Annotated in this window: 52 protein-coding genes and 1 pseudogene (2 of these 53 cut by a window edge); 31 read left to right on the forward strand and 22 right to left on the reverse strand. The window is 66.9% G+C overall.

The genetic code is table 11. The annotated features are described in order from the left end of the window. Positions 1-2,334, reverse strand: the 5' portion of a protein-coding gene (locus IPG97_11575) for a M1 family metallopeptidase (GenBank protein ID MBK6857155.1). Its footprint begins 243 nt before the window's first position; 2,334 of the gene's 2,577 nt are visible here — the first part of the coding sequence; the start codon lies at positions 2,332-2,334; its stop codon lies off the left edge, out of view. A gap of 166 nt (positions 2,335-2,500) precedes the next feature. On the opposite strand from IPG97_11575, the gene IPG97_11580 reads away from it, so the two are divergent. The 5 genes from IPG97_11580 to IPG97_11600 all read left to right on the forward strand — a co-directional run bounded on the left by IPG97_11580 (position 2,501) and on the right by IPG97_11600 (position 5,986). Further along, entirely contained in the window at positions 2,501-3,787 is a 1,287-nt protein-coding gene (locus IPG97_11580; GenBank protein MBK6857156.1) for a glucosaminidase domain-containing protein, read from the forward strand. A 61-nt stretch (positions 3,788-3,848) separates the two neighbouring features. Beyond that, entirely contained in the window at positions 3,849-4,298 is a 450-nt protein-coding gene (locus tag IPG97_11585; protein ID MBK6857157.1) for a hypothetical protein, read from the forward strand. Between the two features lie 85 nt (positions 4,299-4,383). After that, complete coding sequence (locus IPG97_11590) at positions 4,384-4,596, forward strand: hypothetical protein (protein MBK6857158.1); 213 nt, start codon at positions 4,384-4,386, stop codon at positions 4,594-4,596. A 26-nt stretch (positions 4,597-4,622) separates the two neighbouring features. Beyond that, complete coding sequence (locus tag IPG97_11595; GenBank protein MBK6857159.1) at positions 4,623-5,387, forward strand: alpha/beta fold hydrolase; 765 nt, start codon at positions 4,623-4,625, stop codon at positions 5,385-5,387. Positions 5,388-5,521: 134 nt separating this feature from the next. Beyond that, a complete protein-coding gene (locus tag IPG97_11600) occupies positions 5,522-5,986 on the forward strand; it encodes a hypothetical protein (protein MBK6857160.1) in 465 nt (154 codons plus the stop codon). A gap of 13 nt (positions 5,987-5,999) precedes the next feature. On the opposite strand, the gene IPG97_11605 is transcribed toward IPG97_11600, so the two are convergent. Further along, positions 6,000-6,593 (reverse strand): Fe-S cluster assembly protein HesB, encoded by a 594-nt coding sequence (locus IPG97_11605; GenBank protein ID MBK6857161.1) that lies wholly within the window; start codon positions 6,591-6,593, stop codon positions 6,000-6,002. Between the two features lie 87 nt (positions 6,594-6,680). On the opposite strand from IPG97_11605, the gene IPG97_11610 reads away from it, so the two are divergent. The 6 genes from IPG97_11610 (at position 6,681) to IPG97_11635 (ending at position 12,295) form a co-directional block, all read left to right on the forward strand. Then, positions 6,681-7,715 (forward strand): MFS transporter, encoded by a 1,035-nt coding sequence (locus tag IPG97_11610; protein ID MBK6857162.1) that lies wholly within the window; start codon positions 6,681-6,683, stop codon positions 7,713-7,715. Further along, a complete protein-coding gene (locus tag IPG97_11615; GenBank protein ID MBK6857163.1) occupies positions 7,715-9,919 on the forward strand; it encodes a molybdopterin oxidoreductase family protein in 2,205 nt (734 codons plus the stop codon). The genes IPG97_11610 and IPG97_11615 overlap by 1 nt, the downstream gene beginning before the upstream one ends. Continuing rightward, the gene (locus IPG97_11620; protein MBK6857164.1) at positions 9,916-10,548 is read left to right on the forward strand and encodes a 4Fe-4S binding protein; all 633 of its coding nucleotides are present in this window, start codon (positions 9,916-9,918) and stop codon (positions 10,546-10,548) included. The genes IPG97_11615 and IPG97_11620 overlap by 4 nt, the downstream gene beginning before the upstream one ends. After that, a complete protein-coding gene (locus IPG97_11625; protein ID MBK6857165.1) occupies positions 10,545-11,036 on the forward strand; it encodes a ubiquinol-cytochrome c reductase iron-sulfur subunit in 492 nt (163 codons plus the stop codon). The genes IPG97_11620 and IPG97_11625 overlap by 4 nt, the downstream gene beginning before the upstream one ends. Beyond that, positions 11,033-11,236 carry a hypothetical protein gene (locus tag IPG97_11630; GenBank protein ID MBK6857166.1) on the forward strand — a complete coding sequence of 68 codons (204 nt, stop codon included), beginning with the start codon at positions 11,033-11,035 and terminating at the stop codon, positions 11,234-11,236. Before IPG97_11625 ends, IPG97_11630 begins: the two co-directional genes overlap by 4 nt. An 861-nt stretch (positions 11,237-12,097) precedes the next feature. Next, on the forward strand, positions 12,098-12,295 hold the full coding sequence (locus IPG97_11635; GenBank protein MBK6857167.1) for a hypothetical protein: 198 nt from the start codon (positions 12,098-12,100) through the stop codon (positions 12,293-12,295). Positions 12,296-12,311: 16 nt separating this feature from the next. On the opposite strand, the gene aceE is transcribed toward IPG97_11635, so the two are convergent. Further along, positions 12,312-15,056 carry a pyruvate dehydrogenase (acetyl-transferring), homodimeric type gene (gene aceE / locus IPG97_11640; protein MBK6857168.1) on the reverse strand — a complete coding sequence of 915 codons (2,745 nt, stop codon included), beginning with the start codon at positions 15,054-15,056 and terminating at the stop codon, positions 12,312-12,314. Between the two features lie 262 nt (positions 15,057-15,318). Here aceE and IPG97_11645 point away from each other — a divergent pair, with 262 nt between their 5' ends. Genes IPG97_11645 through IPG97_11655 form a run of 3 tightly spaced genes read left to right on the forward strand, consistent with a single transcriptional unit; the run spans position 15,319 to position 19,856 of the window. Continuing rightward, positions 15,319-16,377 carry a ribonuclease HI gene (locus IPG97_11645; protein ID MBK6857169.1) on the forward strand — a complete coding sequence of 353 codons (1,059 nt, stop codon included), beginning with the start codon at positions 15,319-15,321 and terminating at the stop codon, positions 16,375-16,377. 9 nt (positions 16,378-16,386) lie between these two features. After that, the gene (locus IPG97_11650; GenBank protein ID MBK6857170.1) at positions 16,387-18,183 is read left to right on the forward strand and encodes a hydantoinase/oxoprolinase family protein; all 1,797 of its coding nucleotides are present in this window, start codon (positions 16,387-16,389) and stop codon (positions 18,181-18,183) included. Positions 18,184-18,206: 23 nt separating this feature from the next. Then, a complete protein-coding gene (locus tag IPG97_11655) occupies positions 18,207-19,856 on the forward strand; it encodes a hydantoinase B/oxoprolinase family protein (protein ID MBK6857171.1) in 1,650 nt (549 codons plus the stop codon). 2 nt (positions 19,857-19,858) lie between these two features. On the opposite strand, the gene IPG97_11660 is transcribed toward IPG97_11655, so the two are convergent. The 4 genes from IPG97_11660 to IPG97_11675 form a co-directional block, all read right to left on the reverse strand. Further along, positions 19,859-20,257, reverse strand: coding sequence for a type II toxin-antitoxin system VapC family toxin (locus IPG97_11660; GenBank protein MBK6857172.1), 399 nt, complete (start codon positions 20,255-20,257; stop codon positions 19,859-19,861). Between the two features lie 3 nt (positions 20,258-20,260). After that, positions 20,261-20,485 carry a hypothetical protein gene (locus IPG97_11665; protein ID MBK6857173.1) on the reverse strand — a complete coding sequence of 75 codons (225 nt, stop codon included), beginning with the start codon at positions 20,483-20,485 and terminating at the stop codon, positions 20,261-20,263. A 44-nt stretch (positions 20,486-20,529) separates the two neighbouring features. Beyond that, entirely contained in the window at positions 20,530-20,847 is a 318-nt protein-coding gene (locus tag IPG97_11670) for a hypothetical protein (GenBank protein MBK6857174.1), read from the reverse strand. 72 nt (positions 20,848-20,919) lie between these two features. Then, positions 20,920-21,174, reverse strand: coding sequence for a helix-turn-helix transcriptional regulator (locus IPG97_11675; protein MBK6857175.1), 255 nt, complete (start codon positions 21,172-21,174; stop codon positions 20,920-20,922). Between IPG97_11675 and IPG97_11680 the strand changes: the two genes are divergently transcribed. From IPG97_11680 to IPG97_11695, 4 genes are all read left to right on the forward strand, one after another. Next, positions 21,173-21,394, forward strand: coding sequence for an antitoxin (locus tag IPG97_11680; protein MBK6857176.1), 222 nt, complete (start codon positions 21,173-21,175; stop codon positions 21,392-21,394). The genes IPG97_11675 and IPG97_11680 overlap by 2 nt on opposite strands. Then, positions 21,391-21,774: a type II toxin-antitoxin system VapC family toxin gene (locus IPG97_11685; GenBank protein MBK6857177.1), complete on the forward strand. Its 384-nt coding sequence runs from the start codon at positions 21,391-21,393 to the stop codon at positions 21,772-21,774. Before IPG97_11680 ends, IPG97_11685 begins: the two co-directional genes overlap by 4 nt. 126 nt (positions 21,775-21,900) lie before the next feature. Continuing rightward, positions 21,901-22,869: a glutaminase A gene (gene glsA / locus IPG97_11690; GenBank protein ID MBK6857178.1), complete on the forward strand. Its 969-nt coding sequence runs from the start codon at positions 21,901-21,903 to the stop codon at positions 22,867-22,869. 104 nt (positions 22,870-22,973) lie between these two features. Further along, positions 22,974-24,554 (forward strand): hypothetical protein, encoded by a 1,581-nt coding sequence (locus IPG97_11695; GenBank protein MBK6857179.1) that lies wholly within the window; start codon positions 22,974-22,976, stop codon positions 24,552-24,554. Between the two features lie 149 nt (positions 24,555-24,703). Here the strand turns inward: IPG97_11695 and IPG97_11700 are convergent, their stop codons facing one another. The 3 genes from IPG97_11700 to IPG97_11710 form a co-directional block, all read right to left on the reverse strand. Beyond that, positions 24,704-25,375, reverse strand: coding sequence for a GAP family protein (locus IPG97_11700; GenBank protein ID MBK6857180.1), 672 nt, complete (start codon positions 25,373-25,375; stop codon positions 24,704-24,706). A 21-nt stretch (positions 25,376-25,396) separates the two neighbouring features. Then, on the reverse strand, positions 25,397-25,894 hold the full coding sequence (locus IPG97_11705) for a CbrC family protein (protein MBK6857181.1): 498 nt from the start codon (positions 25,892-25,894) through the stop codon (positions 25,397-25,399). A gap of 80 nt (positions 25,895-25,974) precedes the next feature. Beyond that, positions 25,975-26,817 carry a L,D-transpeptidase gene (locus IPG97_11710; GenBank protein MBK6857182.1) on the reverse strand — a complete coding sequence of 281 codons (843 nt, stop codon included), beginning with the start codon at positions 26,815-26,817 and terminating at the stop codon, positions 25,975-25,977. Positions 26,818-26,909: 92 nt separating this feature from the next. On the opposite strand from IPG97_11710, the gene IPG97_11715 reads away from it, so the two are divergent. After that, positions 26,910-27,692, forward strand: coding sequence for an SDR family NAD(P)-dependent oxidoreductase (locus tag IPG97_11715; protein ID MBK6857183.1), 783 nt, complete (start codon positions 26,910-26,912; stop codon positions 27,690-27,692). Positions 27,693-27,862: 170 nt separating this feature from the next. Here IPG97_11715 and IPG97_11720 read toward each other — a convergent pair whose 3' ends face one another. The 7 genes from IPG97_11720 to IPG97_11750 form a co-directional block, all read right to left on the reverse strand. Beyond that, positions 27,863-28,492: an HAD-IB family hydrolase gene (locus tag IPG97_11720; GenBank protein ID MBK6857184.1), complete on the reverse strand. Its 630-nt coding sequence runs from the start codon at positions 28,490-28,492 to the stop codon at positions 27,863-27,865. Positions 28,493-28,603: 111 nt separating this feature from the next. Next, positions 28,604-29,053, reverse strand: coding sequence for an LPXTG cell wall anchor domain-containing protein (locus IPG97_11725; GenBank protein MBK6857185.1), 450 nt, complete (start codon positions 29,051-29,053; stop codon positions 28,604-28,606). Between the two features lie 90 nt (positions 29,054-29,143). Continuing rightward, positions 29,144-31,447, reverse strand: a complete 2,304-nt coding sequence (locus tag IPG97_11730) for a DUF4012 domain-containing protein (GenBank protein MBK6857186.1) — start codon at positions 31,445-31,447, stop codon at positions 29,144-29,146. Positions 31,448-32,144: 697 nt separating this feature from the next. Beyond that, complete coding sequence (locus tag IPG97_11735) at positions 32,145-33,536, reverse strand: FAD-binding oxidoreductase (GenBank protein ID MBK6857187.1); 1,392 nt, start codon at positions 33,534-33,536, stop codon at positions 32,145-32,147. A 32-nt stretch (positions 33,537-33,568) separates the two neighbouring features. Further along, on the reverse strand, positions 33,569-34,504 hold the full coding sequence (locus IPG97_11740; protein ID MBK6857188.1) for a decaprenyl-phosphate phosphoribosyltransferase: 936 nt from the start codon (positions 34,502-34,504) through the stop codon (positions 33,569-33,571). Between the two features lie 49 nt (positions 34,505-34,553). Beyond that, positions 34,554-35,843, reverse strand: coding sequence for a nucleotide sugar dehydrogenase (locus tag IPG97_11745; protein MBK6857189.1), 1,290 nt, complete (start codon positions 35,841-35,843; stop codon positions 34,554-34,556). A gap of 132 nt (positions 35,844-35,975) precedes the next feature. Next, positions 35,976-36,743 carry a decaprenylphospho-beta-D-erythro-pentofuranosid-2-ulose 2-reductase gene (locus IPG97_11750; GenBank protein ID MBK6857190.1) on the reverse strand — a complete coding sequence of 256 codons (768 nt, stop codon included), beginning with the start codon at positions 36,741-36,743 and terminating at the stop codon, positions 35,976-35,978. A gap of 360 nt (positions 36,744-37,103) precedes the next feature. Here IPG97_11750 and lpdA point away from each other — a divergent pair, with 360 nt between their 5' ends. From lpdA to IPG97_11770, 4 genes are all read left to right on the forward strand, one after another. Then, positions 37,104-38,519, forward strand: a complete 1,416-nt coding sequence (gene lpdA / locus IPG97_11755; protein ID MBK6857191.1) for a dihydrolipoyl dehydrogenase — start codon at positions 37,104-37,106, stop codon at positions 38,517-38,519. A gap of 29 nt (positions 38,520-38,548) precedes the next feature. Further along, entirely contained in the window at positions 38,549-39,880 is a 1,332-nt protein-coding gene (locus IPG97_11760; protein ID MBK6857192.1) for a 2-oxo acid dehydrogenase subunit E2, read from the forward strand. Between the two features lie 11 nt (positions 39,881-39,891). Further along, entirely contained in the window at positions 39,892-41,580 is a 1,689-nt protein-coding gene (gene lipA / locus IPG97_11765) for a lipoyl synthase (protein MBK6857193.1), read from the forward strand. 125 nt (positions 41,581-41,705) lie between these two features. After that, positions 41,706-42,605: an SMP-30/gluconolactonase/LRE family protein gene (locus IPG97_11770; GenBank protein ID MBK6857194.1), complete on the forward strand. Its 900-nt coding sequence runs from the start codon at positions 41,706-41,708 to the stop codon at positions 42,603-42,605. A 54-nt stretch (positions 42,606-42,659) separates the two neighbouring features. On the opposite strand, the gene IPG97_11775 is transcribed toward IPG97_11770, so the two are convergent. Then, positions 42,660-44,237 (reverse strand): sugar transferase, encoded by a 1,578-nt coding sequence (locus IPG97_11775; protein ID MBK6857195.1) that lies wholly within the window; start codon positions 44,235-44,237, stop codon positions 42,660-42,662. Positions 44,238-44,318: 81 nt separating this feature from the next. Between IPG97_11775 and IPG97_11780 the strand changes: the two genes are divergently transcribed. Both IPG97_11780 and IPG97_11785 read left to right on the forward strand, forming a co-directional pair. Continuing rightward, positions 44,319-46,094, forward strand: coding sequence for a DUF4012 domain-containing protein (locus IPG97_11780; GenBank protein ID MBK6857196.1), 1,776 nt, complete (start codon positions 44,319-44,321; stop codon positions 46,092-46,094). An 82-nt stretch (positions 46,095-46,176) separates the two neighbouring features. Continuing rightward, a complete protein-coding gene (locus tag IPG97_11785; GenBank protein MBK6857197.1) occupies positions 46,177-46,476 on the forward strand; it encodes an LPXTG cell wall anchor domain-containing protein in 300 nt (99 codons plus the stop codon). 71 nt (positions 46,477-46,547) lie between these two features. Here IPG97_11785 and IPG97_11790 read toward each other — a convergent pair whose 3' ends face one another. Both IPG97_11790 and IPG97_11795 read right to left on the reverse strand, forming a co-directional pair. Beyond that, entirely contained in the window at positions 46,548-47,054 is a 507-nt protein-coding gene (locus IPG97_11790; GenBank protein MBK6857198.1) for a glycosyl transferase family 28, read from the reverse strand. After that, entirely contained in the window at positions 47,051-47,521 is a 471-nt protein-coding gene (locus IPG97_11795; GenBank protein ID MBK6857199.1) for a UDP-N-acetylglucosamine--LPS N-acetylglucosamine transferase, read from the reverse strand. The genes IPG97_11790 and IPG97_11795 overlap by 4 nt, the downstream gene beginning before the upstream one ends. A gap of 136 nt (positions 47,522-47,657) precedes the next feature. Here IPG97_11795 and IPG97_11800 point away from each other — a divergent pair. From IPG97_11800 to IPG97_11815, 4 genes and pseudogenes are all read left to right on the forward strand, one after another. Further along, positions 47,658-48,508, forward strand: a pseudogene (locus IPG97_11800) (hypothetical protein). Between the two features lie 45 nt (positions 48,509-48,553). Then, positions 48,554-49,516: a Ku protein gene (locus IPG97_11805; GenBank protein ID MBK6857200.1), complete on the forward strand. Its 963-nt coding sequence runs from the start codon at positions 48,554-48,556 to the stop codon at positions 49,514-49,516. Between the two features lie 14 nt (positions 49,517-49,530). Continuing rightward, complete coding sequence (gene ligD / locus IPG97_11810) at positions 49,531-50,433, forward strand: non-homologous end-joining DNA ligase (protein MBK6857201.1); 903 nt, start codon at positions 49,531-49,533, stop codon at positions 50,431-50,433. A gap of 60 nt (positions 50,434-50,493) precedes the next feature. After that, on the forward strand, positions 50,494-51,555 hold the full coding sequence (locus IPG97_11815) for a suppressor of fused domain protein (protein ID MBK6857202.1): 1,062 nt from the start codon (positions 50,494-50,496) through the stop codon (positions 51,553-51,555). Between the two features lie 15 nt (positions 51,556-51,570). On the opposite strand, the gene metH is transcribed toward IPG97_11815, so the two are convergent. Further along, a complete protein-coding gene (gene metH, locus IPG97_11820) occupies positions 51,571-55,116 on the reverse strand; it encodes a methionine synthase (GenBank protein ID MBK6857203.1) in 3,546 nt (1,181 codons plus the stop codon). A 34-nt stretch (positions 55,117-55,150) separates the two neighbouring features. Between metH and IPG97_11825 the strand changes: the two genes are divergently transcribed. Both IPG97_11825 and IPG97_11830 read left to right on the forward strand, forming a co-directional pair. Continuing rightward, a complete protein-coding gene (locus tag IPG97_11825) occupies positions 55,151-55,687 on the forward strand; it encodes a cob(I)yrinic acid a,c-diamide adenosyltransferase (protein ID MBK6857204.1) in 537 nt (178 codons plus the stop codon). Between the two features lie 41 nt (positions 55,688-55,728). Beyond that, positions 55,729-57,210, forward strand: coding sequence for a leucyl aminopeptidase (locus tag IPG97_11830; GenBank protein ID MBK6857205.1), 1,482 nt, complete (start codon positions 55,729-55,731; stop codon positions 57,208-57,210). A gap of 11 nt (positions 57,211-57,221) precedes the next feature. On the opposite strand, the gene IPG97_11835 is transcribed toward IPG97_11830, so the two are convergent. Next, positions 57,222-57,671, reverse strand: partial view of a hypothetical protein gene (locus IPG97_11835; GenBank protein MBK6857206.1) — the 3' portion only. 234 nt of this gene lie beyond the right edge of the window; 450 of the gene's 684 nt are visible here — the last part of the coding sequence; its start codon lies beyond the right edge, outside the window; it ends in the stop codon at positions 57,222-57,224.

Genomic DNA, 57,671 nt, shown 5'->3' on the forward strand with positions numbered 1-57,671 from the left:
CCAGACCTGTTGATGAGCGTGGCGGTTCGACAAGGCCCGGCGCAGGATGAACGGCCCATCTTGGGTTCGGATCTCGTCGCTCAAGGTGAGAGCGGCCAGTTCCACAACCAGGTCAGGGTCGGCGCTGTCGGCCAGGGCCCCTTGGTGACGGAGACGGTCTTGTGGGGTGGTCGACGATTGGGCCCGGCGGCGCAGCTCGTTCCATGTGTCTCGGTTGGCGGTGGAGGCCATCACCCGCACCACGGCATCGGCCAGGTCTGGACCCAACGTGGGTGCTCCGCTCGGCGAACCCAGGAGGGCGAACCGCTCCCGGGCCAGGTCCAGCTGGGCCCGGTCCCGCCCGAACCGGGCCGAGGCATCGAACAACGTCGCCCGCCGAGCGGTGGTCCGTTCGGACTCGCCGGTCACCGGTTCGGGGCCGCTGGCCACAAGGGCGGGCGAGATCAGGCCCCGACAGAACGACGCGTAACCGTTGGCGGCCGAGGATGGAACCAGTCGATCGAGCGAGCCCAGCACGCCGACCACTCGCTGACACACCGACAGATCGGGGTCCCCGGCCAGTGCTCTGACCACGGTGAGAACCCGGTCCAACGAGCCCTGCCCCGACAGGAGCAAGGCCCACTCGTCCTCTACCAACCCGTAACGCTCCAGGGGTGACAAAGATGTGGCGGCGTGGGCGACCACCCGGTGGAGGTCGTGATCGGACAGTGCCACCCGATAGAAGCCGTGGCCACCGTGGTTGGCGACGATCCAATCGGGGGAACCGGGGAGATCCACGGTGGCCTCGTCGTCGAGCAGGACACGCTGAACGGTGTGTTGTGCTCCGGTGGCAGTGCGGACCAGGACCGGTACCTGGTGGCTGCTGACCGCGGGCGACCGTACCCCGCTGGCCGGATCGGCCCGGAACGAGAACATCTCCCGGTGCATGGACACCGTCGAGCCGTCGGTCTCGACGGTGACGACCGGGTGGCCGGCCTGGAAGATCCAGGAGTCCATCAGTTGCCGGACCGGTTCGCCGGACGATTCCTCTATGGCATCCCACAGATCGGTTGTGTCGGTGTTCCCGTAGGCGTGGGTGCGCAGGTAGTGGCGGATCCCGGCTTGGAAACGGTCCTCTCCCAGGTATTGCTGGAGCATCCGGACCACCGATGCGCCCTTCTCGTAGGTGAGGACGTCGAACATGGCCTCGGCGTCCTCAGCGGTGACCACCTCGTATTCGATGGGACGGGTCGAGGTGAGTGAGTCGGTGTCGAAGGCCATCGACCGGGCCGTCCCGAAATCGACCCAGCGCTCCCACTCGGGGCGGAAGGCATCGACGGTGAGGACCTCCATAAAGGTGGCGAAGGCCTCGTTCAGCCAGATGCCGTTCCACCAGTCCATCGTGACCAGGTCACCGAACCACATGTGGGCGAGTTCGTGGGCGATGACGTCGGCCACTCGCTGCTGTTCGGCCTGGGTGGCAGCCTCCGGGTCGACGAGCAGTGCCGTCTCCCTGAAGGTGATGCAGCCCAGGTTCTCCATCGCCCCGAAGGCGAAGTCGGGAATGGCGATCAGATCGACCTTGTCGCCGGGGTAGGCGATGCCGTACCAGTCGCTCAGGTAGCGCAGCGAGAAGCTCGCCACCTCGGCGGCGAACCCGGTCATTGCAGCGCGCCCGGGCGGGGCGATCACCCGAAGCGGGACACCGTCCACCTCTGCGGTGGCCCCCACCTCGAGGGGGCCGACCACGAACGCCACCAGGTAGGTCGACATCTTGATGGTGCGGGCGAAGCTCACCGATATCCGCCCGTAGGGTAGGGATTGACGGGAGCACTCGGCTGCGTTGGACAGCACCAAGAGATCGTCGGCCACTTCCAACGTGATCGAAAAGGTGGCTTTGAACGCGGGTTCGTCCCAGCAGGGAAAGGCCCGCCGGGCATGGGTGGACTCGAACTGGGTGCAGGCCAGAGTGCGGGATCTGCCCTCGTGGTCGGTGAAGGTGGACCGATAGAAGCCAACCAGCTTGTCGTTGAGGATTCCTGAGAACTCGAGGTGCACCACCGCAGGTCCCAGATCCAAGTCGGTGTCGAGCGACAGAACGGCTTGTTCGGTGGTTTCGTCTAGGTGGACGATGGCGGCCAAGGACCGACCTGCCTGCTCGACGCGGGCTTGGGTGACCACCAGATCCAGGGCGTGGAGGTGAACTGTGGCCACCGGCTCGTGAACGTCGACCTCGATGCTCGCCGTACCCGAGAACGTGGCGTCGACCAGGTCGGGCGCGAGCGTGAGGTCGTAGTGGCGGGGCGTGACTGTGGTTGGCAGCCGGTGGGAGCGGGGCTCGGCATCGACGGGCACGGGATCTCCTCGGTCGGCGAAGTTCTGAGGCTACCGGGGGTGACCAACGGTGAGCGGTACGATCGTCCTCCCTCCGACCATGACTCCCGAAGCTTCTGTGAGCACCCCTGCCGGTTGCCGCCGCGCCCTCCCCGGGGGTGCTGTCGCGCCCGGAAGGCTGACCGTCATGGTGGCTGTGGGGCTGGTGGTGGCAATCGCGGCGGCGGCGCTGTCGTGGTCGCCCGCCGCGCTCGCCCAGCGGCGCAGCGAGCTGACCGACCCCGAGAAGCGTGAGATCCTCGACGACACCTTGGAGCGGGCCCCGCGGGCGCCGGCGTCGCCCGATGACCCGTTCCACGCCGTGCACGTGCATGAACAGGAACGAGACGAGGCCGCGGTCGACCGCCTCAACGCCGCCCAGTTCTTGGAGGCGGCCAACGTTCAGGCCTTCAACGCCGGTCTGGCCCAGACCAAAGCCCAAGAGGTCTCAGACGAAGCCGAGGTCCGCATGGCCCGAGCTCGCCGGGAACTGGAGGCCGAGCGGAAGCGCCTATCGGACCTGACGATCCGGGCGTTCGTGAGCGGCGGCACCGTGGGGGTCGAGGAGTATCGGGCCTATGTGAGCGGTGACACCACCGATCTCGAAGGTGGACGACAGCTCATGTTCAGCCACGTCCTGGCCCGCCAGGAGCGAGTCACTGACCAAGCCCGCCGCTCGCTGGGTAAGGCCCGGGCCGCAGCCGAGGAGGCCCGCACCACCCTGACGGTCGCCACCATCTTCGCCACCGACAGGATGCAGAACGCGCAGCGGATCGGTCTCATGGCCCAGACCGCGGCCGAACGTCACGAGAAGGCCATCGTCGAGGTCGCTACGGCGAAGGATCGCCTGCGGGCTGCGGGTCGTCGGGGCGCCGGTCTGGTACCCGAGAACACCCCGCTGATCGGCATCCCCCGCCTCAGCGCCGAGGACCTGGCCGGCTGGTTCCGACGGTCGGCGTTCCGGCCCCGAGTTTCCACCCCGGTGGAGGACTTCGCCCGCTGGTTCATCGAGGAAGGTCAGGCCGAGGGCATCAGGGGAGACATCGCCTTCGCTCAGGCGGTGTTGGAGACCGGCGGGTTCGCCAACAACGACAGCGTGTTGGCGAACAACTTCTCGGGTATCGGCCACTGCGACACGTGCGAATCGGGTTGGCGGTTCCCGTCACCCCAAATGGGGGTCCGGGCCCAGATACAGCTCCTCAAGTCCTACGCCATCGCGTCTCCCACCTATGTGAACCCCAAGGTCGATTCGCGTCTTCGGGGTCCGGCCGGGTGTTGCCCGACCTGGATAGACCTGACCACGGTGTGGGCCACCGACCCCACCTACGGGCCCAAGGTGATGCTGATCTACAGCGACATCGTCGCCTTCGCTCTGGCTCGGCGAGGCGCGGGGCAGGGATTCGACGACCCCCGACCCCCGATCCCGATGAGGTGATGATCGGAGCGCGGGCCGAGCCGGTGGGAGCAGCCCCGACCGGGTCGTTACCCTCGGTGTCGTGATCTGGGTGTTCGCGCTGATCGGGTTGGTGGCGGTGGTGATCATCGCGCTGGTGGTCGTGGGAGGAGAGACTGCACGCCTGGCTGGCGTGGCCCGACCGGCGGTGTTCGACCTGGGCGAGGCCGTCGACTTCATCGCCGACCGCCTGCCTGGCGACGTTCAGGCTCGCCTCACCCACGATGACGTCCGTTGGGTGCTCCTGGCCGACGCCGACCTGCTCGAGGCCTCCACGGCCGGACCGGCCGAACGTCGCTATCCGTGGAGTCGTCGGCCCGACCAGTCCGGAGACGAGCCCGATGCCATCGTCGAAGAGGAATTGGCGGTGGCCCGGATCCTGGAGCTGTCGGACAGCTCCGGTCGGGCTCTGCTCGACGAGGACATCGTGGCCGTGCTGAACGTTCGTCTCGACTACCTGGCCGCCATCGGCGCCGTCGGCCCCCAGGCCTGACGCTCGAGCAGTGGTGGCTCGGCCAACCTCAGCGTTTCGAGTCGAGGGTTCCATTGGCACCTCGTTCTTCGCGTAGGTTCAGGGCATGACGCGCCCTACCCGCTTCGAGCACAACCAGTACGTCGGAGACAAGCGCACCCAGATCGTGCACGACCTGGATCGATGCTCGGCCGACGTCATCGACGAACTGATGGAGGCGGGGACCTACCTCTCATTCGGGCCCGACACCCTGGTGGAGGCAGCGAACCGGTGCTACAAGCCGCACGGGGCCTGCTGCGCCAGCGGCGGCCAGGACTGACCAACAGATCGTCTCGCTGATCTCCGGTGGAACTTCTGGTCGAGTCCGGAGGGGAGCGGCTGGTCGGCTATCACGTCGACCCACCGGTCAGCGATGGTGACCCGCCGACCCTGGTGGTGTGTCACGGCTACCCGTCGGGGATGGTCGGCTCAGGGGCGCTCGGTCGGTCGTATCCGGCGCTGGCCGACCGGATAGCCAACGAGGGTTGGCGGGTGCTCACCTTCACCTTCCGGGGTTGCGGAGCTTCGTCAGGCGACTTCTCCTTGGGTGGCTGGCTCGATGACGTCCTAGCGGTGGCCGAGACCGCTCGGACGCTTGCCCCCAACCGGGGAGTGTGGCTGGCCGGATTTGGTACCGGGGGTGGCCTTTGCGTGGCCGCGGCCGCTCGCAGGCCGGAGATCCGGGGGGTGGCCGTCCTCGGGTCGCCCGCCGATTTCGGTGATTGGGCATCTCATCCCAAGCGTCTCCTTCGTCACGCCCGTGAGGTGGGGGTGATAACCCGGCCCGATTTCCCGCCCAGCCTCGATGCCTGGACCCGCGAGCTACGTGACATCAAACCGGTGGACGACGCCGCTCGCATGGGTGGGCGACCCCTGCTGGTGCTCCACGGGTCAGATGACGAGTCGGTACCGTCCTTCGATGCCCGGGTGCTCGGAGATGCCCACGGTCACGCTGAGCTCCGGATCGTGGCTGGAGCAGCCCACGACCTGCGCCATGACCCCCGGGCGGTCGCAGTCCTGTTGGGTTGGCTCGACCGCCAACGCCACGAAACCGCGGCCGATGCCGGTTGAGGACCGGGCCGACGTGCCTGCCGATGGCGGCGCGCCTATGGTTTGCTGCTCATGTCCCGGCCCGATTCGGCCGATGACCTAGGAGTCGCCGAGCGTCGCCGCCCGGCCCGCCGACCCGGAGGACCTGCAACCCAATGACCGGCCTACCGGGGCAGCAGAACACCGAAGAGACCGCCGACCTCTCGCTCATCGCTGAGCTGCGGGAGTTGGGAACCTTCGGACAGATGTGGACGGCCACGGTGGTGGTGTTCTGCATCGCCCGGGCTGTCGTGGTGTGGCCGGTACTCCAGAGCCACGGCGTGAACCCGTGGTGGTTCCTGGCCATAGATGTCGGCACCGCCCCGACCTACGGGATCGGACAAGCCATGGGCGTCAAGCTCATGCGAGACGAGAACCGGCCCATGAGCAGCGCCCTGCCCTGGATCGCCATGCTGTTCGTCTCCTTCGTCGCTCCGTATGGGTACCTGCTGACATCGGCCGGGAAGCTCCCTGGCTACGTGGTGGCGGGAGTGATCGCCTGGATGGTGGTGTTCGGTGGGCTGGCCGCCTACCGCATGATGCGGGAGGTTCGGGTGCCCGAGGTCGAGCCCGCCATCTGATTCCCGGCGGGGATCACATCGAGAAGTCGGCCTTGGACCGCCCCGCCGCCTTCTGTGCCTTCTTCCAGGCCCGGACCTCGGCGAAGCGTTCCTTGGAGCTGACATCGGCGGCCGACCGGGGCTGATCGTCGCCGAACGGGGCGACAGCCTCGGCCCAGCCATCGGGTCGCTTACCGAAGCGCTTGGCCAGTAAGGCCACGAAGATCTTGGCCTTCTCCTCACCGAAGCCGGGGATCTCGCCGACCCGTCGGTAGAGCTCGGCTCCGTCGGTGACCCGAAACCAGATCTTTGCTGGATCCCCGCGATAGTGGTCGACCAGGTGCTGGCACACGGCGTGGGCTCGCCGGGCCATGGCCGCCGGGTAGCGGTGGAGGGCGGGCTTCTCACAGAACGCCGCCACCAGGTCCTCGGGATCCATCGCGGCGATGTCGGTGGCGTTGAACCGCTCCCCTAGGCGCTGGCTGAGGGTGAACGGCGCCCGAAACGCCCATTCCATGGGGACCTGCTGGTCGAGCAACATGCCCAGAAGCAGGGCCAAGGGGTCCTCCACCAACAAGGCGTTGGCCTCGTCGTCGTTGGTGATCGGGAAACGAACCTGGCTGGCCATGGCCTGGAGGGTACCGGTTGTCGATCCGGCCAGGTCACGGTCCTACACTCGCCTCAGCCGGCAGTGAGCCGAATGAGAGGTGGTTCTGTGGCTACCAACCAGGCATTGGATCGTAGAGCTACCAGTTGGGGGCTGGTGGCGGTGGCGATCGTGGTGGCCATCACCTTCTTGGGCAGCGGTCAGCTCGCCTGGTTCGACGCTGCCCTGGTCGGCTACCTGTTCGGCACGGTGTTCGCGGTGTTCGGGGTGGTGTACCGCTACATCGTGTGGACCCGTCGTCCCCCCACCGCCATGTTGAACCGCCGGGGGTGGGATGCGTTCCGGGCGTCCAAGGCCCGCAACCTGGTTGCCCTGCCTTCGCTGGTGGGGACCCAGCTCATCGCCCAGACCTTCATCTACCGTCGATCGAAGGCCCGGTGGCTGGCCCACCAACTGGTGTTCTGGGGTTGCATCCTGGCCGCCATGATCACCTTCCCCCTGACCCTAGGCCTGTTGCACTTCGAGAGCGTGGGTCAGGACGCGGACCGCTACAAGGTGTTCGTCTCTGGATTCGGCACCGCCTCGTTCAACGCCGACACCATCATCGGTTGGACCATCTTCCACGGCCTCGACATCGCCGCCGTGCTGGTGCTCGCCGGGGTCTTCATCTTCCTGCGGCGCCGCCTCAGCGACCCCGGCGCGCTCGCCGTGGAACGGGGCGGCGACTTCTTGGTGCTGGCCGGCCTCTTCGCCGTCTCGGTGACCGGGCTGTTCCTGACCGTGTCGAGCATGTGGCTCCACGGCCAGTTCTATTCGGCCCTCAACACCCTGCACGCCCTGACCGTGATCCTCGGTCTGATGTACCTGCCGTTCGGCAAGCTGTTCCACATCTTCCAGAGACCGGGGAACCTGGGCGTTGCCTACTACCGCCAGGCCAACGAAACGGGTGAAGCCGCAACCTGTCGACGCTGCGGTGAGGGGTTTGCCAGCACCCAGCAGATCGCCGACCTCCAAGAGGTCCTGCCCCAGGTCGGGTTCGACTACGGGATCGACGGTGGGGGCAACTACCAGGACACTTGCCCGAAGTGTCGTAGAGCGAGCGTGACCCTGGCCCAGGTGGCCAGGGTGGGAGGTTTCGGCTGATGGCCCGCCAACCATTGAGTGAAGAGGAACTGGTCGCTCGGTTCGGCCCTCACCTCAACGAAGCTCCCCCCGGCGGGTGGGACTCCGACGTGGAGATCGACAAGGTGGTTCAGACCCACTGCTGCTTCTGTGGACAGCAGTGCGGCATCAAGTTGAAGGTTGCCGACAACCAGGTGGTGGGCTTCGAACCCTGGTACGAGTTCCCCTTCAACGAGGGCAAGCTGTGTCCCAAGGGAGTCAAGCGGTACCTCCAGGGCGGTCACCCCGATCGGCTTCTCAGCCCGATGGTGCGAGACGAGTCCGCGCCCGGTGGTTTCCGGGAGATTGGCTGGGACGAGGCGCTCACCAAGGTGGTATCGGAGATCCAGCGGATCCAGGCCACCTATGGCGATGACGCCTTCGCCATGTTGTCGGGAGTGTCGCTCACCAACGAGAAGAGCTACCTGGTCGGCAAGTTCGCTCGCCTGGCTCTGCACACCGCCAACCTGGACTACAACGGCCGCTTCTGCATGGTGTCGGCCGGGGCCGGCAACAAGAAGGCCCTGGGCATGGACCGGGCGTCCAACCCGTGGAGCGACATCCCCCTGGCCGACGTCGTGTGGGTGGCTGGCTCCAACATCGCCGAGACCTTTCCCATCACCACCAGCTACATCTGGCGGGCCCGAGACCGGGGCGCCAAGCTCATCGTGCAAGACCCCCGCGTCGTGCCGTTGGCCCGCACCGCGGACCTGTTCCTGCCGGTACGGCCCGGGACAGACTCGGCCCTGTTCGGAGCGGTGCTGCACGAGTTGATCCGCCACGACTGGCTGGACCACGACTTCATCGACGCCCATACCGTCGACTTCGACGCCGCTGCCGCTGCGGTGGCCGACATGACCCCGGCCTGGGCGGCCGAGGTGACCGGGGTCCCAGCCGGTCGCATCGAGGAAGCCGCCGAGCTGTGGGGTACTTCGGCCACCGGGATGTTGATGCACGCCCGCGGCATAGAACAGCACACCAAGGGTGTCGACAACGTGTTGTCGGCAATCAACCTCGGCCTGGCTACCGGCAAGTTCGGCAAGCCCGGATGCGGGGTCACCACCATCACCGGCCAGGGCAACGGCCAAGGTGGCCGGGAGCACGGTCACAAGTGCGACCAACTCCCGGGCAACCGAGACATCACCAACCCCCAGGACCGAGCCGTGGTGGCCGCCGCGTGGGGGGTGGACGAGTCCGAGATCCCTGGCAAGGGCCTGGCTGCCACCGAGCTGATCGAGGCCATCCACGACGGATCGATCAAGGGACTGTTGTCGATCTGCTTCAACCCGGTGGTGTCGGCCCCCGATTCCAACTTCACCGCCGAAGCCCTCGACAAGTTGGAGTTCTACGCCGCCATCGACTTCTTCTTGTCCGAGACCGCCACCCACGCCGATGTGGTGCTGGCCGGTTCGCTCCACGAGGAGGACGAGGGCACCTCGACCAGCGGCGAGGGGCGGATCATCAAGATCAACCAGGCCGTCGACCCGCCCGGCGAGGCCCGCAAGGACTGGGAGATCCTCGTCGACATCGCCCGCCGGCTCGGCAAGGGCGACCTGTTCGACTATTCGAACACCGAACAGATCTTCACCGAACTCTGCCGGGCGTCATCGGGCGGCAAAGCCGACTACACCGGAGCCACCTGGGCTCGCATCGAGGACGAGATGGGTCTCTTCTGGCCCGTGCCCGAGGTCGGCCACCCCGGTACCCCCCGGTTGTGGGAGGGCGGCAAGTTCGCCCATCCCGACGGTAAGGCCCGGTTCCACGGGGTGCCGTTCAAACCGCCGGCCGAATCCGTCGACGACGACTACCCGCTGTGGCTCACCACCGGTCGGGTGGTGAGCCAGTACCTGTCGGGGACCCAGACCCGACGCATCGCCGGCCTGGTCGCCCAGTACCCCGAGCCGTTGTGCGAGATGCACCCCCGCCTGGCCGAGACCCTGGGGGTGGCTAACGGTGACCAGGTGACGGTCAGCTCCCGGCGGGGCGAGATCACCCTGCCCGCCGCGGTGGTCACCACCATTCGACCCGACACCGTGTTCATTCCCTACCACTGGCCGGGCAAGAAGGCGGCCAACCAGCTCACATTGAGGGCGGTGGATCCGATCTCTCGGATGCCCGAGTTCAAGGTGGCGGCGGTGAAGGTGGTCAAGGCGACCGCGGCTGACGGGGAGGGGGTGGCCCAATGAAGGCCACCCGCTACGCAGTGGGCGAACGGCCGGTGTTCGTCATCGACCAGAGTCGATGCATCGGTTGTGAAGCCTGCGTACAGGCCTGCCAGGAGTGCGGCACCCACCGGGGTCAGTCCCTGATCCACCTGGAACGCATCGACCGGGTGGCCAGCACCCAGACCGCTCCGATGGTGTGCATGCACTGCAAAGACCCCACCTGTGCTCAGGTGTGCCCAGCCGACGCCATCAAGCAGAACGAGTTGGGCGTGGTGCAATCCGCGCTCAAACCCCGGTGCATCGGTTGTTCCAACTGCGTGCTGGCCTGCCCCTTCGGGGTACCGAAGTACATGGCCGACTTCGACCAGATGATGAAGTGCGACATGTGCTTCGACCGCACGTCGGAGGGCTACGCCCCCATGTGTGCATCGGTGTGCCCCAGCGAAGCCCTGTGGTACGGGACGGCCGAGGAGTTCAAGGAGAACCGGCGCGGTTCGCTGGTCGACGACTGGTTGTTCGGCCGTCAGCAGGTGTCGACCAAGGTGTTCGCGGTGGTCGACGACCTGGCCGAGGGGCCGATAGATGTGGCCCCGTCGACCTATCGGTCGTGGCTGGACGATCCCTTCGCCCTGGAGGAGAACAGCAGATGACACAACCAGACGAACCGATCTGGAAGCGGGACTTCCCCTACCAGGCCGTAGGCGAGGACGAGGTGACCAGGCGGGAGTTCGCCAGGTTCCTGGTGGCCGGGGCCGGCGTCATGGCGGCGGGCAACGTCGGGTTCGCAGCCTGGACCCAACTACGAACCATCAACACCGGTGAACCTCGCAAGATCGTGGCACTGTCGGAGGTTCCAGTCGGGGAGACCCACCTGTTCCGCTACCCCACCGAAGCCGATCCTGCGGTCCTGGTCCGCCTCGATGACCGTGAGGTGGCGGCGTTCAGCCAGAAGTGCACCCACCTGGGCTGCGTTGTGTACTTCGAGGCCGAGGAGAACCGATGGCACTGTCCCTGCCACGAGGGGAACTTCGACGCCGCCACCGGCGAGGTGCTGTCGGGGCCTCCGCCTCGGCCGTTGGGCAAGATCGAGGTCGAGCTGAGGGGCGATGAGATCTGGGCCTTGGGAGCGTCGGTATGAGACCGGCCCGCTACGCGCCGCGAACCACCGGAGCGGTGGTGGTGTACGTGGTGATCCTGGTGGCCTTCCAGGTGTTCCTCCTCACGGTGGCAGTCGAAGCCTTCTCTGCCGACGACGAGTCCTTGGCTTGGTCGACGGCGGTTGTGTCGGTGGTTCTCGCCGGGGCCTCCACCGTGCTCTACCGCTACCTGCGGCCATGACCCGATTCGGTGCCGCGGTTAGCTCGAACGTCCGTACCCTGTTTCCTGGCTATTTCGCCATGGTCATGGCCACCGGCATCATCGCCATCGGGTCGGTGCAGCTCCGATACCAGTGGTTGGCTGATGGTCTCTACGCTGTCGCCGCCATCGCCTATTGCGTGCTGGTGGTCTTGCTGGCATCGAGGCTGGTCATTGCCCGAGAGCTCCTGATCACCGACATCACCAGCCACGCCAAGGGATTCGCGTTCCTCACCACGGTGGCGGCCACCAACGTGTTGGCCAGCGCATCGGCCCTGGTCCACGGGTGGTGGGGACTGGCGTGGCCCATGTGGTGGTTCAGCCTCGCGTTGTGGGTGACCTTTGTCTACGCCACCTTGGTGGCGGTGGTGTTGGAGTCACCCAAACCCGGCCTCGAGAAGGGAATCAACGGCACTTGGTTCCTGCTCACCGTGTCCACCGAATCGGTTGTGGTCACCGGGGCATTGCTGTTCCCCCGCCATCCCAGCGACGCCTTGGCTTTCGGTCTGCTGGGAGGCTTCCTACTCGGCCTGGTCCTATACCTGATCGTGATGACCATGGTGTTCCTCAGGTGGACGTTCCTGGAGCTGAGCCCGACCGAAGCCGATCCGCCGGCGTGGATCGCAGCCGGCGCTCTGGCCATCACCGTCCTGGCCGGATCAAACCTGTTGCTGGCGCGGGACGCGTCGGTCCGCTTGGACCGCCTGGCCCCGTTCGTCGAGGCGGTGGTGATCCTCGGCTGGGCCACGGCATCGTTCTGGTTTCCGTTGATGGTGGCCATCCGGGGTGTGGCGCCACGTCATCAACAAGGTTCCGCTGCGCTACCACCCGTCGTACTGGGCGATGGTGTTCCCGCTCGGGATGTACGGCGTGTCCACGTTCCGCATGAGGGTCGCCATCGAGCTCGAGGTCCTGGAGTGGTTACCTCGAGCCACCCTGGTCCTGGCTCTGTCTGCATGGACGCTCCTGGCCGTCGGCCTGGTCAGCCAGGCAGCCCAGGCGATGGGTCGCTTGCGGTCGGGAGGCGAGCCCGCAGGCTGACCGAGACCGAGTCGGCTCAGTCGTGCCAGGGCACAGGGGCATCGACGTCGATGCCATGGTGGGCGATCGCCGCCGCGGCCGTTTCGGCCGACACCGCGCCCGAGGCAGCCAGGGCCGACAGCACCGCCACCACCACCTGGGCGGCGTTGGTCTCGAAGTAGTGGCGTAGTGCCTCACGGGTGTCGGACCGGCCGTAGCCGTCGGTGCCCAGCGACGTATAGCTCCGCCCCGAGGGAATCCACCGGGCGATCTGATCGGGAACGGTGCGCATGAAATCGGTGACAGCCACCACCGGGCCGGCAGAGCCGGACAGCAGATCGGTGACCCGAGGCGTTCGGGGGGGATCGGTCGGATGGAGGCGGTTCCACCGTTCGACCTCCATGGCCTGCTCGCGCAGCAACTTGTAGGACGTTGTGCTCCACAGCTCGGCGGCCACCCCCCACCGCTCGGCGAGCTCGGCCTGGGCTTGGCGAGCCGCACTGTGGGCAGTGCCCGAGAACAAGATGGTGGCCCGGGGTACGTCGCCGAGCTCGGGTGCAGGCGCCCACCGGTACAGACCCTCGATTATCCCAGCCTCCACCCCTTCAGGCATGGGTGGTTGGGGATAGTTCTCGTTGTAGAGGGTCAGGTAGAAGAAGACGTCGTGAGGGTCATCGCCGTACATGTGGTCGATGCCGTGGCGGATGATCTCGGCGGTCTCATAGGCGAAGGCCGGGTCGTAGGCGTGACAGCTCGGAACCGTCGACGCCAACACCAAGCTGTGGCCGTCGAGATGTTGCAGGCCCTCGCCCGCCAAGGTGGTGCGCCCGGCGGTGGCACCGAGGAGGAAGCCTCGGGCCCGAGAGTCGGCCGCTGACCAGATGAGGTCACCCACCCGCTGGAACCCGAACATCGAATAGAAGGTGAAGAACGGGACCATTGGAACGCCGCGGTGGGCATAGGAGGTTCCGGCCGCGATCCACGACGCGGTGGCCCCGGCTTCGGTGATGCCCTCCTCCAGGATCTGGCCGTCGACAGCCTCGTGGTAGGACAGCAGCAGGTCGTGGTCCACCGGCTCGTACTTCTGGCCGTGGGCGGCGTAGATGCCGATCTCCCGGAACAGGGCGTCCATGCCGAAGGTACGGGCCTCGTCGGGGATGATCGGCACCACCCGGGGGCCGAAGTTGGGATCGCGCACCAGCGACCGCAGGAGCCGGGTGAACGCGGTGGTGGTGGAGGCGGCTTGTTGCCCCGACCCGGCCCGGAACTCATCGAAGGTCGACTCGGCGGGCAGGGTGATCGGCTTGGTGGTGACCGTCTGGCGGCGGGGAAGCGAACCGCCCAGCGCCCGCCGCCGAGCCATCAGGTAGCTGTGGGCCGGCGAACCGGCTGGCGGACAGTAGTAGGGGGGCTCGAGGCCATCGGCCAGGGATTCCTCGGAGATCTCGGCTTCGAGGTGGAGACGCTCGCGCAGTTGACGGAACTGCTCGTTGGTCATCTTCTTGATCTGGTGAGTGGCGTTGCGGGCCTCGACCTCGGGGCCCAGGGTCCAGCCCTTGATGGTCTTGGCCAGGATCACCGAAGGTCGACCTCGGGTCTCGGTGGCGACCTTGAAGGCGGCGTACACCTTGGCGTAGTCGTGGCCTCCGCGTGGTAGCCGCCGGAGGTCCTCGTCGGTGAGGTGCTCGACCAGGGCCCGCAACCGGGGGTCAGGGCCGAAGAAGTACTCACGGATGTAAGCCCCGTCAGCCACGGTGTAGCGCTGGAACTCGCCGTCGACGGTGCTGTTCATCTTGTCGAGCAGCACGCCGTCCACGTCGCGGGCCAACAGGTCGTCCCAGGCCGATCCCCACACCACCTTGATGACGTTCCAGCCCGCCCCCCGGAACACCCCCTCGAGCTCTTGGATGATCTTGCCGTTCCCCCGCACGGGGCCGTCGAGACGCTGAAGGTTGCAGTTGACGATCCAGGTCAGGTTGTCGAGCCCTTCCCGACCGGCCAGGGAGATGGCGCCCAACGTCTCGGGCTCGTCGGTCTCGCCGTCACCCACGAAGCACCAGACCCGACTGGCACTGGTGTCGTCGATCTGGCGGTGGTGGAGGTAGCGGTTGAAACGGGCCTGGTACAGCGACGTGATGGCGCCGAGACCCATGGAAACGGTGGGGAACTCCCAGAAGTCGGGCATGAGACGGGGGTGGGGATAGCTGGACAGCCCCCGCCCTGGTGTCCCGTCACCCATGTCGACCTCGTGACGGAAGCGGTCCAGGTCGGCTTCATCGAGCCTTCCCTCGAGGTAGGCCCGGGCGTAGATCCCCGGTGACGCATGGCCCTGCATGTAGACGGCGTCCCCGGCGGTGCCGTCGTCTTTGCCCCGGAAGAACCAGTTGAACCCGACGTCGAACAAGCCCGCGGAGGACGCGAAGGTGGCCAGATGTCCTCCGATGCCATCGGAGCGATGGTTGGCCTTCACCACCATCACCGCCGCGTTCCACCGGATGTAGGCCCGGATCCGTCGCTCCAGTTCGATGTCACCGGGGAACCAGTGGTCCCGTTCCTGGTCCCCCAAGGCAATGGTGTTGACGTAGGGGGTTCGCATCGGGCCCGGTACGTCGAGGCCCAGTTCCTGGCTTCGGGCCATGATCCGCTGCACCAGGTACTCGGCCCGGGCATCGCCCCGCTGGGCGTGCACGGCGTTGAGGGAGTCGAGCCATTCCGCGGTCTCGGCCGGGTCGATGTCGGGCAGTTGCTCGTAGAACTCATCGGGGGCCTGCATGACGTCCATCGTGCCCTCGATTGCATCGGGTTGCACCCAATGCCGTGACCGGCACCGCTGGCATTGCTTTGGGTGTCACCGATGCTGTACCTGGTCCGGTTCTCGTGGGCCGCCTTCGGCGGACGATTTCTGGTTCCGCCGAGCCCGGTCCTCACTTCGTTGCGGCGGCTCGACGGCGTTTGCCCAGTGGCTCGCAAGCTCGCAACAGCGCAAACGTTGTCTGTTGGAGCAGTAGTTCGGCGGGTCGGCGTCGGTCTGGCATGGTGGGCCGGTGACGGCATTGCGCATCTACACCGACGGGGCTTGCAGTGGGAACCCGGGCCCGGGCGGATGGGCTTGGGCGTCCTCGGCCGACCACCACGCCAGCGGCGGGGAACCCGACACCACCAACAACCGCATGGAGCTGACCGCGGTGCTGCGGGCCATCGAGGACAACTCCGGTTCGCTGGTGGTGGTGATGGACTCCACCTACGTCAAGAACGGGTTGGAGTCCTGGTCCAAGGGATGGGTCCGCAACGGTTGGAAGACCAAGGCGGGAGAGTCGGTGAAGAACCGGGACCTGTGGGAGGAACTGCTGGCGGTGTTGGCCGACCGGCCACGCGGTGAGGTCTCCTTCGAATGGGTGAAGGGGCACTCGGGCGACCTCATGAACGAGCTGGTCGACGGGCTGGCCGTGGTACAGCGAGATGCGCACCGACCCGGTGGTGCCGGGGCTGCCGACGGGTCAGGTTCAGTCACCAGCAACGGAGGCACGGGAGGCGGCAAGCTGTCGGATCTTCCCTCAGACGAGCAACGGGCCGAGCGTCGTCGGCGGGACCCCAGGATCCCGGCGGGGTGGCTGCTGGCGGTGTTCGGTCACACCCCGGACCGCCTGGGCGGGTGGGACGACAACCCGGTCGCCGACCGGGTCCGCTCCGATCTGGTCGAGGTGATCGACGCCCTGGCCCGCATCCACCCCGACCTAGTGGTGGTAACCGGAATCCGGCCCGGAGCCGAGCTGTTGGCCGCCGAGGCTGCGCAGCAGGCAGAGGTTCCCTATGCGGCGGTCGTCGGGTTCCCAGGGATCGACCGGAACCTGTCGGCCGCGGCCCGGGAGCGGGGTGTGGCCGCGGCCGACCGAGCGGCGTCGGTGGTGCGTCTGGAACGCAAGGAACCGTCCGACGTCGACGGGTTCCGGCGGGCCATGCGGCGGCGGGATGCCTGGATCATGACCGCGGCCGACGAGGCGGTGCTGGTGTGGGACGAGGTAGACGACCGACTCGAGCGCCTTCACGCCGACCTCGACGTCCGTTTGGGCGCGGGCCTCACCGTCTTGCATCCTCCTGGGTAGGTTCAGGGCATGCGAGTCGGCGTCGACACCGGAGGGACGTTCACCGACGTCGTGACCGACGACGGTCGGGTGGCCAAGGTTCCATCCACCCCCGCTGATCCCGGCGACGCGGTACGTAGCGGGGTCGACCTCGTCGCCGAGGCCGACCGTCCCGAGGCGTTGGCCCACGGCACCACGGTGGCAACCAACGCTGTGCTGGAGCGCAAAGGGGCCACGGTGACGTTGGTGACCAACGCCGGGTTCGCCGATGTGATCGAGATCGCCCGCCAGGATCGGCCGTCGCTGTATGACCACTGGGTAGACCGACCTGAACCGTTGGTGGAACGGGATCACCGGATCGAGGTGCGGGGCCGGCTGGCGGCCGACGGCACCGAGTTGGAAGCCCTGTCGTTGGACGACCTGGGGGAGCTTCCCGAAGACACCGAAGCGGTGGCCGTGTGCCTGTTGCACAGCGACCTCAACCCGGCCCACGAGGCCGCGGTTGCGGCCGAGTTGGAGCGTCGGGGTCTGGACGTGTCCAAGTCCTGCGAGGTGTCACCCCAGTTCCGTGAGTACGAACGGACCGCCACCACAGTCGCCAACGCCTACCTCCGCCCCTTGTGTCGGACCTACCTCGGTGGCCTCGACGGGGTGGCCCGAGACGTGTCGGTGATGACCTCGGCTGGAGGTCTGGCGTCGCTCGACGACGGGGCCCGGTTCCCGGCTGCGCTCCTGCTGAGCGGCCCGGCCGGAGGGGTGCGGGCCGGAGCCGCGGTGGCGCTTTCGAGCGGGTGGCCTGACGCTGTCACCTTCGACATGGGTGGCACCAGTACCGACGTGTGCCTGATCTTGGATGGTCATCCCGCTCCCGCCGGTGAACGCTCGGTGGCCGGGCTTCCGATCCGGCTTCCGTCGCTCGACGTCCACACCGTAGGAGCCGGGGGCGGATCCATCGCCGAGATCGACCGGGGCGGGTCGTTGGTGGTGGGTCCTCGCAGCGCCGGCGCGGTTCCCGGCCCCGCTTGCTATGGACGGGGAGGTACCGCTCCCACCGTCACCGACGCCGACCTGGCGGCCGGCCGCTACCCCGACGGGGTGTCGTTGCCCGGTATCGGTGAGCTCGACGTGGCCGCGGCCAGGCGAGCCCTGGACGGCGCTGGCGTCACCGCCGATGACGTCATCGCCGTCGTTGACGCCAATATGGAGGAAGCGGTCCGGGCGGTGACGGTGGCCCGCGGCATCGACCCCGCCGGTCTGGCTCTGGTGGCCTTCGGGGGAGCCGGACCTCTGCACGCCTGTGCGGTTGCTGGAGCGCTGGACATGGCGGCTGTCATAGTCCCGACCCGGGCCGGGGTGTTGTCGGCGCTGGGGTGCCTGACGGCCCCACGCCAACACGATCTGGTTCGGACCTGGCCGGGGGGCAGCGACCTGACCGGGCTGGCCGAAGCCCTGGATTCGCTGGCCGTCGAGGCCGGCGCCCTGGTCCCTGGCTCCACGGTGGAGACAGAGCTCGACTGCCGGTTCCAAGGCCAATCCCACGAGATCCGGGTCCAGCGAATAGAAGACTTCCCGGCCGCCCACCAGCGTCGCAACGGCTACACCCGGCCCGACACCCCGATCGAAGTGGTGGCGATACGAGCCACGGCCCGAAAGGCCTCCCCGGTGAGCATCGAGTCCTTGCCGGTTGGTGATCGCACGGCGGTGGAGGGACCGGCGGTGATCGCCGAGGCCGACTGCACGATCTGGGTGCCCGAAGGCTGGCGCTCCGACCCCCATCCGGTGAGTGGGGCGCTGATCCTCACCCGAACCGATGGGCGGTCGATGTGAGCCCGGCCGAGCTGGCGGTGCTGATGGCCCGTCTCACCGGGGTGGCCCACGAGATGGGTGAGGTCCTGCGCCGAGGAGCCTTCAGCCCCAACATCAAGGAACGGGCCGACTGTTCGGCTGCCCTGTTCACCGCGGACGGCACCTTGCTGGTACAGGCCGAGCACATCCCGGTCCACCTTGGATCGATGCCCGCGTCGGTGGCCGCCGCCATCGACGCGGTCGGTGTCGACATCGAGCCGGGTCAGCAGGTCATCTTGAACGATCCCTTCGCCGGTGGGACGCACCTCAACGACGTGACCCTGGTGGCACCGGTTTTCGTGGATCTCCCCGTCGGGAGCGCACCGGAGCGACTGCTGGTCGGCTGGGTGGCCAACCGGGCCCACCATGCCGACCTCGGTGGGGCGGCCCCGGGTTCGATGCCGGCCGACGCCGTCGACATCCACCAGGAAGGATTGCGCATCCCCCCGGTGTTGTTGACCCCCGAGGTGGCGGCGCTGATGGTGGCGTCGTCGCGGACGCCCGCCGAGCGGGCCGGAGACCTCGACGCACAGGTCGGGGCTAACCGGGTGGGGGCGGACCGGCTGGCGGCGTTGGCCCGGTCGTGGATCTCCCCGCTCGCCGATGTCGGAGGGGATCCCGCTGCGATGCCATCCACGCCAGCGGCGATGGTGGCTGACCGGCTCGACGAGGTGGTGGCCTACGGCGAGCGTCGCATGATCGCGGCCCTGACCGACCTGCCCCGTGGTGGCTGGACCTTCGAGGATCACCTCGACAGCTTCGGACCCGACCCTCATCAACAGGAGTCCACCGTCATCCGCCTCACGTTGTCGGTGGAGACCGAAGGGATCACCTTCGACTTCACCGGTACCGATCCACAGCGCCGCGGTAACACCAATGCGGTAGAGGCGGTGACGGTCAGCGCGGTGGCTTGGGCGCTCAGATCGGTCCTGGACCCGACCTTGCCCGCCAACGGCGGGGCCTTCCGCCCGGTGACGGTGGTGGCCCCGGCGGGCACGGTGGTGGCGGCGACCTTCCCTGCCGCGGTCGGGGCCGGAAACGTGGAGGTATCCCAGCGGGTGGCCGACGTGTGCCTGGGGGCCCTGGCCCAGATCCTGCCCGCCAGGGTCCCGGCCGCGTCGCAAGGCACCATGAACAACGTTCTCATCGGCGGTGACGGCTGGGTCAGCTACGAGACCATCGCCGGCGGCCAAGGCGGCCGCCCCCCAGCCCCAACCGACGGTAGCCAGGAGGGGTCGCAGTGGAGTGAGCCTCGGCACGGCCAATCGGGGATTCACACGAACATGACCAACTCGTTGAACTCGCCGACCGAGGCCCTGGAGCGGTCGTTCCCTCTGCGGGTACTGCGATACCGGCTCCGTGAGGGGAGCGGTGGCACCGGTTGGGCTCGTGGTGGTGAGGGCATCGAGCGGGACCTGCAGGTGCTCACGGACGCGACGGTGTCGCTGATCACCGAGCGGCGGGTCTCTCGGCCGTGGGGCCTCGCAGGGGGCGAGCCCGGTGCAGTAGGGGAGAACTGGCTCCTTCCCGGTGGTGACGAGGCCCGACGCGAGCGGCTTCCCGACAAGTGCACGATCCACCTAGCGGCCGGTGACATCCTTCGAATGTTGACGCCAGGCGGCGGTGGGTGGGGGAGACCGTCTACCGCGGGGTGAGTTCAGACCGCTAGGACCTCGACCTCGCAGCGAACGCCGGGTGCCCTTGCAATACGACTGTCAGCAGTGAGTAGTACCCAGTCGAGGTGTTCGGCCAGCGCTACGTAGGTCGCGTCGTAAGCCGTTAGGTTCGCGCGGAGCTCGTAGGCTCGGTGCATGAGGGGCAACGTCGGCATTCGTGTCATCGCGAGGTCGGCGAGGTCGTCAACCGCGGCCGAGAAGCGGCGAGCCGTGAGGTCGCCGGCAAGCCATCTCCGCCGAAGGACCGACATGGTCTCGACGTCGACGAGGTCGGGAGCCGCGAGTTCGGTGGCGTCGAGCAGATGGCGACGAGTCAACTTGCCGTCTTCGCCGTCATCGGCGAGCGCGTTCGCGACGACGGATGCGTCGATGACGATCATGGGTCAGGCGCGCTCGGCGTCGAGATCAGCGACTGCAGTCTGGAGCCCCACTCTTCCTCCACTTCGCCGTCCGACTCGATCGAACAGCTCCTCGACAGTTGGCTGGGCAGCAAGACGCTTCAATTCCGATGTCAGGTACTGCTGGAACGACTGACCCCTTCTCTGGGCGCGGAGCTGAAGGGCGGCGTGCACGTCGTCGGGGAGGTCTCTCACGAGGACATTCGGCATGCTTGCAGTATGCAAGCATGCGTACCCGCACCGCAACCTGGTGTTCAGGGAGCACCGAGGTTGCTGTGGCGGTGGTCATCCTCGATCACCGTGTCCAAGATGACCGCACTAGGTGACCCGACCAGAGCCGGAGCGTTGGCGGGCGTCGCCCAGATCTCCTTCTCGAGAAACCCCAGGAAGGCCTCGGCGTTCACGATCGTGTCGAATTCGAGGTCGACAATGATCCGGTGTGGATCGTCCACCGGTTGGCGCACCAGTTCGCGGAGGACACCCGCCTGACGCCGTACCGCCTTGAGCGGGTCGAACGCGCTCCGCCAGATCTCGAGGTCGCTGATTGCGTGGTCAATGTGAAGGGTTGGCATTCTGGGACCGTACGTAGGGACGGGGCCAGTGCCTATCCCAGGTTCGTGGGGTTCTGCGTAGGAGTCTCCACGTCATCGGCCGTTGACCCTCGCAAGAAGCGTGCGACGGTTGCGGGCCCCGGTCTTGTCGAAGATCGACTTGAGATGGTCTTGGACGGTGTGCTCGGAGACGAACATCGCCTCGGCGATGGCCCGTGTGTCTGGTCCGTCGACAAGTCGGTCGACAACTTCGGTCTCCCGCGATGACAGGCCGTGGGCCCGGCGGTGGCTGTCGGCAACGATGCGCTCGCGGATGGCGGTAGATGGTTTGCTAGCATAATGCGACATGAGAACGCTCTATCTGCGGAATGTGCCGGACGAGGTCGGCGAGCGTTTGGAGCGATTGGCGGCGCGGGAGGGGATGTCGGTCTCGGCGTTCGCGACCCGGGAGCTGGCGGTGGTCGCTCGTCGGGAGGGCAATCCCGCCCTGCTGGCCGGCCTTCCCGATCTCGGGGTCGAGCCGGCGGCTGTAGTGGGCGATGTCGAGGCAGGTCGCTCCGAACGGTGATCGTCATCGATGCTTCGGCGGCGGTCCTCGGTCTCCTCAACGACGGTGAGGCCCGCTCGATGCTTCGAGAGGGCGTGGTTGTCTGCCCCCACTTGGCCGATTCCGAGGTGGCCCATGCTTTGCGCTCCCAGGTTCTGCGGGGTGACCTCAAAGCCGGTGATGCCGGGCGAGCCATCGACGTGTGGGGGCGCCTCGGCATCGAAAGGATCGGCGTTCAGGGCCTGCTCCCCCGGATCTGGGAACTGCGGAGCAACGTCAGCGCCTACGACGCCACCTACGTGGCGGTGGCCGAGGCGCTGGAGGTACCCCTTGTCACCGCTGATGGTCGCCTCGCTGGGGCACCTGGGCCCCGATGCCCGATAACAGTCGTTCGCCGCTGACCGAAGCCATGTGGTCGGAAAGCGGGCTGCCGTCAGGCAACGGCGGGGGAGGCCCGGGTGGTTCGTCGGCAATAGGGGCGCCGTGGGCTCGGAAGGAGTGCCTCGCGTCTGTCACACTCCAGATCGATGGGTGAGGCCGACCGTTACGTCTCGACAGGTTCTCTGCCCGGTGCCGATGAGGTGCGGGCCGTGGTGGCCGAGGCCTATGACCGTTACCGATCGCTGGGTGACGGGAGCCCCTCGACGGTATATCCGGCTTTGGCGTCGGCCGATCCCTCGGCCTTCGGTGTCTGCGTCGCCGGCGTCAACGGCTCTCTGCATGAGCAGGGCGACACGCGGGTGCCGTTCACCATCATGAGCGTGGCCAAGCCCTTCACCTTCGCGCTGGCCTGCGACGCCGTCGGCCCGGCCCAAGCGCGTGACCGTCTCGGGGTGGATGCCACCGGTCTGGCGTTCAACTCGGTGGAGGCGGTCGAACGGCGAGGAGGTCGAACCAACCCGATGGTCAACGCCGGTGCCATAGCCACCGTCGGTCTGGTCGACTCGGATGCCGAGACGGCCTGGGAAGTGATCCGCCGGGGGCTATCGGCGTTCGCCGGACGAGACCTGGACCTCGACGAGGTCACCTTGGAGTCGGCACGGGCCACCAACCACCGCAACCGGGCCCTAGCCCAGATGCTCAAGGGCTATGACGCCCTAGATGGTGACGCTATGGCTGTGCTCGACGTGTACACCCGCCAGAGCTGCCTGGCGGTCACCGCCGCTGACCTCGCGGTCATGGGCGCCACCCTGGCCGACGGCGGTGTACACCCGGTCAGCGGCGAACAGGTGGTCAGCGCCGAGGCCTGCCGAGCGACGCTGGTGGTCATGGCCACCGCTGGCCTGTACGAGACATCGGGCGAATGGCTCTACCGGGTCGGCTTGCCAGGCAAGAGCGGCATCGGGGGCGGGATCGTCACCGTATCCCCCGGCAAGGGGGGCCTCGGCACCTACTCCCCTCCGCTGGACGAGGCCGGCAACAGCGTGCGGGGGCAGTTGGTGGCCGAGTTTCTGGCTGAGCGCCTCGGCTTGGACATCTTCGCCTCGTCGGCATGACCGAGGTGACCCACGTTCGGCGGGCCCGCCTATGGCTTTGAGGGTTGACTAGGCGGGTGAGCTCGACAGAGAACCGCCATCGGTCCCCCTCGGAGCGTAGGAGGGTGGCCTCGTACAAGAGGTTGGTGCTGGTTGCAGGGATCGCGGTGGCGGCGGTGGCCACCGCGGTGGTGCCGTACGGCGGGGTGACGGCGGCACCCTCGCCCACGGTGGCGAAGTTGAAGTGGGACGGCGAGTCGACGATCCGAAACCCGGGCATGGGGTGGATGATCTACGCCGAAGAGTTCGGTTCACCGTTGGCCGATGCCGAGGAGTTCTGGGCCACCGTCGACCCCCATGTCGAGGAGGCATCGGTCCTGTACCTCCGGGTGCCGTGGTCTCGACTCGAACCCTCCGAGGGCCGTTACTCATGGGACGAGGACGAGAACTACCAGCGACTGGTGGACGGGGCGCGCGAGCGGGGGCTCCGGCTGGCCTTCCGGGTCTTCGTGGACAGCCAACATTCTCACCGTCAGGCCACACCGCAGTTCGTGTTCGATGCCGGAGCGGTGAGCTACCCAGCCCTCAGCAACCCAGAGCTGCACAACCCGACCATCGACGACGTGATCTTCCGTGAGAAGTTCGAGACATTCCTGGCGGCGTTCGGTGCGGAGTACGACGATCCCGCCCGGGTCGATTTCGTCGACATGAACACCGTTGGATGGTGGGGGGAGATGCACTCGATCCCCGGTCTGACCGAACAGACGTGGACTGACACGGTGCAGTGGCTCGGAACCGCCTACCGGAATTCCTTCCACAGCGTCCTGCTGGCGCTCAACATCAATCCCGACAACTTCGGCTACCAGGCCGTAGACGAACAGTTCGAGGCAGGAGCGATCATGCGACGCGACAGCTTCGGAAGCACCATGTGGTTCAGCCAGCAGGACAAGGACGACATCGCCGCCCGCTGGTCCGGCTCCCTTCTGATCGCCGAGAACTGCTATCAGTCCTTCACCACTCGTGAGACCGCATGCGACGAATCCTTCAAGCCGACTCGAGCGATGTTGGAGCGGGTGGTCGCCGATGCGCTCGACCTCAGGGCCAACTACCTCGATCTCCGTCACCCAGAAGACGTGGTCACCTGGGCACGAGACAACCCCGACCTGGTCGAGGACTTCGCCGTCAACGGCGGCTACCGCATCGGACCCATCGAGGCGACCCTGCCCGCCGAGGTGGGCACCGATGGCGCCGAGCTGAGCGTTGCCTGGCAGAACACCGGGGTCGGCCGGATGCCCAACGACAACCCCCAGTGGGACCACAAGTACAAGGTGGCCTACGCGTTGTTTGATCCCGACAGCGCAGAACCGGTGAGAACGGTGACCTCGGTGGCCGATCCTGGCGGCTGGTACTCCGGTCAGCGATACCTGGACACCGTCGAGCTGACCTCGCAGGGAATCCCAGATGGTCGTTACCAGTTGGCCGCGGCCATCGTGGACTCGACCCGTGGGGGAGCGCCAGCCGTAGAACTGGGTGTGAATGCCCAACAACGAGACGGCTGGGTCATACTCGGTGAGGTTTCGATTGGATCCACGCAACAGGGGTCTCGGTACTGGCCTCTTGTTGCACTGGTAGCGCTGGCCGCGGTGGGTTGCCTCGGTGCTTGGGTGATCGTGAGCCGATGTCGTCCAAAGGTGTCGAGCGGGTAGGCGAGCAGACCCATGAACACGGCATGGTGAAACCGGGGCGGAGACTCGGTCTGATCAACTTCGCAGCGACGGCGACTGGACCAATCCGCCGGGACCCGAAGGCGGGCTGACCGTCTTCACGCCTTAGCGGAGCCGGCCGGGCCCCGAGCTCAGCTCGCGAGGGCTAGGCCGGAGCCGATCATCTTGGCGGCCAGCAGGATGAAGATGATCATCATGATCGTGGCCGAGTTGGTCAACAGCCAGGTCTTCAGTTGCTCCAACGGTTCACGGGTGCGTTCTCCCAACACCAACACGGAGGCCACCGCGGCCAGCACCGCAGCAGAGCCAACCACCGCGAAGGCGGCGACGGTGACGATCCCGGTCGACGGTGACGCCTGAGCGATGGTAACCCCGGCGCTGATGCCGAGGGGGAGGTTCTTGGGGTTCAACGCCGCTGACACGAATCCGACCCCTAGGACCTTGAGGGGTGGCATCGAATCGATCGCCCCCACCAGTTTGGGAGTGGCTGGTTCGTCGTCAGGGCGAGGCCGCTTCTGCCACTGTTTGGCAGCGAACACCAAGAACAGCAAACCCAAGGCGACCTGAACCAGGTTGGCCCCGTCGGTGGCAGCAGAGTCGGTGGCCACGTCGGCTCCGTCGGCCATGGCGAAGGCGAGGGCGGTGAGGGTGAACAGCCCGGCCAGCCAGCCCGCGGCAAACGCCGGGCCACAGGTCCGAGCCCGGGGCGACACCAGGACCAGGATCACCAAGACGATGGGAATCGGGCTGAGGGCCATGGCTAGGGCCTGGGGGAGCACGTCTCCAAGGGCCGCCCAGTTCACGAGGATTCCGGGTTCATATGGTCAGTCCATGTCGGCATAGGCGAGGTGAGTACCACAGTGAAGGCACCGAAACAGGTAGGCGGTGGGGGAGCCGTCGACATCGAGTGAACCGACCAGGGCATCTACCTCGTCGGGATCCAGACCCCAGGACGAGACCTGGGCCCGGATCGAGGCGACGGCGTCGGGTAGAGAATCGAGCTCTTCCCAACCTGCGGGGCCAAGGAAAGCAGCGGCGTCGTTGCAGTGGAAAAGCCATCGCTCCTGTTGCCAGCCGCTGAACCCCGGCGTCCGTCTTTCCAGTTCGGCGATCACCTCGGCGGGAACGCCCTCGGGAACTTCATCTACCACCGTGAAGTGGAGGTCGTGGACCTGGGCCGCGGTACCATCGGCGATGCACCACGGGCACACCTCGTCTCGCAGGCTCTCGCGGCCATACCCACCCAGTACGTACAGCCATCCTCTGGACCGTTCACAGACCCGGCACCGTCCGGCCATCTGTTCGAAGGCGCCGCTGGACACGGGGTCTGGGTGATATCGGAAGTGGGGGAGCCCCGAAGGGTCAGGAGCGTCGGGGATCGGGGGCACCGGGAGTTGATCGTTCAGGAGACCAGCACCGGTACGCCGAGGGGCAGCTCAAGGTCGACCAGCTCCTTGATGGCGTCGTTGGTGAGCCGGACGCAACCGTGGGACACGGCCTGGCCGATGAGGCCAGGCTCGTTGGTGCCGTGGATGCCGACCTGGCCCGGGCCGCCATTGAACTCAGTCAGGGTCTCCGAGTGCATGGCCAGACCGAAGGCATAGGGACCGTAGGCCCCGCTCGGGTTGGTGTTCTGGATCAGTTCGGTCACGAACGAAGCACCCACCGGGGTCGGGTTCTCGGCGGTGCCGACCGCCACGGCGGTGTCGAAGACAGCAGCGCCGTTGTTCTCGACTCGGAGCTTGCGGCCCTCGAGGTCGATGAACACTCGGAGGGGCGTCTGGGTCAACTCGACCGATGCAGCCGGCACCCACCCTGTGCCCTGATTGGGTCGGGTGGGGAGCAGCACCTTGTACCAGCCGTTGGTGGCAGCGCTGGTAACACCGGGGTCACCGAGGACGGCAAAGGTGGTCGGCGCCCCGACCTCGGTTGTGGGGCCGATCTCGAGCTTTTGGGCCTGGGCATCGGGTTCGGTGCGAACGTCTGGTTCGGCACCGGTCGGGGTGGCGATGTAGCCGAGCAGGTTCTCGGGGCCGGGTGGGAGTTCGTCGAGGCGAACCGCGGTGGTGGTGCTGGCGGAGGCGGCGTCGCTGGTGGTAGAGGTCGACGCCGGCCGGTCGGCCAACGTCGGCCGGTCTCCGTTGCTGCAGGCACCGAGGAGCATCGCCACTGAGATGAACACGGCGGGTACCAGCCGCCGGCGGCTGCTGACCCGGATGGCGTGGGAGGGGGAGGGGGAGGTCACGGCGTCAAACGATAGTGGTCCACCCGCTCGGGTCATCGGCACGACGACTGTCCATTCGCATCTTGACCAGCCAGTCAATAGAGTTCGCGACCATGGAGATCAACGGGATCAGTGCAATCGTCACCGGCGGCGCCTCGGGCCTCGGTGAAGCAACCAGCCGCCACTTGGCGTCGCTCGGCGCCAAGGTAGTGGTGGCCGACCTAGACCGGCAGGAGGAGAAGGGCAAGGCCCTCGCCGCTGAGATCGGCGGCGTGTTCGCCCCCTGCGACGTCGTCGACACCGAGCAGGTGATCGCTTCGGTGGAAGCGGCCAAGAACCTGGGTCCGCTCAAGGCTCTGGTGAACTGCGCCGGGATCGGCTGGGCCACCCGCACCATCGGCAAGGACGGGTCCTACGACTCGGCCCATGACCTCGACATCTTCAAGAAGGTCGTCGAGATCAACCTCATCGGTACCTTCAACTGCATCCGCATCGCAGCCACGGCCATGTCTCAGAACGAGGCCGACGAGTTCGGCGAGCGTGGGGCCATCGTCAACACCGCTTCGGTGGCAGCCGAGGACGGCCAGATCGGCCAGGCCAGCTACTCCGCCTCCAAGGGGGGCGTCGTCGGCATGACCCTGCCGGTTGCCCGCGACCTGTCCGCGGTGGGAATCCGGGTGAACACCATCCTTCCCGGCCTCATCGACACGCCGATCTACGGTGAGGGCGAGGCTTCCGAGCAGTTCAAGGAGCGCCTGGCGGCTGGGGTCTTGTTCCCCAAGCGCCTGGGCCAGGCCGACGAGTTCGCGTCGCTAGCTGTCGAGCTGCTTCGCAACAGCTACATGAACGCCGAGTCGATCCGCATCGACGCCGGCATCCGCATGCAGCCCAAGTGACCTTGGTCGCTTGAGCGCACCAGCGCCACGCGCTGGAACAGACTGCAACTATCGACCGCCCGTGGCTTCGGCCCGGGCGGTCGATCGCGTTCTCGGCCAACGCGACCTGCCGATGGGACACGTCGCGTCCAAGTCCAATCTTTTGAGTCGGCCCGCCCGCGTTGGATATGTCAGGAGCTGCGTGCGTGGGTTCCGTCCACCCATATGGCCACATCGGCCATGGCCAGTAGTTCCCGATCACCGCTCGAGTTTCCGTACGCCCACATGATCTCGGGCAAGTCGTCTCCGAGCCAATGTCGGAGCCGAACCTCCTTCTCGGGGCCCCTCACGTTCGGGCCTGTCAACCGACCGGTGAGGATGCCGTCATCACCGACCTCGGGTTCAACCGCGATCACATGTGAGATCCCCATCCGTTGGGCAAAGGGTTGGAGATAGGCCATCAGCGAGGCCGACACGATCACGACCTCGTGCCCCTGGTCTTGATGCCAGCGCAACTGTTCGACCATCTCGGGGCGAAGCCGCCGTGGCACGGTGTGCTCGAAGGACTGGCCTTGCTGACGAAGCCAGTCGGCATCACGTCCGGCCAGGAGGCGATGCAGGAGCGCCTCCTTGGCGGCGTCGCGTGGGTGTAGGTGATCAGGCACACGCCCAGCCTTGGCCCTCACCGCCAGCGGTGCGACCTGCGCCAGTGCCTGGGCAACCGCGCCGGTGCCACAGGACTCGACCAGGAAGGGCAGGAGCGTGTCTCGGCGAGTCAGAGTCCCGTCGAAGTCGAAGGCGGCCAGGAGTCGATGGTTCACAACTCCAATGGTGGCATCCGGGCCGGGCCATCGAGGACCCGTACGCGACGAGGCCCCCGGCCGGAGCCGGGGGCCTCGAAGGCTTACGAGGTGGACCAGATGGTCCGGTCGTCAGACGATGGCGCGCTTGCGGGTGGCGAGCACGGCACCACCGAGGGCGAGCATGCCAGCACCGACCAGAGCCATGGTGGTGGAGTTGCTGCCGGTGCGGGGCAGCGGGCCGGTGGGCCGGGGGGCGCCGCTGGTGGACAGCACGTTCAGCGGGGAGCTGCGGACCACATCGCCACAGGTGGTGGTGATGGTGTGGCTGCCGACCGAGAGGTTGGCGTTGAAGGCACCACGGAAGTCGCCAGCAGAATCAGCGGTGACGGTGGTGAGGACGGTGCCACCAGTGGTGATGGTCACGGTGCTGCCGGGTGAGCAGCCACGGCCCTGGAAGGTGGCGACGCCACCGACCGAGACGGAGCCAGGGGTGATGGCGAAGTCGCCGTACTGGGCTGTGGCCGGAGCGGCCAGCAGAGCGGTGATCATCAGAGCACCGATAAGAACCTTGCGAAGCATTGCGTTGTCTCCCTTCGGGCGCCAAGGCCCACCACGTTTGCGTGAATGGCACTCTAGTGGCGGCGGACACTCGGCGCAACTATTTCGGCTTCACCCGATCGGGATGGCCCAGCTCAGCGGTTCGAGGAGGTCCTGATCGAAGCGGATGGCACCACCCTTGGTGCCCGGTCCGGTGAGCGCCCGGCCCGTGGAGGTCACGTTCACGTTCAACTCATCGGGGTTGGCCACCGGCTGGGGGAAGATGTCGAGCTGATATCCGTCAGACAGGTCGACCTCACCGGCGAGCTGGATCTCTACGGTGACGGACTTGCCCTGGGGGATCTGGAAGAAGGGGGTGTCGTAGGCGTTGAGCCCGACCTCCCGTTCGGCCACCAGGTCGACGGGCATGCCGTCGATGGTGGCGGCCGTTACCCGGTGGGGGGTGAACAGGCTCAGCCACGTGACGTTGGTACCGCCGGGGGCCTCAGACCGGTTGCCCCAAACGCTGAGGGGCAAGGCAGACAGCGGCAGCGGCACGTCGTTGTGCATCGTGATCCGGAGGGTGCCTCGGATCTGGCCCGAGCTCGGGTCCAGGCGAGCGGTGTAGTCGATCTCTCGCCGGAGGTAGGCGTCGAGCTTGTTGTTGGCAGCGTTGTGCTGGGCCACCTCGAAACCGTCGTGACCTTCGGGGATGTCCAGAGACGACTCGACGTCGAGTCGCTCGAAAAGTGTCTGCTCGGGAGCTAGGGGGCTCCAAACCTGGAGGTGACGTCCTCGGGCTGCGGGACCCAGAACCCGGCCCACCTCCGAAGGGGAAGGTAGCGACGCCGAAGTGAGCTTCTCGAAGGTGGCTCCGGTGGCCTCGGCCAGGAAGTCCTTGCGCTTGTCGTCGTCGATTTGAAAGCCGCCGCCGTCCTCGGGCGCCGTTCCGCCCGCGGGGTCCTCGGCTTCGAACTTCTTGTACTGCTCTCTCAGCAGTAGGTCCTCGGCGTTGTCAGCAGTGAGGATCTGGTCGTACCCCTCGACCGTCACCGGGCCGGTCAACTGGAGCATGGCAGCCAGGCCGGCTGGGTCGATGCCGATGACGCCGTCCACCCGTTCGCCGCCGGCCTGGGGATACAGCTCGGCCAGCACCTCGGCGCTGGAGGGGAAGTTCGGGCTGTAGGTGACGTCTTGGATGTAATCGGCTGGGTCGAAGCGTCCGTAGCGACGGATGTAGTCCGGCGGTCCGGTGATCTCTCGATCGCCGAACTCACCGTGGTAGATCAGCTCCTTGATGGGCCCCGAGCGAGCTAGGTCGAGCCGGCCGTCCACCGCGGTCATCTCGGCGTAGGAGCCCACGAAACCGCCGCCGCCGCGCAACTCGGCCGGTGTCAGGAACACCACCAGGTAACGACGGTCACCATTGCCCCCGAACAGGCCTGGCGCCACCTCGAGGACATCGCCGGCCAGGTCTGATGCCTCGCTCACCTCGGACACCTTGGTGGCCAACTCATCGACCTTGTCTCGCAGCGGCGGAATCAACCACGCCGATCGGGCCTGATCGAGGCGTTCGGATGCTGCGGTCAGGACCCGGTTGACGTTGCGGGCGCCGGGTGCGAGCTCTTGGAGTTGGTCGACGTCTATGCGGCCGCGGTAGCGAAGCTTGTCGTAGTCGGTGCTGGCCAGCAGATCGTCGGCCGCTCCGGTGATGGCTCGGCTCTCGCTCAGCGACACGTCCAGTGCGTTGACATGCTGAGCCAACGACGGCACGTACCGGGCCGCCATGGTGGCAGGCCCCAGTACGCTGTCAGCCCGTTGGAGGTGCTCGCTGGCCGAATCCAGCGAGGCGCGGGCCGACTCGGTGTCACCGTTCTCCACCTGAGTGAGTGCTCTACGGGCGGCGCTGGTGCCCGAAGTCAGATCCGAGGCTGCCATGAGCCCACCGGCGATGGTGCCGATCACCCCGATGACAACGAGGGCCAACGCGCCGTATATCGGCACCGCCACATAGCGGCGAGGTCGCGAACGCATGTGTCCGAACCCTGATCCCACCAGAACGGTGGCGCCTGCCACCGCGAACGCCGATGACAGAGCGGGGTGGAGATCTACTGTGTACCAAAGGGCGGCGTTGGCCAGCAGCGCGCCGATGGCGGCCCCCGGCACCTTGTTCCGGTGGGGTCGGGTGGCGGCCCATGCCGTGATGATCAAGGCGAGAACCACCATCGCCAGAGCCGGGCCGCGTGCCGGTACCAAGAAGAGCAGGCCGCCCACCACCCAACTCCAACGGTGACCGTGGGCGGCGACGAATGCCACCACCCCGGCGAAGAGCACCCGCTCGACCATGTCAACGAATGGATCGCCGGTCAGCGATGCCGGGGCGAACGCCGCGGCCAAGGCCGAGGTGACGGCGATGGCAGTGGTCGCGACCCGCACCGTCTGACGGCGCCGACGCAGCTTCTGCCGCTCTACCGGATCGGTGATGTCGTCGGTCGATCGACGATGACGTTGGTTAGGACCGGTGTCGGTGCCGGAGGTAGATGCTGTCGCCGCTGCGCCGGCCGATGATCGGGAACGGCGCGGCTGGTGGGCATCGGTCGATCTTCTCGTCGACGACTTCTTGCGCTTCTTCTTCGGCGATCGATGATCGGAGGATCCCTGGGCACGGCCCGACGAACTCCCCGATGAGCGTCCGCTCGATGATCGACGTCTCCTGGAGACCTCGAGGACCGGGACCGGTTCGGGCCAGAGGATGAGCTCTTCTACCTCACCGTCGGTTCGGTCATCGACGATGACGTCGGCCGGTTCCCCAACGACGGCCGGTTCGGCAGCTTCGGCCGGTTCGGCGACCTCGGTTGGATCGGTCGGATACATGGGCAGGTCAGCGTCGGTTTCCTCCGCAGAGAGCGCAGGGGTTGACGCTGAGTCGTCCGACTCGACTGGAGTGTGGTCTTCGGAAGTGAGCTCAGACACGGCTTTGGGCGGCACGGGGCGTTCGGTTGCGGGGCAGTTCGTGGTCCGGGTGGGACAGCGGGGGGAATCCCGTCGACGCAGTGCCTCGTCGAGGCGGGCGTGTCCGCGGCCGGGTGATTTGAAAGCCTAGAGGGCCGCGGTGTCGCTGAAAGGGTCGCGGTCAGCCGTGGAGACCGAGGCGACGGGCCATGTCGCTGGTGAACAGGCGGTCCGGATCGGCGTGATCGCGGACCTTTCGCCATTCGTCCAGGCGGGGGTACATCGGCGCCAACAGCTCGGGCGCCATGCGGCTGTCCTTGGCCAGGTAGAGGCGGCCGCCCACCTCGACGACCCGTTCGTCGAGTCGGTCCAGAAGGGTGGCCAGCCCGGGAAGTCCGGCGGTGGGCACGTCGATCGCCAGGGTCCAGCCCGCCATCGGGAACGACAATGGCCCGTCGTTGCCGGGCCCGAACCGCTTTAGAACGTTCAGGAACGAGCTACACCCGGACTCGGCGAGCCGGGCGATGATCCATCGCAGATCGTCGGTGGCATCGAGGGGAACCGCGCATTGCCATTGGAGGAAGCCCGAGCGGCCGTAGACCCGGTTCCAGTGGTGGACCATGTCCAATGGGTGGAAGAACTGGCTGATGGTCTGGATGTGGTCGCGTTGCCGCTTGGGGGCCTTGCGGTACCAGGCTTCGTTGAACGACCGGATCGTGGCGGGGTTCACCAGCCGAATCGCCGGCCTGGCAGGCCAAGTGGCGACCGTGCCCGACGTGAACCGCAGCGGGTCACGCCCACGGCGACCATCGAGCTGTGAGCGTGCGGCGAAACCTCCACGGGTGAGGATGGATCTCCCCATGGCTGAACCTCGCGCCATGATGTCGATCCAGGCCACCGAATAGTCGTAGGCGTCGTCGCCTGACTCCATCAGATCGAGGGTGGCGTCGAGGTCTGCGGTGCGGTCGGTGTCGACGGCGAGGTACGCGGTTTCGATGCGATGCAGCTCGATGGTGGCGTCGAGGATGAGGCCGGTCAGCCCCATTCCGCCCGCGGTGGCCCAGAACAGGTCGGAGTGCTCGTTGGCGCTGACCCGGACCTGGCCCTGTGCTGGGGTGAGGAGCGTCAGTTCTCGAACTGCGTTGCACCACGAACCCACCCGGTGGTGGTTCTTGCCGTGGATGTCTGAGGCAATGGCTCCACCCACCGTCACCTGGCGGGTTCCGGGGGTGACCGGGACGAACCAGCCCAACGGGACCAGCCATCGCATCAGATCGTGGAGGCTGGTCCCGGCATCGGCGGTCACCAGCCCGTTCTCGAGGTCGAGGTGGTGGATGCCAGACACCGCAGTGGTATCCACGACCAGACCACCCGCATTTTGGGCTGGGTCCCCATAGGAGCGACCCATGCCTCGGGCGATGATCCCCCGGCCACCAACAGGCCCAGCGTGGTCGAGGCACGACGCGAGCTCATCGATGGTGGTCGGGTGGCGTAGCACCGCCGGGGTGGGGCTGGTGGAACCCCACCCGGTGAGAGCGCTTGTGGACGTTTGCCCGGCTTCGGCCTGGTTCATGTCGGATTCGTTGCTGTCGAGCTCGTCATTGATCACGGCCAGTACACCCCGGCCGCGAACACCACGAACCAGAACGCCCCGAACCCTTGCAACGTCCGGTCACCCATCACCACCTCTTCCGGAGCCCCACCATGGCCGGTGTCGACCAGCAGTGAGTAGCGGAGGACGGCCAGAGCGAACGGAACGATGGAGAGTTGGAACCAGGGAAGGCCGCTGTCGGCCAACGCCGCCTTCTCGAATGCCCACAGGCAGTAACCGACCAACACGACGGCCATGGAAGCCGTTTGGAGATGGCTGAGGTAGGCGAGCGAGTACGTGCCCAGGGTGCGGCGGGTGCTAGCCGCTGCCTCACCGAGCGCTTCCACCTCGGCCCGTCGCTTGGCCACCACCATGAACAGCGAGCCGAACGAGGCCACGATGAAGAACCAGTTGGAGATCGGCACGCCGGTGGCGGTGGCGCCGGCGATGGCGCGGAGCACGAAGCCAGCGGCAACCGCAACCACATCGGCCACAGCTACGTGCTTCAGCCACACGCTGTAGGAAGTGGTCAGAGCCACGTAGCTGGCCACCACCACCGAGAGGTGCCAATCGATCAGCGCTGAACCAGCCACACCCGCCACGATCAGCACCACCGCCAGCACCCGCGCCGTGGTCACGCCTATCTCTCCGGCGGCGATGGGACGGTTCCGCTTGGTGGGATGGGCCCGGTCTGCATCCACATCGGAGGCATCGTTCAAGAAGTAGGTGCCCGCCGAGGCCAAGCAGAAGCAGACGAAGGCCCCGATGCTCTGCAGCAAAGCCTGGCCCTGGTCCAGAACCCCCGCCGCGCCCGGGGCCGCGAAAACCAACGCGTTCTTGACCCACTGCTTGGGTCGGGCGCCGACCAACACCGCGGCGGGGAACGACCGAGGCTTGTGAGGTGCCGGTGGTGAGTCGGGCGTCGCCGCGCCAACCTGCTGGCTGGTCATGGGCGGAGCCTAAGGGACCTGGTGGAGCGGTCAGCTCTTCTCGTGGAGATCAGAGGACCTCTACGCCTGGGCCTTCCAGGCAGTTCCTGGTGTCGAGCACCAACGGGTGGTTGCGGACCAGGTCCAAGTCGAAGTCGTCGTGGTCGACCAGCACCACGATGGCATCGGCGCGGGCCACCTCGTCGGCGGTGAGCTCGACGATCTCGGCCCCCCGGGCCGCGTGGCTGCGGGCCGGGTCGACATGGGGGTCGGCTACCGCGACGTTGGCTTCGAGCTGGGTCAGGAGCTCGATGACCCTGGTACTCGGCGACTCACGGTCGTCTCCGGTGTTCTTCTTGTAGGCGAGCCCCAGCACCAGGATCCGGCGGCCCTTGACTGGCAACTCCCGAGAGTTGAGCGCGCTGACCAGGCGACGGATCACGTAATCAGGCATGTGCTCGTTGATCTCGTTCGCCAGCTCCACGAAGCGGAAGGTCTGGCCCAACGAGCGCTTGACCCGCCACGACAGGTACGAAGGATCGATCGGAAGGCAGTGTCCGCCCACCCCAGGCCCGGGTCGGAACGCCATGAAACCGAACGGCTTGCTCTCGGCCGCGTCGATCGCTTCCCAGATGTCGATCCCCAGATCACGGGCGAACATGGCCAGCTCGTTGACCAGAGCGATGTTGACGTGGCGGAAGGTGTTCTCCAGCAGCTTGGTGAGCTCTGCTTCCTTCGGGGACCGAACCGGGACGGTGCGGGTGACGATCTTGTCGTAGAAGCCCTGGACGCGGGCCAGGCTGGCGGCGTCTATTCCGGACACGACCTTGGGAGTGGTCTCGAGCGTGTAGGTGGCGTTGCCCGGATCGATCCGCTCGGGGCTGTAGCCGAGTTGGAAGTCGTCGCCGGCGGTCAGGCCGCTGGCCTCCTCCAGGATCGGGGCCACCAGCTCCTCTGTCGTTCCCGGGTAGGTGGTGGACTCCAACACGACGCACGCACCCGCTTTGAGGTGGCTGCCCAACACCGCGGCCGAGGACTCGATGAAGGTGAGGTCGGGAAGGCCCTCCCGCAGCGGGGTGGGGACCGAGATCACCGCGATGTCGAATCCGGCCAGATCGGCGGGGTCCGAGCTGGCGCGGTAGTTGCCGCTGGCCACCACTGCACCAAGCCTGGAGCTGGGGATGTCTTCGATGTAGGACGTCCCGGCGGCCAGGAGATCGATCTTGGCCTTGTCCACGTCGAAACCGATGACGTCATAACCCTGCTCCGCGGCTCGCACGGCAAGGGGGAGACCTACGTAGCCCTGACCGACGATTATCACCCGCTCGGGGTTGTTGGCGGTGTTCTCAGTGGCCTGCATGCCGGTTCTCCATGGCTGCTTGAGCGAGGCATTCGCTGCGTCAATAGCGACAGGCGATGAGATCGCCTGTCGGGCTAGCGAACGCTAGCGGGTGATGGCTGGTCGGCGGATGGCCGAGGCCTGGCGATGGCCTCAGCGGGCGGCTGCGACCCTCCGCCACAACGGGCGAGGAAGATGGCGTAGCACCGTGAACACGTAGCGCAGCTTGGCCGGAGACCAAACGGTGTGGGCGCCGCTACGAAGGCCCTTGACGATGTCGGCGGCCACCGCTTGCGCGGTGGTGGCCATCGGCCCGTCGTCGAGGTGTGAGGTCATCGAGGTGCGGACGAACCCGGGACGTACGACCATCACCGAGGCGCCTGACCCGCTCAGCGAATCACCCAACCCTTGGGCGAAGGCGTCGAGGCCCGCCTTGGTGGAGCCGTACACGAAGTTGTCGGCCCGGACCCGTTCCCCCGCCACCGAGGACAGGAACACCAGGGTGCCGTGGGCCTGTTGGCGGAGGTGGTCGGCCACTGCGATGCCAGTCGACACCGCCCCCGCGTAGTTGGTCGAGGCCAGTTCGGCTGCCGCGGCCGGGTTCCGGTCCAGCTCGGCCTGATCGCCGAGCACGCCGAAGGCAATGATGACGACGTCGAGATCGGGGTGGGACGAGAACGCGCCGTCGATGACCTCGGCGTGGGTCTCAGGGGCTGACGCATCGAAGTCGATCAGTTCGACGGTGGTTGCCCCCGCGGACCGGATTCGTTCGGCGTTGGCTGTCATCCGTTCGGCGCTGCGCCCAGCCAGGATCACGGTTCGGCAGCGCTCCTGGGCCAGCAGTTCACAGGTGGCGGCCGCGATGTCGGAGCCGCCTCCCAGGACCAGAACTGACTGCACGGCGCCGAGGGCGTCTCGCATGGGTGTCACTCCGAGAGATGTCGGCCGGGGATTCGGCGCAGGCGATTGGGGACCCGAACTGTAGGTCCTGGTTCGATCCCGGTACGCTGGCAGCCCCATGAGCACCCGAAAGCTGATCGCCGCCGCCCTGTTGTGCGGCGTGGCCATCCTGTTGGCCTTCACCGTTCAGCTCATGATGATCTGATCGGCCCCGGGTCCCTGAGCGGAGGTGATCGACGCTCGTCGAGGTTCAACGGGGTCCGGCGTTCGGGCTGGCCGCGCTGGGTCGGTAGGGTTGTCGAGGAGCTGCGCCGGTCCCTGGGTGAACTCCTGGGCCTCTCTCTGACCCGCCCCCGGGCCGGCCCGAATGAGAGGAACCCCGTGACCGACCCCGCCGGCACCGACAACCACTTCGACCTGATCGTCATCGGCGGCGGCCCCGCCGGTTACGGCGCCGCCCTCTACGCCGCTTCTGCCGGGCTGAACGTGGCGGTGGTGGAGAAGGACAAGGTCGGAGGCACCTGCCTCCACCGTGGCTGCATACCGGCCAAGGAGTTGCTCGAGACCGCCCACGTCTACCGGTCCGTCGCCCACGCCGGAGACTTCGGCGTCGAGGTCGGAGCGCCGACGCTTCGGTGGGGAACCACGATCGCCCGCAAGACCCAGGTGGTAGACGGGTTGTTCAACGGCTTGTCCGGGTTGCTCAAGCACCGCAAGGTCAGTGTCTTCGCCGGTACCGGCACCCTGAGCGCTGATCGGTCGGTGACCGTCACCGGCTCAGCGGGCGACGTCGCCACCCTGACCGCCGATGCGGTGATCCTCGCCGCGGGATCGGTCCCTCGCACCATCCCCGGTTTCGAGGTTGGAGGTCCGATCTTGACCTCCGACGAGGTGTTCGAGCTCACCGACCGGCCCCAGCGGGTGGCCGTGATCGGCGGCGGTGCTATCGGGTGCGAGTTCGCCTCGATGCTCGCCGACCTCGGAAGCGAGGTCACCATTCTCGAGGCGTTGCCCCAGATCCTCCCCGGGGTGGACAAGGACGTGGTGGCCACCGTGTTGCGCTCGTTCAAGGGGCGGGGAATAGACGTCCGCACAGGGGTGAAGGTGAACGGCCACACCCCCAACGGGACCGGAACCGCTCTGGCCATCGAGGGATCCGATCCACTCGAGGTCGACGCCGTGATCGTGTCGGTCGGTCGGCGGCCACTTTCGGAGAGCCTGGGCTTGGAAGGCTCGGGGGTAGTCGTCGACGACCGTGGATTCGTCCAGGTCGACGAGCTGTGCCGGACCTCGGTCGAGGGCGTGTGGGCCGTGGGCGACCTGGTGGCAACGCCAGGGCTGGCCCACGTCGGATACGCCGAAGCGATCCTCGTGATCAAGCAGCTCCTCGGCGAGCTGGCCGTGCCGGTGGATTACTCGAAGGTGGCGTGGTGCATCTACTGCCAACCCGAGGTCGCATTCGTGGGCCTCTCCGAACAGGCGGCTCGAGACGCCGGGTTCGACGTGGTCGTATCCAAGCACCGCTGGGCCGGCAACAGCCGGGCGTTGATCATCGGAGACACCGAAGGCGTCGTGAAGGTGATCGCCGAGAAGCTGCCCGACGGCACACCGGGCCGGGTGCTGGGGGTGCACATGTCCGGGCCGTGGGTCACCGAGCAACTCGGTCAGGGATATCTGGCCGTGAACTGGGAAGCCACCGTCGACGACATCGCCCACTTCATCCAACCGCACCCGTCCCTGTCGGAGAGCTTCGGTGAGACCGTGCTCTCCTTGACCGGTCGCAGCCTCAACTCCTGATCTCCCCAACACCAGAAAGCGAGCCGTTCATGGCCGACATCGAGCTCCCACAACTCGGCGAGAGCGTCACCGAAGGAACCATCACCCGGTGGTTCAAGGCCATCGGAGATCCCGTTGCCGAGGATGAGCCGCTGTTCGAGGTGTCGACCGACAAGGTCGACTCCGAGGTGCCGTCGCCAGTGTCGGGCTTCCTGGTCGAGATCTTGGTAGCCGAGGGAGACACCGTCGACGTCGGCACCAAGCTGGCGGTGGTGGCCGACTCACCCGGTGATGCCGGCGCCTCAGCACCATCGACTCCCGAGCCGGCCCCCGTTCCCGTCGAGGAAACCAGCGCCGCACCCGCCGCCCCTGCTCCGGCACCGGCCCCGGTATCAGCCCCGACCACCCCCGCACCGACTACCGCGGGTGTGTTGCTCTCGCCGGTGGTCCGTCGCCTGGTGGACGACGCCGGGCTTGATCCCTCGGCGATCACGGGCACCGGAGTAGGGGGCAGGATCACCAGGGCCGATGTCGAGGCACACCTCCGGTCGGCCGCCCCGGCCCGCTCGGCCGCACCGGCAGGCCCGTCGCGGTCGGGTTCGGTCGGACCGGCCCGTCCGCCGGTGGCGAGCCCGGTCCAGGTGATCCCCACGGTGGCACCGGGAGCGAGCATCCCGGTGGCGCTCAACAAGATCCGACGCATCACCGCGGAGCACATGGTTCGTTCGTTGGAGACCTCGGCCCACGCCTACGTGAGCACAGAGGTGGATTACGAGGCCGTGGAGCGAGTCCGTCGAGCCACGAAGGACTCGTTCCGGGCCGAAGAGGGCGTGTCGTTGACATTCCTTCCGTTCGTGGCCCGGGCTCTGGTCGATGCCCTGGCCGAGTTCCCGCTGGTGAACGCATCCATGGGCGAGGACGCCGATCACATCGTCGTCCACGGCAGCATCAACCTGGGTGTCGCGGTCGACCTCGACCACGAGGGTCTGATCGTTCCGGTCGTGCACGAGGTCCAAGACCAGCGCCTCCGCGCCATCGCCCGGAACGTGGCCGACTTGGCCGAGCGGGCTCGGGCCCGTCACCTGACCGCCGATGAGATCTCAGGCGGAACGGTCACCATCACCAACGTGGGTGGGACCGGCACGACCTTCCTGCTGCCGGTCATCAACCAGCCTCAGGTGATGATCCTCTCCACCGACGGCGTCAGCCGCCGTCCCGTAGTGGTCACCGACGGAGCCGGTGGCGAGTCCATCGCCATTCGGTCCATGGGCAACCTGACCTTGGGCTGGGATCACCGTGCCTTCGACGGGGCCTACGCCGCCCAGTTCCTGGCCCGGGTTCGAGACATCATCGAGACCCGCGACTGGTCCAGCGAGATCTGACCCCTCCGTTCATGTCCACCGTCACCGAGACACCTCGCCGCGGGCTGGCCTCGGGCCCGTTGCACATCCGGTGGCTTGGTCGGGTTCGATATCGAGACGCTCACGCTCTCCAGCACGGTCTGTCGGTGGAGGGTCTCGAGCAACACCTACTACTGCTCGAACACCCCCACGTGTACACGCTCGGCGTCCGCGCCGACCGGTCTCACGTCCTCGTCGAGCCGGCCTCGGTCGGCGCCGAACTGGTAGAGACCGATCGGGGCGGCGACGTCACCTACCACGGTCCGGGCCAGCTGATCGGATACCCGATCCTGAGCCTCCCGGGCAAGGGCACGGGCGGTATGCCCGACACGGTGGCGTACGTGACCTCGGTCGAGCAGTTGGTGATCGACGCGTTGGGTGATCTGAGCGTTTCCGCTGATCGCTTGCCCGGCTACCCCGGCGTTTGGGTAGGGGTAGGTACCGACAGCCCTCGCAAGATCTGCGCCATCGGGGTGAAGCTCGTTCGGGGTCGCACCTTGCACGGGTTCGGCCTCAACGTGGATCCAGATCTCACCATGTTCGACCACATCGTTCCGTGCGGCATCTCAGACAAGGCGGTCACGTCGATGAGAGCCGAGGGCTCCGAAGCCACCCTGGCCGAGGTGGTCGATGCCGTGGCGGCCCGAGCCGTCGAGCGGTGGGGTGCAGCCGGTCACGACCGGCAGGATGTGGTGTGGCGGCATCGGGACTCCGACCTGGCACCGTTCTCGGTTGGCGGCCGAGTGGAAGGCACACCGGTGCGCTTGATGGGCCGGTTGGCCGAGGCTGGAGTGGAGGGGGGCATATCGATCCAGGACCGCAAGCCGTCGTGGATGAAGGCGCCGATGGGCCACGGTCCCGATTTCATGCGGGTGAAGAAGACCGTTCGTGAACTGTCGTTGGTCACGGTGTGTGAGGAGGCAGGGTGCCCCAACATCTCCGAGTGCTGGTCCGACGGTACGGCCACGTTCATGCTGTGCGGCCAGAGGTGTACCCGGGCATGCGGCTTCTGCCTGGTGGACACCCGCAAACCTCAGCCGCTCGATCCGGCCGAGCCATCCAACGTGGCCGAGGCCGTGGCCCAGATGGGATTGAGCTACGCGGTGCTCACCATGGTGGCCCGAGACGACCTGGCCGACGGCGGTGCCGGTCAGGTGGCGGCCACGGTGGCCGCCATCCGTTCCCGCACTCCGGCGGCGCGGGTCGAAACCCTCATCTCGGACCTGAAGGGTGACCCCGAGGCGCTCGGGGTGGTGTTCGACAGCCGGCCCGACGTGCTCAACCACAACCTGGAGACCGTCGCCCGCCTCCAGCGTGCGGCCCGCCCCAGCGCCTCCTATGCCCGAAGCCTCGCGGTGTTGGCCCGGGCCAAAGCCGCGGGACTCACCACCAAGACCAGCCTCATCGTCGGCATGGGCGAGAGCAGGACGGAGTTGGTGGACACGCTGGCAGACCTCCATGGGGTGGCGGTGGACATCGTGACCATCGGCCAGTACTTGCGCCCTACGGCCAGCCACCTCCCGGTGGTCCGGTGGTGGACGCCCGAAGAGCTATCCGAGCTCAAGCAGGTCGGCGAGGCGATGGGCATAGGCCACATAGAGGCATCGCCGTTGACCCGTAGCAGCTATCACGCCCGGCAGGCCTCGGCGTCCGCGGTTGGTGAGGTCGGCCAGCTCACCTGAACGGTCAGGACGCCATCGGGCCTGAGCAGGTGGTCCGGTCGTCGTCACTGCAGGGTTGATCAGACCGACCGAAATCCGCGGGAAGGCTCTGCCTTTCGGCGGATCCAGGCGATACGGTCCCACCCATGGGTGAGCGGACGGTCACGACTCTCTTCGACGGCGGCGGATTCTTCGAAGGACCGAGGTGGCGCGACGGAACCTGGTGGGTGTCTGACTTCTACCGCCACACAGTCTCCCGTTTCGCCATCGATGGCACCGAGACGGTGGTGGTCGAGGTGCCTGGCCAACCTTCGGGCCTGGGCTGGCTGCCCGACGGCTCAATGGTCATCGCATCGATGAAGGACCGCCGGCTCTTGCGACTGGCCGACGGTGAGCTGAGCGAGTTGGCCGACCTGTCGAGTCTGGCGACCGGGCACTTGAACGATCTGGTGGTCGACGCCGCCGGTCACGTATTCGTGGGCAACTTCGGGTTCGACCTGATGGGAGGCGGTCCGCCCGCAACCGCCGATCTGGTTCGGGTCGACCCCGACGGGACGGTGACGGTGGTGGCCACCGACCTGCGATTCCCCAACGGGTCGGTGATAACCCCCGACGGCTCCGCCCTGATCGTCGGCGAGACCACCGGCAACCGCTACACCTCGTTCTCCATCGGCTCGGACGGTTCCCTGTTCGACCGTCGGCCGTGGGCCACGTTCGCGCCCCCGCCCGCAGACGGTCCCTTCGCGGAACAGTTGGCCCAGATCGTGGTGGCCCCCGATGGCTGCACACTCGACGCCGAGGGCCACATCTGGGCTGCTGACGCCCTGGGCAACCGCGTGGTGCGGGTTGCACCAGGTGGTGAGGTGGTCGAGGAGATCCCTGGCCCCGACGGGCTGGGTGTCTACGCCTGTCAGCTCGGGGGGCCGGTGGGAACGACGCTGTTGTTGTGCTGTGCGCCCGACTTCTTCGAGCACACCCGGTCGGTGGCCAGGGAGGCCCGCCTGGTCACCGTGGAGGTGGACGTTCCCCACGCCGGGCTGCCATAGCGGGAGGCTCGACCTGGTTGCGGGGAGGCATGACCTGCCCAGCCACCTGGGGCCTCAGCGAGCACCTTGACGGAAGACCACGGCGGGAACGGTCTTGAGCATGATGGCGAGGTCGGTGGTGAGCGACCAGTTGTCGACGTAGTACAGGTCGAGCCTGGTGTAGTCCTCGAAGCTGGTGTCGCTCCGGCCGTGAACCTGCCACATGCCGGTGATCCCGGGCTTGACCCGTAGACGCTGGGCCAGCAGGGAGTCCCATTCCTCGGTCTCGTGTGGTAGTGCCGGCCGCGGGCCGACCAGGCTCATGTCTCCCCGCACGACGTTCCAGAGCTGGGGAAGTTCGTCGATCGATGTGGCCCGGATGAAGCGGCCGACCCTGGTGACCCTGGGGTCGTCGGCCATCTTGAACAGCGGCCCGTCAGCTTCGTTCAGGTCGATCACGTCAGCCAGTTGCGATTCGGCGTCGGCCACCATCGATCGAAGCTTGAGCACGTGGAACGGCTCGGAGTTGCGACCCACCCTCACCTGGCGGAACAGGACCGGGCCACGGGAGTCGAGTTTGATGGCCAAGGCGGCCACCGCCAACACCGGAGCCGCAACCAACAGGGTCACCAAGCCGACCACCAGATCGAATGCTCGCTTGGCTCCCGCTCGCCAACCCTCTCGGGTGACGGGTTCCACGTAGACCACCGGGAACCGGCCCAGCGGTCTAACGGTGAGGCGTTCCGAGGCGATGTCTCGCAGTGTCGAGGACAGCTCGACGTGGATACCTTGGTCGAGCAGATCGCGGGCCATGCGGTTGGTGACGGAGCTGTCGACCCCGCTCGATGCCACGATCACGCTGGCATCGGGGTGTTGGGACATGATCGTGGGGAGGTCGGCGATGCGCCCGAGCAGGGGTACACCGGGGACCGGTTGGGAAACGGTCGACGTCTCGTCTACGAACCCGGCGACGCGGTAACCCAGCCACGATTCGGTCTGGAGCATGGCCGCGATGTCCTGGCCTTCGGGGTTGGCCCCGACGACGATCACCTCCCGGGTCATGCGCCCTGTGGAACGAAGCTTGGTGAAGACCTGCCGAGCGACCTCACGCTCGATCGTGACCAGCACCATGGCGGTGATGGCCAGCATGATCCAGCCCGACCGGCGAAGGAGAACGTTGGCAGAGCTGGCGGCCACGGCCACGCTGAGCGTTCCCAGGAGGGTGGCGTTCACGATCCGGTGGATCTCGTCGATCCGGCGGCCGATGAAACGGGTGTTGTACAGGCGTTGTCCGGAGAAGAGAGCGATCCAAACCGGGACGGTGGCGACCGTGGCCCAGAACAGCTCCCAGCTGGCGGCGGAGGCTTCGGGGTCCCATCGGTTGAGGAGCGCCGCGGCCAGGGCCGCGGCCACCACCACCGTTAGCGCGTCGGCGAGCACCATCCAGACCTTGGCTCGCGGCAGCTTGTGATCTCGGGCCACCGGGGGCAGGGATGCTTCGAGCACTCGGGCGGGGACCACCGCTGCCCCGGGGTCGTCCGATCGCTGCGCCCTCTGCGACGAACCGCCGGTGGTGTCGGTCGGGGGCAGGCAGGTGACGTCCATAACATCGTCGACCCTGGGGTCGAGGTCGGCGCCGGTCGGACCATTCACTGTCACTCAGAGTAGCGATTGCTGGATCATTAGTCACGCGGGGTAGCGGCATGATTCGGGCCGAAGATCTACGATCGGCACATGGCGTTCCTTGTTCGGCACCGCAAAGCGCTGCTCGCCGTGGGCCTGGGGCTGGTTGCTTGGATCGGTGCCTGTGCCTGGATGATCCGTGGCGCCGGGCAGGCGTTGGAGGCCGGGCGAGACGAGCTCGATGCCGCCCGACGAGGGGCTACGCCGGCGTCTCTGCTCGACCCTGCCACCGACGAGAGACTCGCACGGGCCCGGTCCCACTTCGACGATGCCGCCGGAAGGCTCGGGAACCCGGTTCTGCTACCGGTCCGCATCGTCCCGGTGGTGGGACGTCACCTCCGTTCTGCCGAGCGGGTCGTCGACGGAACCGACCAGGCCACCGCCGTCGCCCAGGACGGAATCGCCCGCCTTGCAGAGCTGACGCGGCAGCCGGTGGGGATGGGGACCGAACGACTGGCAGCCCTCGACGAACTCGCGGAGCTGATGGTCGATACCCGTCAGTCGATGGCTGCAGTCGACCCTGGTTCACCGAACGCGCTCATCGATCCCCTGGCCGAGGCCGTGACCGAGCTGACCGATGAGCGCGATGACACGGTCGCCACGTTGGACCGGGCCGAGGACGCCACCCGCGCCCTGCGACAGATCCTCACTGGCCCCGAGCCCTACCTCCTGCTAGGGGCCAACAATGGTGAGATGCGCGCGGGATCGGGCATGTTCCTCTCGGCGGCCGTGATCCGTTTCCACGACGGGTCGCTCCAGCTCGGAGACGTGCGCCCGACCCAGGAACTGGTTCTGGCGTCGGGATCGGTCCCGGTCAGCGATGATCTTCGGGCCAACTGGCCGTGGTTGGATCCGGGGCGCGACTTCCGCAACCTCGGCCTCACCGCTGATTTCCCCCAGAGCGCTGAACCCGCGGTATCCATGTGGGAGAAGGTGCCCGGAGGCGAGCCGGTCGCGGGCGTGATCGTGGTGGACGTAGATGCCATCCGTGCCATGCTCGGCGTGGTCGGGCCGGTAGAGGTGGAGGGCGTCACCTACTCGGTGGACACCGTACGAGGAGAGCTGCTTCGCGAGCAGTACGGGCGCTTCGGTTCCGGCCGGGACGAGCGTGACCAACGACGCGACGCGCTCGGGACGGTGGCTCGTGCGGTGTTCGAACGGATCGAAGCCGGGGGCTGGGAGCTTGACGACATGGCTACCGCAATGACCAATGCGGTGCAGGGCCGTCACCTGATGGTCTGGTCCAAGGCGTCCGAACACCGTGAGGCTTGGGCCGGGGTCGGGGCCGACGGTCACCTCACCGACCGAACCGTGTCGGTCGGGTTGGTGAACCGGGGAGCAAACAAGCTCGACTCGCAGGTGGAAACGACCCTGGAGATCGAATCCGAGCGGGCCTCAGATGGGCGTCAGATGATCACCATGACCTACCGGATAGTCAACGGTGCTCCGACCGATGGACCCGCCTATGTGGTCGGCCCGAACATCGAGGGCATGGTCGCCGGGCAGTACCGGGGAATCGCGGTGGTCAACGTTCCGGTCGGCAGCACCGACGTCTCGATCGAGGGAGTCCGGCCCACGCTCTCGGGGATGGACGGCCCCACCGTGGTGGTAGGTGGCGAGGTGGTGCTGGCGTCGGGTGAGTCGGCCACCGTCGTGGTGAAGGCTCGATTGCCCCGAGGGGTTGATGCGGTGACCCTGGAGCCATCTGCCCGCATACCTCGGACGAATCTGTCCCTCGGCGGCCGGGAGCCGTCCGTCGACCGGCGGCGCAGCATCGATCTGACCCGTCCCCTCGGCGATGGCGTCGGCACCGAGCGTGGCGAGTGAATTGTTACGGAATGTAGTCAACCCAAATCACTGACCACTCAGAGTGTTGACCTTTGGGGGGCTCGGGCTTAGGCTTGTGGACATGGCAAGCACCCGGATCACCCAGGCAGCGATAGCACTACTCCTCGCAGTGGTGGTACTGGTGGGAGGTGGGGCCGCCTCGGCCCAGGAGAACCCCGACTACACCGCGCCAGCCCCAGAGGTCACGGTTACCGCGCCGCCCATCCAGCCGGTGCGCTCCACCCCTGCGGCGCCCTCGGCCCCGACCCAGACGCCCATGCCGGTCACGGGTGCAGATGTCGTCCAGATGGTACTGGTCGGTGGGGCCCTGATAGCGGGCGGCGCCGGCTTCATGGCACTGCGGAGGCGTTCGGCAGTCTGAGGACCAACGAACCAGAGTTGTCCCCCCGATCGAGGCCGGCCCGAGGGTCGGCCTCGATCGCGTCTCGGCTGTCACCGACGACGCCGGGCCAGGAGGGGGTCGACGGCGGCGGCAAAGGCGGCGATGGCGGGGGGAGTCCCCCCGTGGTCGGTCACCCGGAACGGTTCGGGGTCTTCCATGGCCTCGTCCAACAGCCGGGTCAAGGTGTCTTCGTCCTCGGCTAGGAATATCTGGTCTCGGGCAGCCATCCAGCGGGCGAACGTGACCTGATGTCCATCGACGTGTTCACCCAGATCGGGTCGCCGGGGAACCACGATCGGCCGGTGGCCACAGGAACGAGCATCGACGATCCCGGCCGGCCCTCCCTGTACGACCACCACGGTGGCGGCGCGCATGGCGGCCATCAGGTCGTCGTAACCCATCATGTCCACCGACCTGGCCGTATCGGGCCGAGCCGAGGTGCCCCGCTGTATGAGCACATCTATGTCGCGGTGGTTGGCCGCCCAACGGTCGACCCACTGAACCAGGCGATCGAAGCGGTGGTGATCGGTGCCCACGCTCACGACCACGGTGGTCACAGCAACGGACCGATCAGGATGGAATCCCGGTACAGATCCTGCTGCTCGGGCCACTGAACCAGGAATCGGCTGGTGAACGGTCGGCACAACCGGCCGGTGAGCGTAGGGCTGTCGATCCGGTCGAACACCTCCACGTACACCGTTGGGATGCGCAGCAGTCGGGCCAACACGAAGAAGGGAAAGGCCACGCCGGCACCGCTGGATACCACCAGGTCAGGTCGCAGTCGCGGTACCAAGCCGATGGCGAGACCGAGGTTGCGCACGAGGTTCTTGAGGTTGCGGGTGGTCGGGTGGAACGCCCAACGGACGTCTTCGTCTCCCAGCAGGGATTGGGCATCGGGTTTGTCGAAGGTGACCCAGGTGCGGTCGAGGTCCTCCCACCATGGTCTGAGCCGCAGCAGATGCGTCAGATGACCGCCCGAGGAGCAGACGAACAAGATGTGGGCCCGATGGGCTGAGGTATCCACTCCGACCGACGGTAGCGGTCCTGGTCGCGACGGCGACCGGACTCCACCGGAAGGCTCTGCCCTTCGGTGGATCCAGGCGAAGCGGTAGGTCGCTGGTTTCCGGGTCGAGGGTGGAGATCCGTACCCTCGTTACACCATGATCCGCCTCGATGCCGCCACCTTCATGTTGCAATGGGCTGTCGGCGGGCTGTTCTTCACCTGGGTTACCACCCGTCGTCGAGAGGTAGGCCTCGGGTACGGCTGGATGATGCGCTCCGTGTACGGCCTCATGGCCGCGGGTTCCGTTGCCGTAGCGCGGGTGGTGGGGCCGGTGCCGGTGCGAGATGTGGCGGCGCTGGCCGTCGTGGTGGCGACGGCCGCGGCCTTGGTGGTGTCGATCCAGCGTCGAGCCGCGGGGGTGGCCGGCCAACGAGGCGAGGTGGAACGGCGTTCGGCTCGAGTGGCGGCCATGACCGGAATCGACCGGGACGTGCAGAGGTTCGATACCTCAGCCCCCGAGTTCCCACCGATCCTGGACCTGGTAGCCCCCCTCGTCGGAATCGTCGGCTTGGTAGCCGGCGGAGTCGATGCCGGTTCACCGACGTGGCTGTCGGTGGCCCGGGTGCTGGTGGGAGCGGCCTTCCTCGGGGCGGTCACCGATGCGATGCTCCTCGGCCACTGGTACCTGGTGCAGCCCGGTTGGCCCGGGGCCCACTGCTCGAGTTGGTGCGCGTCACCGGCTGGATATGGCCGGCCCACGTAGCGGTGATGCTCATACCGCCGGGCATGATCTCGGTGCTCGACGGCACCGTCGACGACCGCTACGGCGGCATCCTCGGTTGGATGTGGGTCACGTGCGCGGTGACCACTCTGGGCCTGGTGGTCGTCACGAGGATGGCCCTGAAGGAGCGGCAGTACTCGGCGGTGATGGCGGCCACGGGGCTCTTGTACCTGGCCATCCTGACCGCCTTCGGCCAAGACCTGGTGGCCCGAGCCGTTCTCGGTTGAGGTGGGTCAGGTGCGGACGGCGTCCGTAGCTGCGATGCTTGAGCCATGCCTCGCGCCATCTGGCACGGATCCATCAGCTTCGGACTGGTCAGCATCCCAGTCCGGCTGTTCCCGGCCACATCCCGCAAGACCGTCCGCTTCAACCAGATCGATACCCGCACTGGGTCGCGCGTCCGTCAGAAGCGGGTGTCGGAGGCCGACGGCTCCGAGGTGCCTATGGAGGACATCGCCAAGGGCTATGAGTTGTCATCGGGGCGCTACGTGGTGATCACCGACTACGAACTGGCGGCCCTGGATCCCGAGGCCAGCCGCACCATCGAGCTGCTGGAGTTCGTCGACCAGGCGTCGATCAACCCGATCGTGTACGACTCGGCGTACTTCCTGGCCCCCGATGAGGCCAACGTGAAGCCCTACGCCCTGTTGCTTCGGGCGCTGACTGAGGCCGACAAGGTCGGGATCGCCCGGTTCGTCATGAGAGGCAAGGAGTACCTGGCCACCATCCGGCCCGACCACGACAAGCTGGTTTTGTCCACCATGCTCTACGCCGATGAGATCCGTGGGGTGGAGGACATTCCCGGGCTCGATGTGGTGGCCCGAACCGAGGTGAACGACAAAGAGGTGGCCATGGCCAACCAACTGATCGCCAGCCTCGATGCCGAGTTCGATTCCGCCGCGTTCGAGGACAGCTATCGACAGAAGGTCCTCGACCTGATCGAGCGCAAGGCCGCTGGCGAGAGCGGCTTGGTCGAGTTGCCGACGCCGAGGGAGGAGAACAAGGTCATCGACATCATGGCGGCGCTGGAGGCCAGCGTGGCTGCGGCCAAGGCCGCCCGTGCCAACCAGGGCGTAGGTGCGGTGGCCAATGCCGATGCTGATGCCGAAGCTGATGATGTGGGCGACGGTGACGGATCCGGATCCGATGCCCGACCTGAGGCGGCCACGAAGAAGGCACCGGCCCGCAAGGTCGCAGCCAAGAAGGCGACACCACGGGCCCGCAAGTCGGCCTGAACGGTCGAGACCCAATGGCCACCAACCGGGTTCCGGTCGAGATCGAGGGCAGGAGCCTGACCGTGTCGAACCTGGACAAGGTCTTGTACCCGGAATCGGGGTTCACCAAGGCTGAGGTCATCGACTACTACCTGCGAATCGCGCCGGTGATGCTCCCCCACATCGCTGATCGGGGTGTGACCCTGCGGCGCTTTCCCGACGGGGTGGAAGGCGAGGGATTCTTCGAGAAGCGCTGCCCCGGCCACCGCCCCGATTGGGTGTCGACGGTGCCGGGCCCCGGGGATCGCAACGGCACCATCGGGTACTGCCGCTTCGATACCGCGGCGGCCCTGGTGTGGGCAGCCAACCTGGCTTCCATCGAGATCCATGCCCCCATGGCTCGGGCCGATGACATCGATGCCCCGACCATGGTGGTGTTCGACCTCGACCCGGGGCCCGGCACTTCGATGGTGGAGTGTTGTGAGGTGGGCCTGTGGATCCGTGACACCCTGGCTGGCCTCGATCTGGGGTGTGCCGCCAAGACGTCGGGGTCCAAGGGTTTGCAGGTCTACCTGCCGCTCAACACCCCCCACAGCCATGACCATGCCGGATCGTTCTCGCTGGCCGTGGCCCAGGTCCTGGAGAGGGCACACCCGTCTCTGGTGGTCACCAACCAGGCCCGCGCCGCTCGGAAGGGGCGCATCCTGATCGACTGGAGTCAGAACAGCCGCCACAAGACCACCGTCGCCGCCTATTCACTGCGAGCCCGACCGCACCCGACGGTGTCCACCCCGGTGAGGTGGGACGAGGTGGAACGGGGGGCCGGAGGTTCGTCCCTGAGCTTTCAGGCTGCCGATGTGCTGGCTCGGATCGGTGAGCTGGGAGACCTGTTCGCAGGGGTGTTGACCGCGCAACAGCGGCTTCCGTCTCCCCGTTGAGGAGTCTCGGACCGAGTCGAGCGCGTTCACAGGATGACTTCCGCTGCCGATGGTAGGGGCGTGCCCGATCTACTAATGCGGTCCACCAGCCCCTACGGCAGTCGACGGGCAGTGTTGTTGCGGAGCCCAACCGACATCTACCTGTATCTGGAGGACGTCACGGGGGAGTCAGACGAGACGACCTCGGCGGTTTGGGTCGCCAACACCGCGGTCGCCCCAAACGGCGACGAGAACCCGGTTCAGGATGAGGGCGGACCTCCTCGGATGGGAGCGTCCGGAACCGCTCACCCCGAGGGTTGCCCGCCGCTGCGCGACCTGGAGCTGATCTGGTTCGAGGAGGGTGACGGTGTCGCCCTGGTCGATCCCGATGGGATTGTTGCTGTGATTCCCGGCTGGGCTGGGCGCGAAGACTTCTACGGCTACTCGCGCTACGCCGTGGGTCACACCCCGATCGCATGGCAGCTTGGTGAGGATGCCATGGCGCTGCTCACCGAAAAGGTTGGTGAGTCCCGCAACTTCTGGACCTGGCGCACCGGGCCTGGCTGGGGGGAGGTTCGGTCCACCGGCCTTGCCCACTTGGACGGCAAGATCGGACCCCAGGACGCCATGTGGCCGCTGGGTGATGCGTTGTTCCCCGAGATGGTGGCCACGCGTCACCGCTACGGCGATCGCGACATCTGGATCACCGCCACCACCGGACTGTCCGCTCAACGCATGGCTGGGGTGGAGGAGTACGTCGACCAACCCGACAAGGCGGCCCGGATCGAACTGGCCATCGCCAGGGCCGAGCCCGATCAGCATGGGATGGAACTTCTCAACGCCTTGGCCCAGGTGCCTTTTGGCCGCTGCACCTGGCTGGGAGAGGGTCACACCGTGGGTGGTGCGCCGGGCTCGTTTCCGGCCTTTGGCATGGACAAGGTGGCGCTCCTCCTCACCGCCAGACCACCTCAGCAACCCGATCTGGCCCCGCCGGATCTCAGAGGCCTGGCCCGCCGAGGCGACCCGGTCACCTACCTCTGGGTGATGCTGATCGACGAGGAGACCTTCGGGATCGCGCGTGGTCGGGATTCACGCAATGCGCTTCGTCACCTGCAAGACACCGGTCGGATCTGGGTTCAGTAGGCCGACACCCCGGACTCAACGTGCCACGAAGTACTTGGCCTTGGGGTGGTGGCAGATGATGGCGCTGGTGCTCTGCTCGGGGTGGTATTGGAAGCCGGTGTCCTCGTTGACCTCGATTCCGATGCGGTGGGCCTCCAGGAGGTGGGCCACCTTCTCGTTGTCGGTGAGGTCGGGACAAGCCGGGTAGCCCCACGAGTAGCGACCGCCGCGGTATTGCTGACGGAAGAGCCCGGCCAGGTTGGGCCCGTCCTCGTCTACGAAACCCCACTCCTGGCGGACCCGGTGGTGCCAGTACTCGGCAAGCGCCTCGGCCATCTCGACCCCGATGCCGTGGAGCATCAGGTAGTCGTTGTACTGGTTGGCATCGAACAGTTGCTTGGTGCGCTCCGACACCCGTTCACCCATGGTGACGATCTGGAAGGCCACGTAATCGACCTCATCGGAATCGATGGGCCGGAAGAAGTCGGCGATGCACAGGTGCGGCTCTCGGGTGGAGCGGGGGAACGGGAACCTGGTCAGTTCTCGATCCCGTGACTCGTCGGCCCACACCACCACGTCGGTGCCGTCGCCGTTGGCAGGCCAGAAGCCGTACACGACCTGGGGTACGAGCAGGTCCTCGGCGCGGGCCTGGGCCAACTGCTCGCGTAGCAGTGGACGGAGCCGGTCCTTGAAGGTGTTGTCGTCCTCTCCATCCTCGGGGCGGTAACCCCACTGGTTGCGGAACAGGGTGGTCTCGTTCAGGTACGCGGCGATCTCGTCCAGAGGGATCCCCTTTACGATCCTGCTCCCGGTGAAGGGAGGTACGAACACAGGGTTGTCCAGTTCGACCTCGGGGGAGCGGGCCGGGAGGGCGGCCAGCTCCTCGGCGGTGGGCGCGTCGTGCAAGCGCGATGGAACCTTGGACTCAGATGGGACCCGACCCCAGTCGGGGTCGTCGGAGGTGGGGTCGCGGCGGATCGAACCGAGGCGGTCCATGACCCGAAGTCCCTCGAAGGCATCCTTGCCGTAGAAGAGGCGACCGTCGTAGACCTCTCGTAGGTCACGTTCCACGTAGGTCCGGGTGAGGGCGGCCCCGCCCAGCAGCACCGGGATGTGGCTGAGCTCGCGGGAGTTGAGCTCTTCCAGGTTGTCTCGCATGATGAGGGTGCTCTTGACCAGAAGACCGCTCATGCCGATGGCGTCGGCCCCGACCTCGAGGGCCTTCTCGATCATCTCGGCGATCGAGATCTTGATGCCGATGTTGTGGACCTCATAGCCGTTGTTGGTGAGGATGATGTCGACGAGGTTCTTGCCGATGTCGTGGACGTCACCCTTGACGGTGGCCAGGACGATCCGCCCCTTGCCGGCGTCACCATCGACCTTTTCCATGTGGGGTTCGAGATGGGCGACCGAGGTCTTCATGGTCTCGGCGGACTGCAACACGAACGGGAGCTGCATCTCGCCAGCACCGAACAGTTCGCCCACCACCTTCATGCCGCCGAGGAGGTGCTCGTTGATGATGTCCAGGGGGCTGATGCCCTCGGCCATCGCCAGGTCGAGGTCCTCGATGAGACCGTCTCGATCGCCGTCGATGATGCGGTGGTGCAAGCGCTCACCTACCGGCCAGCCGGACCGGTCCTCCTTCTCCACCGTTTGGACCTTGACGTCGGCGAAGATCTCGAGCAGGCGGGTCAGCGGGTCATATCCGGGGTCCCCTCCTGACAGCGCTCCGGCGGTGCCACGGCGGTCGTAGATCAGGTCGAGAGCTACGTCCTTCTGTTCCTCGGGGATCCGGCTCAACGGCAGGATCTTGGAGGCGTGCACGATGGCGGAGTCCATGCCAGCCTCGACGCATTCGTGGATGAATACGCTGTTGAGGACGTGACGGGCTGCTGGGGAAAGGCCGAAGCTGACGTTGGATACGCCCAGCGTCGTGAAGCAGCCCGGGATCTCGGTCTTGATGCGCTTGATGGCCTCGATGGTGGCCATGGCGTCGCCGCGGAGGTCGTCGTCGCCGGTCGACAACGGGAAGGTGAGAGCGTCGAAGATGAGGTCGCTGGTCTCTAGGCCGTAGGTGTTGACGGCCAGGTCGGCTATGCGGTTGGCGGCGCGGACCTTCCACTCGACGTCTCGGGCCTGGCCCTCCTCGTCGATGCACAGGCAGATGACGGCGGCGCCGTACTCCTTGGCCAGCTTGAAGACGCGATCGAGCCGCGATCCTTCGGCGAAGCCGTCCTCGAGGTTGGCCGAGTTGAGGATGGCTCGGCCGCCTACGCGCTGGAGCCCGGCCTCGATGACCTCGGGCTCGGTCGAGTCGAGGACTAGGGGCGCGTTCGCCTGGGTGGCGAACCGCTTGGCCACCTCGTCCATGTCGGTGGTGCCGTCACGGCCCACGTAGTCGACGCAGACGTCGAGGACGTGCGCCCCTTCCTTGACCTGTTGGGAGGCCATGGCAGTGCAGGTGTCGTAGTCGCCGTCGAGCATCGCCTCACGGAACTTCTTGGAGCCGTTGGCGTTGGTGCGCTCGCCGATCATCAGGAACGACGTGTCCTGGTGGAGGGCCACTGGGGAGTAGATGGACGTGACCGACGGCTCGTGAACCGGGTTGCGGGGTGCGGGGGTGAGCCCGGGGGCCATCTCGGCCAGGAGCTTGATGTATTCGGGGGTGGTGCCGCAGCACCCACCGATGATCTGCACGCCGAGTTCCTCGACGAAGCGGCGCTGATGGTCGCGCAACTCCTCGGCGGTGAGGTCGTAGTGCATCTTTCCGTCGACCACCGAGGGCAGTCCGGCGTTGGGCAACACCGAGATCGGCATTCGGGCGTGGTGGGACAGGTGGCGTACGTGCTCTCCCATCTCGGCTGGACCGGTGGCACAGTTGAGCCCGATCACGTCCACCTGAAGCGGATCGATGGCGGACAGGGCGGCGGCGATCTCGGTTCCGACCAGCATCCGGCCGGTCAACTCCATGGTGACCTGGGCTTGGATCGGTACCTGACGACCGACCTTGGCCATGGCTCGGCGGGCCGCGATGACCGATGCCTTGAGGGCTAGCAGATCGAAGTGGGTCTCCAGGATGAACAGGTCGACGCCGCCCTCGAGCAGGGCTTCGGCCGCCACCTGGTAGTGATCCCTCAGGGTCGCGAACCCGATCTGGTCGAGGCTGGGGGCTTTGGTACCCGGTCCGAGGGAACCGGCCACGAATCGGCGATGGCCGGGGGTGGAGTAGCTATCGGCCACCTCGCGGGCCAACACGGCATTGGCCTTGGCGATCTCGTGGGAGCGGTGGGCCAGGTCGTACTCGCCCAAGGGAACTCCGAACGCGCCGAAGGTGTTGGTCTCGACCACGTCGGCGCCCACCTCGAAATAGGCGCTGTGGAGGGCCCGGATGACGTCGGGTCGGGTGACGCCCAGCAGGTCGGTGCACCCTTCGAGTGCCTCGCCTCCGTAGTCGTCGGCGGTGAGGTTCTGGGTCTGGAGCCAGGTGCCGGTTGCCCCGTCATAGACCACGACTTTTTCCGCGATGAGGTCGAGAAATTCGCTTGCCACGGCGGAGACCCTACCGGCCGAGGCTCGAGACACCCCTTCCAGATGACGCCGTTAGGCTCCCCACCGCATGAAGGTCTACACACGCAAGGGCGACGACGGCACCACCGGGCTCTACGGCGGCGGGCGGGTGGCCAAGGATTCGGCCGCGCCCGAGGCCTATGGCACGGTCGACGAGGCCCAGGCCTGCCTGGGTATGGCGAGATCGGAGTGCGAACCCGCCGGGGAGTTGGACGGATTGCTGGTCGGGCTCGAGCGCGACCTCTGGGTGCTCATGGCCGAGTTGGCCACTGATCCCTCCAACCGCCACAAGCTGGCCGAGGGGATATCGCTGGTCACCGCCGAGATGGTCGCTCACCTCGAAGAACTGATCGACGACATCACCGATCGCTTCGACGCACCCACCGAGTTTGTGGTTCCCGGTGAGTCCCGCCTTGCCGCTCTGTTGGACGTGGCCCGCACTGTGGTGCGTCGAGCCGAGCGGCGCTGTGTCGGGGCGACGATCGAGGGATCTCAGGTCGGCCCCTACCTGAACCGCCTCTCGGACCTGCTGTGGACCATGGCCCGCTGGGTCGAGGGCGAATCCCTGCCATCTCGCAGTACATAGACGAACAACCCTCTGACCGGACCTGACCAGGACGTGAACCAGTGCCCCTGACCATCTCGTTGGACCATGCCGCAACTCTGGCGGCCGTCAACCCCGGCACGGTGCCGGCCCCCGAGGGAGAACCTTTGGTCGCCCTCGGGGTCAGGAGCGGGCAGGTAGACGAGGACGCGCCGGGTGTGGATCCAGCGCTCCTGGCCGCCTCGGGTTTCACTGGTAACCAAGCCCAGGCGATGCTGGCCGTCACCGATGCTGGTCCTCGTCTGCTGGTTGGTCTGGGCGACGATGTCTCGCGGTGCTCGTTCCGTCGAGTTGGGGCGGCCGCGGCCCGAGCGGCGCGATCGACCGGGCATCTGGTGGTCGACGTTCTCGGTCCGGTCGATCCCGGGGCCCGACCGGGCGCGGCCGAGGCTCTGTCTGAAGGGTTGGCCTTGGCCAGCTACACCTTCGACCGCTACAAGGACCGGCCCGCAGACGTTCGCCTGGCTCGGGTGACGATCTTGGGGGCGGGAGGCCGAAAGGTCACCGACGCGGTGGCCTCGGGGGAGCGCACGGCTCAGGCCGTGGCCCGCGCTCGCGACCTGGTGAACACCCCTGGCGGTGACCTCACCCCGGTGGCATTCGCCAAGGCGGCGCAGGAACTGGCCCGCGACCACGGTCTCGGTTACGAGGTCCTGGACCGCAAGGGCCTGGCCCGTGAGCGGATGGGCGGGTTGTTGGGGGTCAGTCGAGGCTCGGCCCAAGAGCCGCGCCTGGTGAAGCTCACCCACGACCCCGACCGACCCCGCGGTCATGTGGTCCTGGTGGGCAAGGGCATTACCTTCGATGCCGGTGGCCTGTCGATCAAGACGTCGTCGGGCATGGAGTGGATGAAGACGGACATGGCCGGGGCCGCAGCAGTGGTTGCGGCCATGTCTCTGGTGTCGTCGGTGGCCCCGAAGATGAAGGTCACGGCCTATATCCCGCTCACCGACAACATGCTCGGTCCTGACGCCACCAGGGTTGGCGACGTGCTCCGCACCCGCAACGGCAAGACGGTGGAGGTGCTCAACACCGACGCCGAGGGCAGGCTGGTGCTGGCCGATGCGTTGGCGTTGGCGGTGGAGGATTCGCCTGACGCCATCATCGATGTGGCCACCCTGACTGGAGCCTGCATGGTCGCCCTCGGTGACCGGACCGCCGGCTTGATGAGCAACCACGACGACCTTGCCCAACGGGTGGTGGACGCAGCCGAGTCGAGCGGGGAGGCGGTCTGGCGTCTGCCGATGCCCGACCATCTCCGTCCGACGCTGGATTCGGAGGTGGCCGATCTGCGCAACATCGGTACCGGTGCCTACGGCGGTGCCTTGGTGGCGGCGATCTTCCTACGGGAGTTCGTGGGTGGCATTCCGTGGGTGCACCTCGATATAGCGGGGCCGTCCTCGAGCACGTCTCACTACGACGACATCACCCGGGGCGGCACCGGTTACGGCGTGCGCACCCTGGCTCGCCTCCTGGTCAACTGGACCAAGTTGCCCCGGGCGTGACGCGGATCAGCTCAGGCCGGTAGCGGCGGGGCGCCTGCGGAACGGATCAACCGAGGTCGAGGCTCGGCCTCGATCGGAGAGGTATCTGGCGCGGGCTGATGGCGACGTTCGTGGGCCCAGCGGAGTGCGTCGTGGGCCAGCGCCGGGTGGAACTGCCAGCGGTGGAGTTGGCGCTCCACCTGCTCGTCGGACTCACCTATCTCGATCAGGCTGAGCGCGAGCCGGCGGGCTCGCCGCCGGAGTTGTTCGACGTCGGGGTGTCGTCGGCTCTCCTCTTGCCAGCGCTGGTGGGTGTCGCGGACGTGGCTGGGTAGGCGGTCGAGCTGGACCCGCGTCAGAGGGGGGATGCGGGGGTGCACGGCGAGGGTGTCGTGGCCGACGTGGCGGGCGAGTTTGAACTTGGCGGCTCGGGCGATGGCCCGCAGGAAGGGGGTGTTGCGGCCACCGGCGAGGCCGAGGCC

It is taken from the genome of Microthrixaceae bacterium (genome assembly GCA_016702505.1).
Taxonomy (GTDB): Bacteria; Actinomycetota; Acidimicrobiia; order Acidimicrobiales; family Iamiaceae; genus Aquihabitans.

Coding starts and splice junctions, on each gene's coding strand:
- lipA (MBK6857193.1), top strand. CDS start 39,892: ATGTCCACCGTCACCGAGACACCTCGCCGCGGGCTGGCCTCGGGCCCG.
- IPG97_11615 (MBK6857163.1), top strand. CDS start 7,715: ATGGCCCGCCAACCATTGAGTGAAGAGGAACTGGTCGCTCGGTTCGGC.
- IPG97_11635 (MBK6857167.1), top strand. CDS start 12,098: ATGGTGTTCCCGCTCGGGATGTACGGCGTGTCCACGTTCCGCATGAGG.
- IPG97_11665 (MBK6857173.1), bottom strand. CDS start 20,485: ATGCCGAATGTCCTCGTGAGAGACCTCCCCGACGACGTGCACGCCGCC.
- IPG97_11680 (MBK6857176.1), top strand. CDS start 21,173: ATGAGAACGCTCTATCTGCGGAATGTGCCGGACGAGGTCGGCGAGCGT.
- IPG97_11590 (MBK6857158.1), top strand. CDS start 4,384: ATGACGCGCCCTACCCGCTTCGAGCACAACCAGTACGTCGGAGACAAG.
- aceE (MBK6857168.1), bottom strand. CDS start 15,056: ATGGACGTCATGCAGGCCCCCGATGAGTTCTACGAGCAACTGCCCGAC.
- IPG97_11670 (MBK6857174.1), bottom strand. CDS start 20,847: ATGCCAACCCTTCACATTGACCACGCAATCAGCGACCTCGAGATCTGG.
- IPG97_11650 (MBK6857170.1), top strand. CDS start 16,387: ATGCGAGTCGGCGTCGACACCGGAGGGACGTTCACCGACGTCGTGACC.
- IPG97_11780 (MBK6857196.1), top strand. CDS start 44,319: ATGGCGTTCCTTGTTCGGCACCGCAAAGCGCTGCTCGCCGTGGGCCTG.
- IPG97_11805 (MBK6857200.1), top strand. CDS start 48,554: ATGCCTCGCGCCATCTGGCACGGATCCATCAGCTTCGGACTGGTCAGC.
- IPG97_11770 (MBK6857194.1), top strand. CDS start 41,706: ATGGGTGAGCGGACGGTCACGACTCTCTTCGACGGCGGCGGATTCTTC.
- IPG97_11605 (MBK6857161.1), bottom strand. CDS start 6,593: ATGGCCAGCCAGGTTCGTTTCCCGATCACCAACGACGACGAGGCCAAC.
- IPG97_11660 (MBK6857172.1), bottom strand. CDS start 20,257: ATGATCGTCATCGACGCATCCGTCGTCGCGAACGCGCTCGCCGATGAC.
- IPG97_11655 (MBK6857171.1), top strand. CDS start 18,207: ATGGCCCGTCTCACCGGGGTGGCCCACGAGATGGGTGAGGTCCTGCGC.
- IPG97_11760 (MBK6857192.1), top strand. CDS start 38,549: ATGGCCGACATCGAGCTCCCACAACTCGGCGAGAGCGTCACCGAAGGA.
- IPG97_11785 (MBK6857197.1), top strand. CDS start 46,177: ATGGCAAGCACCCGGATCACCCAGGCAGCGATAGCACTACTCCTCGCA.
- IPG97_11735 (MBK6857187.1), bottom strand. CDS start 33,536: ATGAACCAGGCCGAAGCCGGGCAAACGTCCACAAGCGCTCTCACCGGG.
- IPG97_11600 (MBK6857160.1), top strand. CDS start 5,522: ATGACCGGCCTACCGGGGCAGCAGAACACCGAAGAGACCGCCGACCTC.
- IPG97_11580 (MBK6857156.1), top strand. CDS start 2,501: ATGGTGGCTGTGGGGCTGGTGGTGGCAATCGCGGCGGCGGCGCTGTCG.
- IPG97_11630 (MBK6857166.1), top strand. CDS start 11,033: ATGAGACCGGCCCGCTACGCGCCGCGAACCACCGGAGCGGTGGTGGTG.
- IPG97_11750 (MBK6857190.1), bottom strand. CDS start 36,743: ATGCGAGACGCCCTCGGCGCCGTGCAGTCAGTTCTGGTCCTGGGAGGC.
- IPG97_11625 (MBK6857165.1), top strand. CDS start 10,545: ATGACACAACCAGACGAACCGATCTGGAAGCGGGACTTCCCCTACCAG.
- IPG97_11745 (MBK6857189.1), bottom strand. CDS start 35,843: ATGCAGGCCACTGAGAACACCGCCAACAACCCCGAGCGGGTGATAATC.
- IPG97_11725 (MBK6857185.1), bottom strand. CDS start 29,053: ATGCTTCGCAAGGTTCTTATCGGTGCTCTGATGATCACCGCTCTGCTG.
- IPG97_11620 (MBK6857164.1), top strand. CDS start 9,916: ATGAAGGCCACCCGCTACGCAGTGGGCGAACGGCCGGTGTTCGTCATC.
- glsA (MBK6857178.1), top strand. CDS start 21,901: ATGGGTGAGGCCGACCGTTACGTCTCGACAGGTTCTCTGCCCGGTGCC.
- IPG97_11715 (MBK6857183.1), top strand. CDS start 26,910: ATGGAGATCAACGGGATCAGTGCAATCGTCACCGGCGGCGCCTCGGGC.
- IPG97_11740 (MBK6857188.1), bottom strand. CDS start 34,504: ATGACCAGCCAGCAGGTTGGCGCGGCGACGCCCGACTCACCACCGGCA.
- IPG97_11675 (MBK6857175.1), bottom strand. CDS start 21,174: ATGTCGCATTATGCTAGCAAACCATCTACCGCCATCCGCGAGCGCATC.
- IPG97_11825 (MBK6857204.1), top strand. CDS start 55,151: ATGAAGGTCTACACACGCAAGGGCGACGACGGCACCACCGGGCTCTAC.
- ligD (MBK6857201.1), top strand. CDS start 49,531: ATGGCCACCAACCGGGTTCCGGTCGAGATCGAGGGCAGGAGCCTGACC.